The 56,536-nt window shown below is 62.0% G+C and carries 54 protein-coding genes (1 of these 54 cut by a window edge); 30 read left to right on the top strand and 24 right to left on the bottom strand.

All coding sequences use genetic code 11. The features are described from left to right. Window positions 1–167, top strand: partial view of a helix-turn-helix domain-containing protein gene (locus tag NKJ26_RS22435; protein ID WP_352597960.1) — the 3' portion only. The gene continues 691 nt to the left of window position 1, outside the view; the window shows 167 of its 858 coding nt (coding positions 692–858); the start codon falls outside the window, past its left edge; it ends in the stop codon at window positions 165–167. A gap of 166 nt (window positions 168–333) precedes the next feature. Beyond that, window positions 334–1,356 carry a betaine--homocysteine S-methyltransferase gene (bmt, locus tag NKJ26_RS22430; RefSeq protein WP_352598055.1) on the top strand — a complete coding sequence of 341 codons (1,023 nt, stop codon included), beginning with the start codon at window positions 334–336 and terminating at the stop codon, window positions 1,354–1,356. A 17-nt stretch (window positions 1,357–1,373) separates the two neighbouring features. On the opposite strand, the gene NKJ26_RS22425 is transcribed toward bmt, so the two are convergent. The 6 genes from NKJ26_RS22425 to NKJ26_RS22400 all read right to left on the bottom strand — a co-directional run bounded on the left by NKJ26_RS22425 (window position 1,374) and on the right by NKJ26_RS22400 (window position 7,941). Beyond that, entirely contained in the window at window positions 1,374–1,565 is a 192-nt protein-coding gene (locus NKJ26_RS22425; protein WP_352597959.1) for a hypothetical protein, read from the bottom strand. A 299-nt stretch (window positions 1,566–1,864) separates the two neighbouring features. Further along, window positions 1,865–4,003 carry a YfbK domain-containing protein gene (locus NKJ26_RS22420; RefSeq protein WP_352697177.1) on the bottom strand — a complete coding sequence of 713 codons (2,139 nt, stop codon included), beginning with the start codon at window positions 4,001–4,003 and terminating at the stop codon, window positions 1,865–1,867. Between the two features lie 2 nt (window positions 4,004–4,005). Then, entirely contained in the window at window positions 4,006–4,566 is a 561-nt protein-coding gene (locus NKJ26_RS22415) for an RNA polymerase sigma factor (RefSeq protein WP_352697175.1), read from the bottom strand. A gap of 177 nt (window positions 4,567–4,743) precedes the next feature. Beyond that, window positions 4,744–5,481 (bottom strand): dienelactone hydrolase family protein, encoded by a 738-nt coding sequence (locus tag NKJ26_RS22410; RefSeq protein ID WP_352697173.1) that lies wholly within the window; start codon window positions 5,479–5,481, stop codon window positions 4,744–4,746. Window positions 5,482–5,587: 106 nt separating this feature from the next. Continuing rightward, window positions 5,588–6,277, bottom strand: coding sequence for a 4Fe-4S dicluster domain-containing protein (locus NKJ26_RS22405; RefSeq protein ID WP_352697171.1), 690 nt, complete (start codon window positions 6,275–6,277; stop codon window positions 5,588–5,590). A gap of 89 nt (window positions 6,278–6,366) precedes the next feature. Beyond that, on the bottom strand, window positions 6,367–7,941 hold the full coding sequence (locus NKJ26_RS22400) for a trimethylamine methyltransferase family protein (protein WP_352697170.1): 1,575 nt from the start codon (window positions 7,939–7,941) through the stop codon (window positions 6,367–6,369). Window positions 7,942–8,214: 273 nt separating this feature from the next. Between NKJ26_RS22400 and NKJ26_RS22395 the strand changes: the two genes are divergently transcribed. Beyond that, the gene (locus tag NKJ26_RS22395) at window positions 8,215–8,913 is read left to right on the top strand and encodes a cobalamin B12-binding domain-containing protein (RefSeq protein WP_352697168.1); all 699 of its coding nucleotides are present in this window, start codon (window positions 8,215–8,217) and stop codon (window positions 8,911–8,913) included. 90 nt (window positions 8,914–9,003) lie between these two features. On the opposite strand, the gene NKJ26_RS22390 is transcribed toward NKJ26_RS22395, so the two are convergent. Further along, window positions 9,004–9,144, bottom strand: coding sequence for an EncA/B family entericidin (locus tag NKJ26_RS22390; protein ID WP_352697166.1), 141 nt, complete (start codon window positions 9,142–9,144; stop codon window positions 9,004–9,006). 63 nt (window positions 9,145–9,207) lie between these two features. Here NKJ26_RS22390 and NKJ26_RS22385 point away from each other — a divergent pair, with 63 nt between their 5' ends. From NKJ26_RS22385 to NKJ26_RS22330, 12 genes are all read left to right on the top strand, one after another. Then, a complete protein-coding gene (locus NKJ26_RS22385) occupies window positions 9,208–9,837 on the top strand; it encodes a DUF1638 domain-containing protein (protein ID WP_027026061.1) in 630 nt (209 codons plus the stop codon). 230 nt (window positions 9,838–10,067) lie between these two features. Then, window positions 10,068–10,643 carry a DUF4893 domain-containing protein gene (locus tag NKJ26_RS22380; RefSeq protein ID WP_352597953.1) on the top strand — a complete coding sequence of 192 codons (576 nt, stop codon included), beginning with the start codon at window positions 10,068–10,070 and terminating at the stop codon, window positions 10,641–10,643. A gap of 118 nt (window positions 10,644–10,761) precedes the next feature. Then, window positions 10,762–11,544, top strand: a complete 783-nt coding sequence (locus tag NKJ26_RS22375; protein WP_352697164.1) for a formyl transferase — start codon at window positions 10,762–10,764, stop codon at window positions 11,542–11,544. A gap of 80 nt (window positions 11,545–11,624) precedes the next feature. Further along, complete coding sequence (locus NKJ26_RS22370; RefSeq protein ID WP_352697162.1) at window positions 11,625–11,882, top strand: type II toxin-antitoxin system TacA family antitoxin; 258 nt, start codon at window positions 11,625–11,627, stop codon at window positions 11,880–11,882. Beyond that, entirely contained in the window at window positions 11,870–12,382 is a 513-nt protein-coding gene (locus tag NKJ26_RS22365; protein WP_352697160.1) for a GNAT family N-acetyltransferase, read from the top strand. Before NKJ26_RS22370 ends, NKJ26_RS22365 begins: the two co-directional genes overlap by 13 nt. Before the next feature lie 145 nt (window positions 12,383–12,527). Then, window positions 12,528–12,830: a virulence factor gene (locus NKJ26_RS22360; RefSeq protein WP_027026056.1), complete on the top strand. Its 303-nt coding sequence runs from the start codon at window positions 12,528–12,530 to the stop codon at window positions 12,828–12,830. Beyond that, a complete protein-coding gene (locus tag NKJ26_RS22355; protein WP_352697158.1) occupies window positions 12,823–13,446 on the top strand; it encodes a methylenetetrahydrofolate reductase C-terminal domain-containing protein in 624 nt (207 codons plus the stop codon). The genes NKJ26_RS22360 and NKJ26_RS22355 overlap by 8 nt, the downstream gene beginning before the upstream one ends. Continuing rightward, the gene (locus NKJ26_RS22350) at window positions 13,443–14,534 is read left to right on the top strand and encodes a methylenetetrahydrofolate reductase (protein ID WP_352697156.1); all 1,092 of its coding nucleotides are present in this window, start codon (window positions 13,443–13,445) and stop codon (window positions 14,532–14,534) included. Before NKJ26_RS22355 ends, NKJ26_RS22350 begins: the two co-directional genes overlap by 4 nt. Before the next feature lie 80 nt (window positions 14,535–14,614). Next, complete coding sequence (locus tag NKJ26_RS22345) at window positions 14,615–15,589, top strand: methyltetrahydrofolate cobalamin methyltransferase (RefSeq protein WP_352697154.1); 975 nt, start codon at window positions 14,615–14,617, stop codon at window positions 15,587–15,589. Between the two features lie 9 nt (window positions 15,590–15,598). Beyond that, window positions 15,599–17,689: an ASKHA domain-containing protein gene (locus NKJ26_RS22340; protein WP_502903171.1), complete on the top strand. Its 2,091-nt coding sequence runs from the start codon at window positions 15,599–15,601 to the stop codon at window positions 17,687–17,689. A gap of 284 nt (window positions 17,690–17,973) precedes the next feature. Then, the gene (locus NKJ26_RS22335; RefSeq protein WP_352697152.1) at window positions 17,974–18,159 is read left to right on the top strand and encodes a hypothetical protein; all 186 of its coding nucleotides are present in this window, start codon (window positions 17,974–17,976) and stop codon (window positions 18,157–18,159) included. A gap of 237 nt (window positions 18,160–18,396) precedes the next feature. Continuing rightward, window positions 18,397–19,344 (top strand): alpha/beta hydrolase, encoded by a 948-nt coding sequence (locus NKJ26_RS22330; RefSeq protein ID WP_352697150.1) that lies wholly within the window; start codon window positions 18,397–18,399, stop codon window positions 19,342–19,344. Window positions 19,345–19,365: 21 nt separating this feature from the next. Here NKJ26_RS22330 and NKJ26_RS22325 read toward each other — a convergent pair whose 3' ends face one another. Further along, window positions 19,366–20,265 (bottom strand): LysR substrate-binding domain-containing protein, encoded by a 900-nt coding sequence (locus NKJ26_RS22325; protein WP_352597944.1) that lies wholly within the window; start codon window positions 20,263–20,265, stop codon window positions 19,366–19,368. A gap of 214 nt (window positions 20,266–20,479) precedes the next feature. On the opposite strand from NKJ26_RS22325, the gene NKJ26_RS22320 reads away from it, so the two are divergent. From NKJ26_RS22320 to NKJ26_RS22305, 4 genes are all read left to right on the top strand, one after another. Continuing rightward, window positions 20,480–20,665 carry a hypothetical protein gene (locus NKJ26_RS22320; protein ID WP_352597943.1) on the top strand — a complete coding sequence of 62 codons (186 nt, stop codon included), beginning with the start codon at window positions 20,480–20,482 and terminating at the stop codon, window positions 20,663–20,665. Window positions 20,666–21,005: 340 nt separating this feature from the next. Continuing rightward, window positions 21,006–21,140, top strand: a complete 135-nt coding sequence (locus tag NKJ26_RS22315; RefSeq protein WP_013894968.1) for a hypothetical protein — start codon at window positions 21,006–21,008, stop codon at window positions 21,138–21,140. A 345-nt stretch (window positions 21,141–21,485) separates the two neighbouring features. Then, the gene (locus NKJ26_RS22310) at window positions 21,486–22,424 is read left to right on the top strand and encodes a GlxA family transcriptional regulator (protein WP_352598054.1); all 939 of its coding nucleotides are present in this window, start codon (window positions 21,486–21,488) and stop codon (window positions 22,422–22,424) included. After that, window positions 22,352–22,609, top strand: a complete 258-nt coding sequence (locus tag NKJ26_RS22305; RefSeq protein WP_352597942.1) for a type II toxin-antitoxin system TacA family antitoxin — start codon at window positions 22,352–22,354, stop codon at window positions 22,607–22,609. The genes NKJ26_RS22310 and NKJ26_RS22305 overlap by 73 nt, the downstream gene beginning before the upstream one ends. 10 nt (window positions 22,610–22,619) lie before the next feature. Here NKJ26_RS22305 and NKJ26_RS22300 read toward each other — a convergent pair whose 3' ends face one another. The 14 genes from NKJ26_RS22300 to NKJ26_RS22235 form a co-directional block, all read right to left on the bottom strand. Next, window positions 22,620–23,402: an ABC transporter ATP-binding protein gene (locus tag NKJ26_RS22300; protein ID WP_352597941.1), complete on the bottom strand. Its 783-nt coding sequence runs from the start codon at window positions 23,400–23,402 to the stop codon at window positions 22,620–22,622. Further along, complete coding sequence (locus NKJ26_RS22295; RefSeq protein WP_027026045.1) at window positions 23,399–24,172, bottom strand: ABC transporter permease; 774 nt, start codon at window positions 24,170–24,172, stop codon at window positions 23,399–23,401. The genes NKJ26_RS22300 and NKJ26_RS22295 overlap by 4 nt, the downstream gene beginning before the upstream one ends. A gap of 90 nt (window positions 24,173–24,262) precedes the next feature. Next, window positions 24,263–25,213: an ABC transporter substrate-binding protein gene (locus NKJ26_RS22290; protein WP_027026044.1), complete on the bottom strand. Its 951-nt coding sequence runs from the start codon at window positions 25,211–25,213 to the stop codon at window positions 24,263–24,265. A 160-nt stretch (window positions 25,214–25,373) separates the two neighbouring features. Further along, entirely contained in the window at window positions 25,374–25,718 is a 345-nt protein-coding gene (locus tag NKJ26_RS22285) for a peptidase inhibitor family I36 protein (protein WP_352597938.1), read from the bottom strand. Window positions 25,719–25,821: 103 nt separating this feature from the next. Then, a complete protein-coding gene (locus tag NKJ26_RS22280) occupies window positions 25,822–26,670 on the bottom strand; it encodes a DUF1194 domain-containing protein (protein WP_352697147.1) in 849 nt (282 codons plus the stop codon). Window positions 26,671–26,753: 83 nt separating this feature from the next. Beyond that, on the bottom strand, window positions 26,754–29,315 hold the full coding sequence (locus NKJ26_RS22275) for a GcvT family protein (RefSeq protein WP_352697145.1): 2,562 nt from the start codon (window positions 29,313–29,315) through the stop codon (window positions 26,754–26,756). A gap of 174 nt (window positions 29,316–29,489) precedes the next feature. Further along, window positions 29,490–30,722 carry a hypothetical protein gene (locus NKJ26_RS22270; protein WP_352697143.1) on the bottom strand — a complete coding sequence of 411 codons (1,233 nt, stop codon included), beginning with the start codon at window positions 30,720–30,722 and terminating at the stop codon, window positions 29,490–29,492. Window positions 30,723–30,744: 22 nt separating this feature from the next. After that, a complete protein-coding gene (locus tag NKJ26_RS22265; protein WP_352697226.1) occupies window positions 30,745–32,175 on the bottom strand; it encodes an aspartate aminotransferase family protein in 1,431 nt (476 codons plus the stop codon). A gap of 105 nt (window positions 32,176–32,280) precedes the next feature. Continuing rightward, on the bottom strand, window positions 32,281–33,288 hold the full coding sequence (locus NKJ26_RS22260) for an NAD-dependent epimerase/dehydratase family protein (protein WP_352697141.1): 1,008 nt from the start codon (window positions 33,286–33,288) through the stop codon (window positions 32,281–32,283). Then, window positions 33,285–33,719, bottom strand: coding sequence for an EamA family transporter (locus NKJ26_RS22255; RefSeq protein WP_352697139.1), 435 nt, complete (start codon window positions 33,717–33,719; stop codon window positions 33,285–33,287). The genes NKJ26_RS22260 and NKJ26_RS22255 overlap by 4 nt, the downstream gene beginning before the upstream one ends. Window positions 33,720–33,841: 122 nt before the next feature. Next, on the bottom strand, window positions 33,842–35,194 hold the full coding sequence (locus NKJ26_RS22250; protein ID WP_352697137.1) for an FAD-binding oxidoreductase: 1,353 nt from the start codon (window positions 35,192–35,194) through the stop codon (window positions 33,842–33,844). Window positions 35,195–35,196: 2 nt separating this feature from the next. Beyond that, window positions 35,197–36,630, bottom strand: coding sequence for a UbiA family prenyltransferase (locus tag NKJ26_RS22245; RefSeq protein ID WP_352697135.1), 1,434 nt, complete (start codon window positions 36,628–36,630; stop codon window positions 35,197–35,199). Window positions 36,631–36,853: 223 nt separating this feature from the next. After that, window positions 36,854–37,117: a hypothetical protein gene (locus NKJ26_RS22240; RefSeq protein ID WP_352597931.1), complete on the bottom strand. Its 264-nt coding sequence runs from the start codon at window positions 37,115–37,117 to the stop codon at window positions 36,854–36,856. 145 nt (window positions 37,118–37,262) lie between these two features. Next, a complete protein-coding gene (locus NKJ26_RS22235) occupies window positions 37,263–39,746 on the bottom strand; it encodes a mechanosensitive ion channel family protein (RefSeq protein WP_352697133.1) in 2,484 nt (827 codons plus the stop codon). A 230-nt stretch (window positions 39,747–39,976) separates the two neighbouring features. Here NKJ26_RS22235 and NKJ26_RS22230 point away from each other — a divergent pair, with 230 nt between their 5' ends. The 4 genes from NKJ26_RS22230 to NKJ26_RS22215 all read left to right on the top strand — a co-directional run bounded on the left by NKJ26_RS22230 (window position 39,977) and on the right by NKJ26_RS22215 (window position 45,191). Then, window positions 39,977–41,236 (top strand): sarcosine oxidase subunit beta, encoded by a 1,260-nt coding sequence (locus NKJ26_RS22230; RefSeq protein ID WP_352697131.1) that lies wholly within the window; start codon window positions 39,977–39,979, stop codon window positions 41,234–41,236. Between the two features lie 88 nt (window positions 41,237–41,324). Continuing rightward, window positions 41,325–41,621 (top strand): sarcosine oxidase subunit delta, encoded by a 297-nt coding sequence (locus tag NKJ26_RS22225; RefSeq protein WP_027026030.1) that lies wholly within the window; start codon window positions 41,325–41,327, stop codon window positions 41,619–41,621. Continuing rightward, window positions 41,618–44,611: a sarcosine oxidase subunit alpha gene (locus NKJ26_RS22220; protein WP_352697129.1), complete on the top strand. Its 2,994-nt coding sequence runs from the start codon at window positions 41,618–41,620 to the stop codon at window positions 44,609–44,611. Before NKJ26_RS22225 ends, NKJ26_RS22220 begins: the two co-directional genes overlap by 4 nt. Then, window positions 44,604–45,191, top strand: a complete 588-nt coding sequence (locus NKJ26_RS22215; protein WP_352597927.1) for a sarcosine oxidase subunit gamma — start codon at window positions 44,604–44,606, stop codon at window positions 45,189–45,191. The genes NKJ26_RS22220 and NKJ26_RS22215 overlap by 8 nt, the downstream gene beginning before the upstream one ends. 40 nt (window positions 45,192–45,231) lie before the next feature. Here NKJ26_RS22215 and NKJ26_RS22210 read toward each other — a convergent pair whose 3' ends face one another. Continuing rightward, window positions 45,232–45,423: a hypothetical protein gene (locus NKJ26_RS22210; RefSeq protein WP_352697127.1), complete on the bottom strand. Its 192-nt coding sequence runs from the start codon at window positions 45,421–45,423 to the stop codon at window positions 45,232–45,234. A 167-nt stretch (window positions 45,424–45,590) separates the two neighbouring features. On the opposite strand from NKJ26_RS22210, the gene NKJ26_RS22205 reads away from it, so the two are divergent. Then, on the top strand, window positions 45,591–48,986 hold the full coding sequence (locus NKJ26_RS22205) for a class I SAM-dependent DNA methyltransferase (RefSeq protein WP_352697125.1): 3,396 nt from the start codon (window positions 45,591–45,593) through the stop codon (window positions 48,984–48,986). A 218-nt stretch (window positions 48,987–49,204) separates the two neighbouring features. On the opposite strand, the gene NKJ26_RS22200 is transcribed toward NKJ26_RS22205, so the two are convergent. Then, window positions 49,205–49,909, bottom strand: coding sequence for a nitroreductase (locus tag NKJ26_RS22200; protein ID WP_352597926.1), 705 nt, complete (start codon window positions 49,907–49,909; stop codon window positions 49,205–49,207). Between the two features lie 181 nt (window positions 49,910–50,090). Between NKJ26_RS22200 and NKJ26_RS22195 the strand changes: the two genes are divergently transcribed. The 6 genes from NKJ26_RS22195 to NKJ26_RS22170 form a co-directional block, all read left to right on the top strand. Further along, window positions 50,091–50,678, top strand: coding sequence for a helix-turn-helix domain-containing protein (locus tag NKJ26_RS22195; RefSeq protein WP_352597925.1), 588 nt, complete (start codon window positions 50,091–50,093; stop codon window positions 50,676–50,678). Window positions 50,679–50,709: 31 nt separating this feature from the next. After that, a complete protein-coding gene (locus NKJ26_RS22190; RefSeq protein WP_352597924.1) occupies window positions 50,710–53,163 on the top strand; it encodes a GcvT family protein in 2,454 nt (817 codons plus the stop codon). A 2-nt stretch (window positions 53,164–53,165) separates the two neighbouring features. Continuing rightward, window positions 53,166–54,119: a DUF4238 domain-containing protein gene (locus tag NKJ26_RS22185; RefSeq protein ID WP_352597923.1), complete on the top strand. Its 954-nt coding sequence runs from the start codon at window positions 53,166–53,168 to the stop codon at window positions 54,117–54,119. A gap of 109 nt (window positions 54,120–54,228) precedes the next feature. After that, entirely contained in the window at window positions 54,229–55,134 is a 906-nt protein-coding gene (locus NKJ26_RS22180) for a homocysteine S-methyltransferase family protein (protein WP_352597922.1), read from the top strand. Next, entirely contained in the window at window positions 55,127–56,308 is a 1,182-nt protein-coding gene (locus NKJ26_RS22175) for a pyridoxal phosphate-dependent aminotransferase (protein WP_352597921.1), read from the top strand. The genes NKJ26_RS22180 and NKJ26_RS22175 overlap by 8 nt, the downstream gene beginning before the upstream one ends. Beyond that, the coding region (locus NKJ26_RS22170) for an NAD(P)/FAD-dependent oxidoreductase (RefSeq protein ID WP_352697122.1) at window positions 56,305–56,536 on the top strand (232 nt) is incomplete at its 3' end. The genes NKJ26_RS22175 and NKJ26_RS22170, both read left to right, overlap by 4 nt.

Raw genomic sequence — 56,536 nt, 5'->3', positions numbered from 1 at the left:
CCATCTATGTCGGCGACATGTACGTCGTGCTGAACGCCACCCAGCCAGTCCAGGCCCTGACCCGGCATTTCGACAATCTGATCCGTGCCGCCGACGTCAATCCGCATGAGGCCGCCGCCTTCGCGCGCAATCTGGCCGGCATGTCGTTTCCATCGGGCGCCGGCTGATCGGCGTCAATCACGGTCATTCGGGTGAGGCGTTCGCGGTCGAGATCGTGCCGGCGGCGTGAGCGAAGGCATCGGCATTGACGGACGTCATCGCCGCTATTTCATTGACTAGACATAAAGACTTCTTTATATCCTTATTCGACTTCGAAACATGAAAGCCAATCCGATGACGACGACCAACCCGATCGATGCGCTGCTGGCCGAGAAGGGCGTGCTGCTCGCCGATGGCGCGACCGGCACAAACCTGTTCGCCATGGGACTGGAAGCCGGCGAGGCACCTGAGCTGCTGAACGAGACGGCGCCCGATACCATCACCAGCCTGCACCAGAATTTCGTCGACGCAGGCGCCGACATCATCTTGACCAATTCGTTCGGCGGCACACGCCACCGGTTGAAGTTGCACCACGCGCAGGACCGCGTGCATGCGCTGAACAAGCGCGCCGCCGAGATCGCCCGCGCTGTGGCCGACAAGGCTGGCCGCAAGGTGATCGTTGCCGGCTCCGTCGGCCCGACCGGCGAATTGCTGGTGCCGCTTGGCGCCATGACCTATGATGAGGCGGTCGACGCCTTCGCCGAGCAGATCGAGGGTCTCAAGGAAGGCGGCGCCGAAGTCGCCTGGATCGAGACCATGTCGGCTCCCGACGAGATCCGCGCCGCCGCCGAAGCCGCCATCCGCGTCGGCCTCCCCTACACCTACACAGGATCCTTCGACACCGCTGGCCGCACCATGATGGGCCTGCTGCCGAAGGACATCCACGGCGTCGTCAACGGCCTGTCGCAAGCCCCGCTTGGCGTCGGCGCCAATTGCGGTGTCGGCGCCTCCGATATTCTTGCTTCGCTGCTCGACATGACCGAGGCGAAGCCGGAGGCGACGGTCATCGTCAAGGGCAATTGCGGCATTCCCGAATTCCGCGGCACCGAAATCCACTATTCCGGCACGCCCGAATTGATGGCCGACTATGTCCGTCTGGCCGTCGATGCCGGCGCGAAAATCGTCGGCGGCTGCTGCGGCACCTCGTTCCAGCACCTCGCCGCCATGCGCAAGGCGCTCGACGCGCACACCAAGGCGGATCGCCCGACCGTCGGAGCGATCGTCGAGCGCATCGGTCCGATGCGCAACAAGGTGGCGACGGAAAACACCGCCGAGACCAGCGAAGCCCGCCGCGAGCGGCGCCGTGGCCGGGCCTGACCTCATCGTCGTTGTGATTATTCGCTGTTGTCGGCGTAGCTCGACTGCGCCGACCTGAAGTCGGTCCCGGCGCCGACCGCATCGCTGCGCATGATCATCAGCGCGCCCGAGGTGCCCGGATCGGTGATCTGCTCCAGCATGAGGCGGAACCGGTCGTTGTTGAGGGCCGACATGGCGGTGTTGCGAGCAGCGGCGACATCGTCCCGCATGCGCCTGGATTCCGCCGACGACGCTGGCGAAGCAGCTGCTTCTTGAGCTGGCTCTCGTGCCGGCGGTATCGAGTTCGCAACAGTCCTGATCTGCAATTCCAGCTCCTCAAGCCAAGTTGGCTGTCCCACGTAACAAGGAGGGAGTTGCGATCCTGTACCCGAAATGCCGAGCAATTTAACGACCGGGAAATTCTCGGAAAAAAGGCCGGCAAGGGAATGAACCCCTCGCCGGCCTTCCCACCCGCCCGTGGTCGATTTCCCCTGTCAGAACGATCAGAAGGAACCCGGCCGTCGTCACACTAACGGTTGCCGCCGAGTGCCGAGGCAAGGCGCACAAGCGAGAGGAACTCGGACCTGTACCCAAACGGGTCGGCTCCTCGGGCGGCAGTGGCGATCTCCATGATCTTGTCGTAACCGAACTTCGCGGTCGCATCCTCGTCGCGCAGCTTCTGGCCGAAGGCCGCGACAGCGACGGAAAAGCGTTGGTCGGTGCTGGCCTGGTCGAAGGACGCAACCTCGTTGGCCGATGTCACCGGCGTGGTGATCAGCTTCGAGACGTCCTCGTTCGGCAGCTTGTAGCGGATCTTGACGAAGGCATATTCGTCCGCATTGGCGACGCCGCCATTGTTCACCGCCGCCTGGCCATAGCGCAGCGGATCGATCTGCTCGCCACCGCTGCCCTTGGGTGTGATCTCGTAGATCGCGGTGACCGAATGGCCCGAACCGATATCTCCGGCATCGACGCGGTCATTGTTGAAATCCTCGCGGTTCAGCGCCCGGGTCTCGTAGCCGATCAGCCGGTATTCCGAGACCTTGTCCGGATTGAACTCGACCTGGATCTTGACGTCCTTGGCGATGGTGAACAGCGTCGAGGAAGCATCCTCGACCAGCACCTTTTCCGCTTCGGCAAGCGTGTCGATATAGGCGGCGGTGCCGTTGCCGTTCTGGGCGATCGTCTGCATCATCTGGTCGTTCAGATTGCCGCGGCCAAAGCCGAACACCGAAAGGAAGACACCGGTCTTGCGCTCCTGCTCGATCAGGCGCTTCAGATCTTCGTCATCGCTCTGTCCGACGTTGAAGTCGCCGTCGGTGGCCAGCATCACCCGGTTGACGCCGTCCTTGACGAAGGACTTTTGCGCCAGCCTGTAGGCTTCCTTGATGCCCGCCTCGCCGGCCGTGCTGCCACCGGGCGTCAAATTGTCGATGGCATTGAGGATTTTGTCCTTTTCGGACGCCTTGGTCGGCTCCAGGACAGTGCCCGCATCACCGGCATAGGTGACGATGGAGATCGTGTCGTCGGCCTTCAGTTTGCTGACCAGCAGCCGGAAAGCCGACTTGAGCAGCGGCAGCTTGTCCGGCTCGTCCATCGAGCCCGAGACGTCGATCAGGAAGACCAGATTGGCTTTCGGCTGTTCGGCCGGCTTGACGTCAAAGCCCTTGATGGCGACATGCATCAGCCTGGTGTGCGTGTTCCACGGCGTCGGCATGACGCTGACGGTCGAATTGAACGGCGTCGTGGCGGAGTCCGGCCCCTTCCAGTCATAGGGGAAGTAATTGATCATCTCCTCGACGCGCACCGTATCGGCCTGCGGCACCGACCCTTCCTTCAGCGAACGCCGCACGAAGGAATAGGAGGCGGTGTCGACGTCGATCGAGAAGGTCGAGACCGGGTCTTCGAGTGCCGCATGCACCGGATTGGTCTTGAAGTCCTCGACGCGGTCGCGGTTTTCCTGTTGCGGCTGCATCTGGTCGGCCGGCGCCATGGCTGGCTGTTGCACCATCAGCTTGGACTCGGCCGGCATGCGGGCGACCCGCGAAGTGCTGGGTGCGTTTACAGCGCCATCCAATGCGAATTCACTTGTGTGTGCCGGTGGTGCTGGCTCGGCCGGCATACCACGTCCAAGCGCATTCTGCTGTACCGCGCCTCCAACAGCAGTGGATTCGGATTTCGGCGGCGCAGCCGGCGCCACAAGCGCATCGGTTGCATCGCGGCTTTCCATATCCGCATCGGCTTTTTTGTCCTTTTCCGGCGCGGTGGCCACGAGCGGCTCCTTGATCGCCTGATCTCCCGGCGCCTGCTTGGCCAGCGGCTTCATCGTCGCCGGCTTGTCGGCCAGCGTCTCGGTGATCTTCTCGCCGCCGCCGAAGGTAGACGGCTGCTCCCTCAGCATATGGAAAGTGGCGTATCCTGCGATCGGCAGGGCGACGAGCCCGGCAATGGCCGGCGTGGCAATGAGTTTCTTTTGCATGATTTCGCTCCAGAGCTTTTGTGCTCGCTCTGTGAGACGAAGACCGCCAACCGATCCTTGGGTGACAACAGAAATATTTTCCTCCTCGAAGGCACGCATGGCGGCGTCGAAGGCACGCGCCTTCGCGCCCTCGCCAGGCGCCGGCACTGCTGCGTCGCGCAGTCTCTTGAGTTCGTTGTCGTCGACCATGGTCACACTTCCCCGGCTGAACGCATCAACGTCTTCAGCCGTTTCTTCGCTTCATGGATGTGCCAGGAAACCGTCGTCTCCGAGATCGCCATCGCCTCGGCGGCGACCGCGTGGCTCAAGCCCTCGCCATAGACCAGCAGCACCGCGTCGCGCTGCTTGTCGGGCAATTGCCGCACAGCCGCCCACAGCGCCTCGGCCGGATCCTCGCTCTTGGCCTCGGCCTCGCCCGAAATCAGCGCATGGACGCCGTAGGCCGCTGTCTTGACCGTCTCGCGTGCGGTCTTGCGCATCATGTCGCGCGCCGCATTCATCGTCATGGTGTAGAGCCATGTCGTGAAAGCACTTCCGCCGCGATAGTCGCGGATCGCCCGGCCGAGCCGGACGCAGACTTCCTGGGCGATGTCTTCGGCATCGGCCTTCCTGCCGCACCAGCGGTAGGCGGCGCGATAGACGAAGTCGTAGTGACGCTCCAGCAATTTGCCGAAAGCCCCCCTGTCTCCGCCCTTCGCCCGCCCGATCAGTTCGGCGTCGGAGGCTTCGCTCTCATCCAGCATCATCGCCATCATTTGCCTGTTGGACGAAGGCTAATGGCCAATCCTTGGGGTGTTGGAAAGATTTTTTTGCAGAGCGGGTTTTCCTTCTCCCCGTTCCACGGAGGTAAGGCATGGTCCGCGCAGCGGGCGAAACGCCAACGCGCTGCGTTCGGCAAATTGGGCTGGATTTGCGTTTGGATTGAAAGGCTACCCCAACGTCTCCGAAAACAGGGTGATCAACCTGTTCCAGTGACGCTCGGCGCCGGCGGCGTCATAGACGCTGTGGTCGGGCACGCACCAGCCATGCGCCATGCCGGCGTAATTCTCCAGGACATGATCAACTTTCGCCGCCCTCAGCGCCTCGGCCAGCCGCGTCGATTGTTCCGGCGGAAAACTCCTGTCGACGCCCGCCATGCCGACATAGACGCGCGCCTTGATCGTCTCCGCCTTGCGGTGCGGGCTGTCGGCGGCATCGCTGGCGAGATTGCCGCCGTGGAAACTGGCGGTCGCCCTGATCCTGTCGGGATAGCTAGCGGCTGCATTCAGCGATCGGGCTCCGCCCATGCAATAGCCGACGGTGCCGATCGGACCGGTCACGCCTTGGCCGGCGAGCGCATCGAGAAACGCCGCGCTGTCGCTGATCGTCATCTCCTGCGTCGTGCCGCTGACCAGCGCCGTCAGTGCCGCCTTGGTCTTTTCCTCGACGAAAGCGGTCTTGGCGTCGAACGGACCATAGGGCGCGTTGCGATAGAAGAGATCCGGCACCAGCACCGTATAGCCCTCGCCCGCCAGCCGTTCGGCCATGCCGTCGAGCGCCGGGCGCGGACCGAAGGCATCCTGATAGAGAATGACGCCGGACTTGACCGGGGAAGCCTTGGCCGGCCGGAACAGCGCGGCCTTTGCCGTACCGTCCCTGGTCTTGATCTGGAGATCTTGTTTCGTCATCACCTGCTCCGTTTGCGAGATGCGCGATACATATCCGCGCGAGCCGCCACGGCAAGGCGTCCCCTGAACCTGGCAGTCAACATTTCGTGCAGGATGGGGTTGCGAATTACAGGCCTGCAAATGCCGCCATGTGGAAGACCTGGACCTCCGGGGGATAGCGAAAGTCGGCACCGTAAGGGCAGGCGTTGCGATCGAGACAGCCGCCGCTGCGGCACGGTTCGCCGCCCGCTCCCCGCACATGCGCCAGACAGGATCGATAGGCAAATCCTTGCGCGGAATAGGCGTCGACCGGACAGGCTTTCAGGCAAGGTTTGTCGACACAGCTGTCGCAGAGATGGATCGCCGGCTCGACGGCTTCGAGCGAAAGATCGTCCTCGAACAGCAGCGCACCGCGATAGGCATGCCACAGCCCGTATTGCGGGTGCATGAGGATGCCGAGCGGTGACGGCTTCAACCCTTCCGCCTGCATCCCCCATTGCTGGAACGGCTGATAAGGCTTGTCCGAGGGCGAAACGGCCCGCGCTCCGAATGTCTGAGCCACGGCGCCAATGACCTGCCGCGACCAGCTGTCGAGCGGATTGGCAATTGTTTGTGGCTGCTGCTCCCGCCAGCGCTGGAAATACGGCCAGGGTGCCGCGCCCGCCTGCCCGACCAGCAGGACGGACCTGGCTGGAGCGCCCGAGGGGCCATGAGGCGCCTCCTCGCTGGCCGCAAAGGCGATGCCGCCGCGCAGGATGAGGCCATTGGCGCCAAGCGCGGCCGTGATCTCCTCGATCATGCCGCGCGCAGCAATCATCCCTTCCGGTCCGGGTCGGAGAAGGCGCTCCGCCAGACTTCCTTGTGGATGATGTTGGCGACTTTAGCCCCGCCTGACTCGGGCTCCTTTCAGGTGAAGGCGTCGGGCATCGACCCCTTCTTCTTGGCAATGAAGTCCTTCAGCGCTTCGTCGATAGCCGGATCGAGATGCGGCGCCTCATAGCTTTCCAGCCAGCGGCGGGCGAGCTCGTTGGCGCGCTGCGGCGCCGTCTTCTGGCCTTCGGCCAGCCATTGCTCGTACGAATTGTTGTCGGCGATGTTGGAGCGGTAGAAAGCAGTCTGGAAATTCGCCTGGGTGTGGTCGCAGCCAAGATAGTGGCTGCCCGGCCCGACCTGGCGGATGGCGTCCATCGCCTGGCCGTTTTCCGACAGGTCGACGCCTTCGGAGAATTTCTGCGTCATGCCGAGCTGGTCGATGTCCATCATGAACTTTTCGTAGCAGGACGCCAGCCCGCCCTCGAGCCAACCGGCCGAATGCAGCACGAAATTGGTGCCTGCCAGGATGGTCGAATTCAGCGTGTTGGCGCTCTCATAGGCCGCCTGCGCATCCGGGATCTTCGAGGCGCACAGCGAGCCGCCGGTGCGGAACGGCAGGCCAAGGCGGCGGGCAAGTTGCGCCGCGCCGTAGGAGACCAGCGACGGCTCCGGCGTACCGAAGGTCGGCGCGCCCGACTGCATCGAGATCGACGAGGCGAAGGTGCCGAACAGCACCGGCGCGCCGGGCCGGATCAGCTGCGTGAACGATGCGCCGGCCAGCACTTCGGCCAGGACCTGCGTCAGCGTGCCGGCCACCGTGACAGGGCTCATCGCGCCGGCCAGGATGAACGGGGTGACGATGCAGGCCTGGTTGTGGCGCGAATAGACTTTCAGCGCGCCAAGCATGGTCTCGTCGAACACCATTGGCGAGTTGGCGTTGATCAGGCTGGTCAGCACCGTGTTGTTCTCGACGAAATCGTCGCCGAAAACGAGCTTGGCCATGGCGACCGTGTCTTCGGCGCGTTCCGGCGCCGTCACCGAGCCCATGAACGGCTTGTCCGAATATTTGATGTGCGAATAGATCATGTCGAGATGGCGCTTGTTGACCGGCACGTCGACCGGCTCGCACACCGTGCCGCCCGAATGGTGGATCGACGGCGCCATGTAGGCGAGCTTCACGAAATTCTGGAAATCCTCGATCGTCGCGTAGCGCCTGACGCCGTCCAGATCGCGCACGAAGGGCGGGCCGTAGACCGGCGCGAAAACGGTGGCATTGCCGCCGATCTGTACCGAGCGCTCGGCATTGCGGGCATGCTGGGTATAGACGGACGGCGCGGTTTTCAGCAGCGAGCGGCAGAGCCCCTTGGGAAAATGCACGCGCTCGCCCTTGACGTCGGCGCCGGCCTCTTTCCAGAGCTGCAGCGCTTCCGCGTCGTCGCGAAAGATGATGCCGATCTCTTCGAGCACCGTGTCGGTGTTCTTCTCGATCAGCGCCAGCCCTTCCTCGTCCAGCACCTCATAAACGTTGATCTTGCGCTTGATATAGGTGAGCTGCGTGCCGGGACCGCCGCCGGAGCGGGCTGCACGCCTGGCCGCCGCTCCGCCGCTGGCGCCGCGCCCGCGTCGCGCGTTTGACGCTTCCTGGTCGACTGCCGCGTGATCGCTCATGGTGTTTCTTCCCTGAATTGTTCTTGTCTGAAATCCGCTGCGGCCGCTGATCGCCGCTCCTCCTCGGATCGTAGCCATGCACCCTATTCGAAACGGCCAGCCAGCGCCAACGCCTGTCGCAAAATCGACAAGAAAACAGGTAGATTTTCCAGTCGCTTTCCTTTTGCGGGAAGTCGCAAATCAGCTATGGATACGTGCCCCTGGCGGGTTAGGTATCAATGCAAACATTTTGTGCCTTGCGACGCAGTCGCGATGCCGGCAGGAGTTCGATACATGGCCGACGACGAGATCATCCTTTCCGAACTGTCCGACGACGAGTTGGTGCAGCAGATGCACGACGATCTCTACGACGGACTGAAGGAAGAGATCGAGGAAGGCACGCGGATCCTGCTCGATCGCGGCTGGGTGCCTTACAAGGTGCTCACGGAAGCGCTGGTCGAAGGCATGCGCATCGTCGGCGAGGATTTCCGCGACGGCATCCTGTTCGTCCCCGAAGTGCTTTTGTCGGCGAATGCAATGAAGGCCGGCATGTTCATCCTGCGCCCGCTGCTCGCCGCCACCGGCGCGCCCAAGCAGGGCAAGATGGTGATCGGCACCGTCAAGGGCGACATTCACGACATCGGCAAGAACCTCGTCGGCATGATGATGGAGGGCGCCGGCTTCGACGTCATCGACCTCGGCATCAACAATGCGGTCGAAAAATATCTCGACGCCATCGAGCAGCATCAGCCCGACATCATCGGCATGTCGGCACTGCTGACCACGACCATGCCTTACATGAAGGTCGTCATCGACACGATGAAGGAGAAGGGCATCCGCGACGACTATGTCGTGCTGGTTGGCGGCGCGCCGCTTAACGAGGAATTCGGCAAGGCCGTTGGCGCCGATGCCTATTGCCGCGATGCCGCGGTGGCGGTCGAGACCGCCAAGGACTATATGAAGCGCAAGCACAATGTACGCGCTTCGGCGTGAGCCCGACGGTTCCGCGACGACCCACGAAAAAAGCCGCGCCTTGCAGCGCGGCTTTTTTGTTCCCAGATGATGGAGAAGGCTGTGCGCGGATCAGGGCTTGGTGACGGTGTCCTCGACCGCCTTGGCCGTCGATTTGACGTCCCTGCCGACGCCACGGACGGTATTCGCGCAAGCCGTAAGGGCCAGGACGCAGGCTAGGATGGCAAACGGCGCGATGCGTAGCAGTTTCATGGACGGTGTCTCCCTCGACAGATAAATTAGCGCCACAGCAACGAAGGCCGCTCGACTGGTTTCATGGCCAAGACGCAGAAAACCAAACCGAATCAAGACGACAGGCTGCTGGTCATTGCCTGTGGAATGATTGCGCGCGAAGTTTTGGCCGTCAAGGAGCAGCTCAAACTCGACCATCTCGATCTGATCTGCCTGCCGGCCGAGTTTCATTTCTATCCGGACCGCATCGCGCCGGCCATGGACAAGGCGATCGAAAAGGCCAAGGCGGAAGGCTACGGCGACATCTTCGTCGGTTACGCCGATTGCGGCACCGGCGGCCTGCTCGACCGGGTGTGCGAGAAGCATGGCGTCGAACGCATGGCCGGACCGCATTGCTTCGCCTTCTACCAGGGCATGGATGCCTATGCGAAGGTTGCAGACGACGACATGATGTCCTTCTACATGACGGATTTCCTATGCCGCCAGTTCGACGCCTTCTTCATGAAGCCGCTCGGCCTCGACAAGCACCCGGAGCTGATCAAGGACTATTTCGGCAATTACGAGAAGCTGATCTATCTCGCCCAGACCGACGACCCGGAGCTCGACAAGGTCGCCGAGAACGCGGCGAAGATGCTGGGCCTTGTCTATGAGCGGCGCGCGACAGGCTATGGCGACCTGACGGCAGGACTGGCGCAGGCGGCTGCCCATTCCTGACGCCGATTAGGCCCCTATTCGGCCGCGAGGCAGGCAAATACGCCGGCAAGGCTCGTCTTGCAGCCCAAACCAAGCCTGCCCTTCGTCCGCGATACGCCATAAGCAAGATTCGCATTCGTCACACCATGATTTTCGACCGTGACGCTGTTAAGCATGGATGACAGGCGACAGCGACCGAGTTGTTCGCCAGATGCAGCGGCGCTGCTCCGCACATCGCCAGGGAGGCTACCATGACACTTCGCCCATTGTTTGCCGTTGTCGGCCTGCTCTGCTTCACCTTGCCCGCCCTTGCCGATGGCGAGGTGCAGAAGCTGATCACCGCCGCCGACAAGGCACGACTCGACAAATATGGCGAGACCCGCAAGGCGGCCCTCGCCGAGGCAAAAGCGGGCAACCCCGCCGAGGTCAAGCAGCTCGATGCCTTGCTGGCCAAGCCGCTGGTGTCCTTTTCCGACAAGGACCTGACCGGCACCTGGCAGTGCCGCACCATCAAGGCCGGCGGGCTTTCTCCGCTCGTCATCTATGGCTGGTTCAAATGCAAGGTGACCGACGATGGCTCCGGCTGGCGGCTGGAGAAAATCAGCGGCTCGCAGCGCACCAAGGGCCGCTTCTTCGACGACAGCGAGAAACGCGCGATCTATCTCGGTTCCGCTTCCGTCAACACCGATCCGGCGAAACCCTATGGCAGCGGCCCGCAGACCGATCAGGTCGGCTATGCCTTCCGCAACAGCGCCGGCGAATGGCGCATCGAACTCCCCGCGCCCTATTACGAATCGAAGCTCGACATCCTCGAATTCAAGCGCTGATCGAATCCTTTCCTCCCTTGATTGGCTGGCAAGCAGGTTTTGGGCACACCAAGAATTAACCTGCCCTTCCTAGCATTCGCCCAGTCTACAACGGGTCGCTTGAAAGGGGGCAAGATCGATGGCAGCGTCGGAATCCAGTCCGCGACCGATCGTGATCGTCACCGGAGGAGGCCCGCATGTCTGGGCTATCGTCAATGCGATCGCCGACCGCATCGGTCCTGTCAGCGTCATTCTCGAAACCCCTGAATCCAAAAAACAATTGCTGATTGGCCGTGCTCGCCGCCAAGGCTGGCTACAGGCCATCGGTCAGCTCGGAACGATGGTGCTGACCAGGCTTGGCAAGCTGCTCCTCGCCGGCCATGCCAGGCGGCTGATAGCCGAGGAGAAGCTCGATATCGAGCCGCGACAGGACCAAGCAATCATCCATGTTGCTTCCGCCAACAGCCCGGAGTGTCTCAAGGCGATCGAAAAGATCCAGCCTGGCGTTGTGCTGCTTAACGGCTGCAGGCTCCTGTCGAAGGACATATTGGCCCGGATGCCCTGCCCGGTGATCAACTATCACGCCGGAATCACGCCCAAATACCGCGGCATGAATGGCGGCTACTGGGCGCTGATATCGGGCGATCCGCAGAATTTCGGCACCACCGTGCATCTGGTCGATGCCGGCGTCGACACGGGTGCCGTGCTGAAACAGGCGCGCGGCCAGCCGAAACCGGGCGACAGCATCACGAGCTACGCATTGCGGCAGGCGGCATTCTCGCGCGACATCTGCGTCGAGGCCGTCCGGGATGTGCTGGCGGGAAAGCTCGCTGCCGTCGATCCGGGCCTGCCGTCCCGGCAATGGTATCACCCGACGATCTGGTTCTATCTCTGGACCGGACTACGTCGCGGCATTTGGTGAGGCTGCATTGGTGAGGCTGGCAGCCGGAGCTTCCGTATGCTATTGTCATACAGGAAGCGAAAGGAAATCCGATGTCCAACATGGGACCGGTCAGCGTGCGTGTCACCTCCGACGAGCGTGATATTCTTGAAGCAGCCGCCAAACAGACTCACACCAATCTCAGCGATTTTATTCGGCGAAAAGCCGTGGAAGCCGCCGAAATGGAGGTGCTGAGCGGGCGCGTGGTGGCGATCCCCGCGATCGACTGGGAAAAGTTCGAGGAATGGGCGAAGTCGCCGCCGAAGCATCTTCCGGCGCTCCGCAGGCTCGCCACGTCAGAGCCTGTATGGAAGGATTGACGCCGCCCCGGCCACTGGCCGCCGCCGACGACAGGGATGCTTTTGATTGCGACCGCGAGTCCCTCAACAACTGGCTTCGCCGCTATGCCTTGCGCAATCAGCAAGATGGGATATCGCGCACGAGTGTCGTATGCGATGCGAACGGCGATATTGCCGCTTATGTTGCTTTAAGCGCCGGTCAAATCGAGCGCGCATATTTGCCAAAACCGGCACAACGCAACCGGCCCGATCCCATTCCCGTCATATTGCTTGGCCAACTTGCCGTCGATCGCAAATATCAAGGGCGCGGCTGTGGGCGCTCGCTGCTCTGGTTCGCGCTCAGGACAGCCGTTCGCTTCTCGAGCGAGATCGGTTGCTTCGGCGTGCTCACGCACCCACTTGATGAAGGCGTGAGAGCCTTTTACCGCAGCTTCGATTTTCAGGATCTCCCATTCGATCCAAAACGGAGCATGATCGTCCGCATCGCCGATTTGAGGCAAAACGGCTTCGACGAAGGATGAAACCACAGGTCAAAAGAATCGAAGATTTTCGCCTTTCATTTTGCGACATTCAAATGCGTCGCTTTTGAATGCGCGCGCGTCGTCCCATAACAAGCGGCTTCACGGCGCATGCGGCAATGCTCGAAACTTGGAGGAGCGAGAATTCATGGCCGATCTTATCGTCGTCTACTGGCGCGACATCCCTGCGCAGGTCATCGTCAGGAAAGGCCGGCAGAACGCCAAGCGCGAACTGCCGCTGCGCTTCACCGAGGCGATCGACATGTGCGCCATGCGCACCGGTGCCGGCGGCACCGACGACTATCTCGCCGAATGGCGCAAGGCCGATCCGGTTCCGGTCGGCGACGATCTCGAAGCCGAGGTCGAAAAGGCATTCCAGGATATCGACACGAAATATGACCGCGAGCGGCTGATCGCTCTCGTCAAGGCGGGCGGCAAAGAAAATGTCTGAAACTATTCCGGCCAAGGATAGCCCAGCGGTCACCCAGCCGGTTACCCAGGCCACGCTGGTCAAGAAGGCGGCGCCGAAATCCGACTACAAGCCGGCCGACGTGTCGCCGCAGCGGCGCGTGCAGCGCACCTTCGCGGTCAGGCTGTGGTCGATCAGGCACTCGCGCCTGCTCGAATGGTTCTACGCCCGTTTCGCCGACACCTTCCTGCTGCTGCATCCCTTGTGGAAGGGCATCGGCTATGGCCGCGTCGAGGCGCCGGTGAAGTTCGTCGAGAAGCGCGTCAAGGGCTTCATGTTCGACTGCCGCATGTGCGGCCAGTGCATATTGTCCTCGACCGGCATGTCATGCCCGATGAACTGCCCCAAGCAACTGCGCAACGGCCCCTGCGGCGGCGTGCGCGCCAACGGCAATTGCGAGGTCGAGCCCGATATGCCTTGCGTCTGGGTCAAGGCCTGGGAAGGCTCGCAGAACATGGTGCACGGCGACAGGATCCTGGCCGTGCAAAAACCGGTCGATCAGTCGCTGCGCGAAACCTCCGCCTGGCTGCGCGTCACCGCGCAGGCGGCAGCCGCCCGCGAAGCGGCGGCCAATGCCAAGACCGGAGCCGCGGCATGAGCGCCCGCCAGCTTGACGAGAACCCGGCCGGCATTCATCTGCCGCTCGATCCCTTGCCCGGCCATACCTCGCGCGGCCGGCTCGAGCGCGTGCTGCGGCGTGGTGAATTCGCCGTCACCACCGAACTCAACCCACCCGACAGCGCCGACCCCGAGGATGTCTACAACAGGGCGAAGATCTTCGACGGCTGGGTCGACGCCATTAACGCCGTCGATGCGTCGGGCGCCAACTGCCACATGTCCTCGGTCGGCATCTGTGCGCTGCTCACCCGCATGGGCTATGCACCGATCATGCAGATCGCCTGCCGCGACAGGAACCGCATCGCCATCCAGGGCGATGTTCTGGGCGGCGCGGCAATGGGTGTTGCCAACATGCTGTGCCTGACCGGCGACGGCGTCCAGGCCGGCGACCAGCCCGGCGCCAAGCCGGTATTCGACCTCGATTCCATGTCGCTGCTGGAGACCATCCGCATCATGCGCGACAACGGCAAGTTCCTGTCGGGCCGCAAGCTCACCACACCGCCGCAGCTGTTCCTCGGCGCCGCCGTCAATCCATTCGCGCCGCCCTTCGACTTCCGCCCGATCCACCTCGGCAAGAAGATCGCCGCCGGCGCGCAGTTCATCCAGACGCAGTACTGTTTCGACGTGCCGATGTTCAAAACCTTCATGCAGAAGGCACGCGATCTCGGCCACACCGAAAAGGTGTTCGTCCTGTGTGGCGTGGGCCCGCTCGCCTCGGCCAAGACCGCCAAGTGGATCCGCTCCAACGTGCCCGGCATCCATATCCCGGACGCCATCGTCAAGCGGCTGGAAGGCGCCCAGGACCAGAAGAAGGAAGGCAAGCAGCTCTGCATCGACATCATCAACGAGGTGAAGGAAATCCCCGGCGTCTCGGGCATCCATGTGATGGCCTACCGCCAGGAGGAATATGTCGCCGAGATCGTCGATGAATCGGGCGTGCTCAAGGGCCGCCAACCCTGGAAACGTGAGATCCGTCGCGATGACCAGATGGTCGCCGACCGGCTCGACCACATATTGCACGACGAGATTACCGAAACTCAGGTGGACATGGTGAAGACCGCGCATTGACCGGCGCGGCGAGCCATCATTCACTTGATCGACAAGAGATAACGATATAAAGAACTCTTTATATCACGAGGAGAGATTTCATGACCCGGACCATCGTCGCCTCGGCGACACGAGAGATCATCATCGGCTTCGACCAGCCCTTCTGCGTGATCGGCGAACGCATCAACCCGACCGGTCGCAAGAAGTTGGCCGCAGAGATGATCGCCGGCAATTTCGAGACCGTCATCAAGGATGCGCTGGAACAGGCGGCCTGCGGCGCCACCATGCTCGACGTCAATGCAGGCGTCACCTCGGTCAACCCGAATGAAACCGAACCCGGCCTCTTGGTGCAGACGCTGGAGATCGTGCAGGGCCTGGTCGACCTGCCGCTGTCGATCGACAGTTCGGTCACCGCCGCGATCGAGGCGGCGCTGAAGGTCGCCAAGGGCCGCCCGCTGGTCAACTCCGTCACCGGCGAGGAGGAGAAGCTCGAAGCCATCCTGCCGCTGGTCAAGAAGTACAATGTGCCGGTCGTTGCGATCTCCAATGACGAGACCGGCATTTCGATGGATCCGGACGTGCGTTTCGCCGTCGCCAAGAAGATCGTGCAGCGCTGCGCCGATTTCGGCATTCCGGCGTATGACGTGGTCGTCGATCCGCTGGTCATGCCCATCGGCGCACTGGGCGATGCCGGCCGCCAGGTGTTTGCCTTGCTGCGGCGCTTGCGCGAAGAGCTCAAGGTCAACACCACCTGCGGCCTGTCCAACATCTCCTTCGGCCTGCCGCATCGCCATGGCATCAATGCCGCCTTCATCCCGATGGTCATCGGCGCCGGCATGACATCGGCCATCATGAACCCGGTGCGTCCGCAGGAGATGGAAGCCGTGCGCGGCGCCAACGTGCTGAACGGCACCGACGAGAACTGCACCAACTGGATCAGGACCTACAAGGACTACAAGCCGGCCGAAGGCGGCCACGCGGTCGCGGCACCTACCGCTGTCAACGCGCCCGGTGAAGGCGGCGGCAATGGTGGTCGCCGTCGCGGCGGCCGTGAAGCCCGGATGGCTCGAGGATAAAGCGTAATCGTGAATTCACCTGCCAACATAACCGATCCACTCGTGCTGTTCATGCCGTCGGGCAAGCGCGGACGGTTTCCTGTCGGCACGCCGGTTCTGGACGCGGCGCGCCAGCTCGGCGTCTACGTCGAAAGTGTCTGCGGCGGACGCGCCACCTGCGGACGCTGCCAGGTCGAAGTGCAGGAAGGCAATTTCGCCAAGCACAAGATCGTCTCCTCCAACGACCACATCTCGCCCAAGGGTCCCAAGGAAGAGCGTTACGAACGCGTGCGCGGGCTGCCCGAACGGCGCCGCCTCTCCTGCTCGACCCAGATCCTCGGCGACCTCGTCATCGACGTGCCGCAGGATACGGTCATCAACGCCCAGACCATCCGCAAGGACGCCGACACCAGGGTGATCGCCCGCGATGCGGCGATCCGCATGTGCTATGTCGAGATCGAAGAGCCCGACATGCACAATCCATCAGGCGATCTCGACCGCCTCAAGATCGCGCTGATGAAGGACTGGAATCTCAAGAGCCTCGACTTCGATTTTCATCTTCTGCCTCAGGTGCAGGGCATTCTCCGCAAGGGCAACTGGACCGCGACCGCCGCAATCTACAAGGATGCCGACTCGGAGACCGCGCGCGTCATCGCTTTGTGGCCGGGCCTGAAGAACGAGGCCTATGGGTTGGCCTGCGATATCGGCTCGACCACCATCGCCATGCATCTGGTGTCGCTGCTGTCCGGCCGCGTCGCCGCCTCGTCCGGCACCTCGAACCCGCAGATCCGCTTCGGCGAGGATCTGATGAGCCGCGTCTCCTATGTGATGATGAACCCGGATGGCCGCGAAGGCATGACGGTCGCCGTGCGCGAGGCGATCTCCGGTCTCGTCGACAAGGTCTGCGCCGAAGGCAATGTCCAGCGCAACGACATTCTGGATTCCGTCTTCGTCGGCAATCCGATCATGCACCATTTGTTTCTCGGTATCGATCCGACGGAACTCGGCGGCGCGCCCTTCGCGCTGGCGGTCTCGGGCGCGGTGCACATCAAGGCGTCCGACATCGGCCTGAAGCTCAACCAAGGCGCGCGGCTCTACATGCTGCCTTGCATCGCCGGCCATGTCGGCGCCGATGCGGCGGCCGTCACGCTGTCGGAAGGTCCGCACCGCCAGGACGAGATGATGCTGATCGTCGACGTCGGCACCAACGCCGAGATCGTGCTCGGCAATCGCAAGCGCGTCGTGGCGGCCTCCTCGCCCACCGGCCCGGCCTTCGAGGGCGCGGAAATCTCCGGCGGCCAGCGCGCCGCGCCCGGCGCCATCGAGCGCGTGCGCATCGACCCGGACACGCTGGAGCCGAAATACCGCGTCATCGGATCGGAGCTTTGGTCCGACGAGCCGGGCTTCATCGACAGCGTGCAGGCGACCGGTGTCACCGGCATTTGCGGCTCCGGCATCATCGAGGTGGTGGCTGAGATGTATCTCGCCGGCATCATCTCGGAAGACGGCGTCGTCGACGGATCGCTCGGCATGCGCTCGCCGCGGGTCGTCGCCAACGGCCGCACCTTCTCCTATGTGCTGAAGGAAGGCTCCGCCGCATTGAAGGAAGATGGGCCGAAGATCACCATCACCCAGACCGACGTGCGCGCCATCCAGCTCGCCAAGGCAGCGCTCTATGCCGGCACCAAGCTTTTGATGGAAAAGCAGAATACGGAGCATGTCGACCGGATCCATTTCGCCGGCGCCTTCGGCTCCTTCATCGATCCGAAATACGCCATGGTGCTGGGCCTGATCCCCGATTGCGACCTCGACAAGGTTTCGGCCGTCGGCAATGCCGCCGGCGCCGGCGCCCGCATGGCGCTGCTCAACCGCGGCTATCGCCGCGAGATCGAGGACACGGTCAGCAAGATCGAAAAGATCGAGACGGCGCTGGAGCCGAAATTCCAGGAGCATTTCGTTTACGCCATGGCGCTGCCCAACAAGGTCGATCCGTTCCCGAAACTATCGGCGGCGGTAAAACTGCCGCCACGCAAGACCGTCAGCGAGGACGGTGTCGCCGGCGACGCGGCACCACGCCGGCGTTCGCGCGAAGGCCATGCCGCCCGCCGCGGCCGGGGATAGCAAGGATCCAGATGCGCGTCATCTGATGCCGTGTTTTCCACCAATGCATCGTCCTGCCTGGCGCTTCACCACGTCACCATACTGGGAGAAGGTGCCAGGAGGCGGATGAGCGACAGCCCTGCCGTCTGTCTAATTTCATTTGCATGCAAATGTTTCCGGATCGCCCGATCCAGAAACCAAAACGCTGGTTTCGTGAAATCGGCCAGATACATGGCAGGCGCATTCAACCGACATTGAACGGCGGGCAGAAATCTGCCGCCATAAGCGCTCCAAGGGAGAGATCAATGTCGATGTTCGAAAGCCTCGGCCGCTACGGTGCGGCCATCAAGATTGCCCATGACCGGAGAAAGTCGATCCGGGCGTTGAACAGCCTGCCGGCGCATGTCCAGAAGGACATCGGCTGGCCGGCATCGCCGCCGAACGATCCACAGGCAGCGCTTGCCTCGCTGCTTCTGGGCACGGGGCGCTGATGACATTCGCCGACAAATGCAAGCTGCTCACCAGACGCCGGGCCCCGCATGCGGGCTCGGCGAGGGGCAGCAGCCGATTGCGCGTAGCACTTCTGCCGCGGCGCTGACCAGCCTCAGGGCATTGCGGAGCGGTTGACGCTTTAGGCGGGCCTAAATCTTGACATTTCGAACCGGGGCACGATCTTCGTAGAAGTGGAGGTACTCTTAGTCGGCTCCAGCCGAAGTTCGTGTATCCGCATGCCAAGTTTTAAAAGCCACCTCGTGTCCTTGGTGCTCAGGTATAGCCGCAAGAAGGCATTTGCCAGCCCGGAAAACCTGCAGCGCTGGATCGCTGCCGCGCGCAAGACCGAGGACCACCGCCCACCGGCCTCGCTCAACCAGCGCTTCGCCATCGAAACGCGCACCGTCGATGGCTTTCCGGTCTACGAAATCGCTCCCAGGGCCGGTGAGCGGAGGCGGATTCTCTATTTGCATGGCGGCGCCTATGTCTTCGAGATCACGCCCTACCACTGGCACCTGATTGCCGACATGGCCGACCGATTGGGCTATGCCGTTACGGTGCCGATCTATCCCATCGCTCCCGAATATGATTTCCACGCCATGTTCGGCATGGTCGGCAAGATCTACCGCCAGATGCTCGATGACACGGAAGCCGAGGACATCATCTTCATGGGCGATTCCGCTGGCGGCAACATGGCCGTGGTGCTGACCATGATGGCTGCCGAAGAGGGCCTGCCCTTGCCGTCGCACCATGTGCTGATTTCACCGGGCCTCGACGTTTCGCTGGCGAACCCAGCGGTGTTCGAGGCCGAACGCGACGATCCCTGGCTGGGCATTGCCGGCGGACGCGAGGCGATCCGGCTCTACAGCGCCGGAATGGATCCATCCGACTGGCACATCAGCCCTGTCTACGGCGACCTGTCGGTGCTGCCGAAAACGCTGCTTTTGACCGGCTCTCGCGATCTGCTCACCCCCGACAATCTGATCTTTGCGCAAAAGGCGCGTGACGCCGGCGTCGAGGTGGAGTTGGTCCATGAGGAAGGCATGTTCCACGTCTGGCCGCTGATCGACATGCCGGAATCGCGACGTGCACGCGAGCGCATCGTGGCGTTCCTTGGCGAGGGCCACTCGCCGGTCGGCGCGGACAAGAGCCTCGAAGCGCCCTCCGCCGAAGCGGCGCAGTAGCGCTTCGATTTCAGGTCCGGATCAGAACTTGCCGGTTTCCCGGAACAGTTCGAAGGTGGCGCGGATGTGGTCGGCGACGGCCTTGACCGGCGCGCTGGCGTCCGGCGCCACCACCATGGCAAGGTTGTAGGTGCCGATGTCGGGCATGCCGTCCTTCGGGCAGAGCTCGACCATGTCGTTGCCGAGGAAGGATTTCGGCAGCGGCGCCACGGCGAGATCGGACATGATCGCCGCGCGCTGGCCGGCGGTATGCGCGCTCATATAGGCGATACGGTAGTTGCGGCCCTCGCGGCCTAGCGCTTCGAGCGCCCCGGCACGCCAGGCGCAGCCCTCTTCCCACAGCGACACCGGCAAGGGCTCGCGCATATGCGCGCAGCCGCCCTTGGCGCCGGCCCAGACGATCGGCTCGGTCAACAGTACTTCGGCCCCGAGCGCGCTGGTCTTGTAGGAGTTGGTCAGCAGCGTGATGTCGAGTGCCCGGTCGTCCATGCGCCGGCGCAAATTGCTGCTCTGGTCGATGGTGACGTCGACGGCGATCGACGGATGCGATTGCGCGAAACGCTTCAGCACATGCGGCAGCACGCGCTCGCCATAGTCATCCGGCGAGCCGAGCCGCACGACGCCGACAATGTCGGGAATGATGAACTTCGACACCACCTCACGGTTGATCGACAACAGGCGCCGGGCATAGCCGAGCAGCATTTCGCCATCCGTGGTCAATGTCACCGAACGGGCGTCGCGCGCGAACACGGAGCGGCCGAGAATGTCCTCCAGCTTCTTGATCTGCATGGAAACAGCCGACGGCGTGCGGAACACCGCATTGGCGGCAGTGGTGAAGCTGCCGGTTTCGGCAATCGCCACGAAAGTACGCAAAACGTCGAGATCAAGCAGCGGCAACGGATGATTGAGTGGAGCGTTCATGGCAATCGGCCTTCAATTTTTCTGATACAAAGCATCATTCCATTTCGTTTGATTGAACATCAGATTGGGAGGATAGTCAACTCCATCGAGGCAGGCGTGCCGAAAGTGACCACGAAACGACCACGACACAGACCTGCGATCGACAAGTAGTGAAGCTGAAACAGACCCGACGTAACCCAATTGCCGCATTTGCCGGCATCCAAGGAGAGAGAAGATGTCTATCCTGTCGTCCCTCGGCCGCATCGCGACCGAATTCAGCGCGGCCCGCACCCGCTACCAGACCGAACGCGCCATCCGTTCCCTGCCGATCGAGCTGCAGAAGGATATCGGCTGGCCTGAAGTTTCCGACGCCAAGATCGGTACCCGCAATGGCGTTGGATCCTGGGCTGGAGCAAAGTAGATCGTGTGTACCAAACGCTGAAGGCCTGCCGCGCAAAAACCGCCCGGCAGGCCTTCTCTATTTTATCTGCATGCAAACGACATTCAGAGCTATGTTCCTGCTGCATGACGCATATGAGCAAGTCGCATAGCGCTCAAATTTTGACCTAAGGCGCTGTAAACAACTGTAAATTTAGAGCAGCTTGCCCAATTTTGTCGCATTCGGTGTCGCTTTTCATATCAAGCGCTTCGCATTTGCGATTTAGTTCCTTCTCACACAAGCCTATATCACCGGCAGCAAACGAGCTGCCCCACTCCATCAAGCGAAGGCGACCCGTCTGAGCAACAAATGGAGATGATTTATGAAGCTTTTTGCACGCCTCTTTGCCCGCCGCGAAATGAACCTGACGACCGCTCTCGAGCGTCAGCGCCTTGCCAACACCATGCCCGGCCAGACCGGCGCCATGGCTGCGGCTCGCCTCGGCTTCGTCGCCTGAAGATTTTTTCCGGGCAGCGCTCCCTGCCGCTGCTTCAAAACTGCAACGCCGCCCGGCTCAGCCAAGGCGGCGTTTTGTTTTGCCGCCACGCGTTTTGCCCGTTCGATGGACAAATGGAGGCCACGCCGCAAGCTTGCTGCTCGCCAATTGCCCATTTGCGACCCATGTCGCAAATTTAATCTCCTTCTGGCAGCATAGCCGATTGACAGGCATGGTTTTTCCTGATGTCGCTATGCTATTCGCGACATCCTGTTCGCGTCATGGCAGCGTGAGGTTCCGTTGAACGTCGTCGTAAAGCATCCGATCAAGCGATCGTTTGTGTTCTTCCTTATTCCCGACTTCACCATGATCGCTTTTGCGACCGCGCTAGACCCATTGCGCTCGGCCAACCGCATGCTTGGTTACGAGGCCTATTGCTGGCGCCTCGCCAGCATTGACGGCAAGCCGGTGCGTGCCTCTAACGGCGTCGAATGCGCGGTCAACACGTCGCTGGAGGAGGAGCGCAAGAAGATGGCCGGCCCAGACCGGCCGAACATGGCTATCGTGTGCAGCGGCATCAATGTCGAGCGCTACCAGAACAAGTCGGCCTTCGCCTGGCTGCGCGAGGAGTATAATCGCGGCGTTGCCGTCGGCGGCCTGTGCACCGGCGCGCACATCCTTGCCGCCGCCGGGCTCCTGTCCAACAAGCGTTGCGCCATACATTGGGAGAACCTGCCGGGCTTTTCCGAAGCGTTCCCGAAAGCCAATGTCTTCGCCGACCTCTTCGAGATCGACCAGAATGTCTATACATGCGCCGGTGGCACCGCGGCGCTCGACATGATGCTGAAACTGATCGGCGACGATTTCGACGAGAACCTCGTCAACCGTGTGTGCGAACAGGTGCTGACCGACCGCGTGCGCAGCCCGACCGACCGCCAGCGCCTGCCATTGCGGGCGCGCCTTGGCGTGCAGAACTCGAAAGTGCTGACCATCATCGAACTGATGGAAGGCAACCTGTCCGAGCCGCTCTCGCTGATCGAGATCGCCGATCATGTCGACCTGTCGCGCCGCCAGATCGAGCGGCTGTTCCGCACCGAGATGGGACGCTCCCCTGCCCGCTACTATCTGGAAATCCGGCTCGACCGCGCCAGGCACCTGCTGATCCAGTCGTCGATGCCGGTGGTCGAGGTGGCTGTCGCCTGCGGCTTCGTCTCGGCCTCGCACTTCTCCAAGTGCTACCGCGAGCTCTATGCCCGCTCGCCGCAACAGGAGCGCGTCGACCGCAAGCAGTTGCTGGCGGCGTAATTAGGTGTCACGTGAGTACGAGCACGACCCGATCCGAAAAACTGGCTGACCGGCGCAGCTTCCGTCTCGATGCGGAAAAATGGGCTGCGTTCATGGCCGCGCTGGATGCTCCGACGCGTGATCTCCCAAGCCTAAAGCGCCTGTTGAGCGAGCCGAGCATCTTTTCCGATCGCCATTCAGTGTGAGTCGATCTAACTACGCCTGCGCCGTGTGCATCGCTTCGACGCGGATATCTTCCGTGAGCCGCGCCTTCAGCGCCGAGAATTCCGGACTTGTCTTCAGCGTGTAATGGCGCGGGTGCGGCAGGTCGATGCCGACATCCGATTTGATGCGGCCGGGCCGCGCCGTCATCACGACCACCCGCGAGGCCATGAAGATCGCTTCCTCGATGTCGTGGGTGACGAACAGAACCGTCTTCTTGCGCCGTTCCCAAATGCCGAGCAAAAGCTCCTGCATCAGCCCGCGGGTCTGGTTGTCGAGGGCGCCGAATGGCTCGTCCAGCAACAGGATCTCGGGATCGTTGGCCAGCGCTCGCGCGATCGCCGTGCGCTGCTGCATGCCGCCGGAAAGCTGCTTCGGCCAGTGGTTCTCGAACCCCTTCAGCCCGACGAGATCGACATAGGAAGCCACGATTTCACCGCGTTCGCGCTCGGCCATGCCGCGTTCGCGCAGGCCGAAGGCGATATTCTCGGCGACCGTCAGCCACGGAAACAGCGTGTAGGACTGAAAGACCATGCCGCGGTCCGGCCCAGGCCGGGTCACCGGCCTGCCGTCGAGCAGCACGCGGCCTTCGCTCTGCGCCTCAAGGCCGGCGACGATTCTAAGCAATGTCGACTTCCCGCAACCGGATGGCCCCAGAATGGTGATGAAGTCGTTGGCCGCGACCGCCAGATCGATCGGCATCAGGGCGTTTACCGGCTGCCCGCCGCGCACGCCGGCGAAAGTCCGCGAAACGCCTTCGATGAGAAGCTTGCTCACGCCAGGCTCCAGGGAAAGAGCCAGCGGTTGAATGCCTTGAAGGCGAAATCGGATAAAAGCCCGATCAGCCCGATCACGATGATGCCGAAGATGATCTGCCCCGTGGCCAGCCGCGACTGGCTGTTGATGATCATGTAGCCGATGCCAGACGACGAGCCGATCAGCTCGGCGACGATGACATAGGTCCACGCCCAGCCGAGCACCAGCCGGAGCGTCTCGGCGATTTCGGGCGCATTGGCCGGCATGATCACCCGTTTGACGATGCCATTGCTGGTCGAGCCCAGCGTATAGGCGGCTTCGACCAGGTCGCGCCGCGTGGAACCCACCTTGACCGCGATGATCAGGATGATCTGGAACACCGAACCGACGAAGATGACGAGCAGTTTCTCCAGTTCGCCGATGCCCGCCCACAGGATGAGCAATGGAATGAAGGCCGAGGCCGGCAGGTAGCGGGCGAAGGAGACGAATGGCTCCAGAAACGCCTCCACCGGTTTCCAGGCGCCCATCGCGATGCCGAGCGGCACGGCGACCACGGACGCCAGCACGAAACCGCCGAAAACGCGCCAGATGGTGATCAAAATGTCGAGCCAGAAACGGTCTTCGACCAGCAACCGCCAGCCGTCGCGCAGCATCGACAGAGGATCGGCGAGGAAGATGCGGTTGACGTGGCCGCCGAGCGTGATCCACGCCCAGAAGGCGACGAACAGCACGAAGAAGGAGATGCCGAGCGCGGTTCGGATGCCCGGCGAGACTGGATGCAAGGGGCGCATCTTCAAATCGTCCCCATCTTCAAATCGTCTCTCGTCCAGGAGAAGGCAGCGGCACCAGGCACCGCTGCATGATGGCCAAAGGCCGAAACGTCAGTTCGACACCGCGCTGGTGTCGGCCAGCGTGGCGACATCTGGCGCTTCCTTGATCAGCCCCATCTGCAAGAGAAGCTCGCCGGCGGTCTTGGAAAAGTCCTGGAACTCCTTGGTGAAGAACTGCTTGTTCTCCGCCCTGTCGGCCCATTTCAGGTACTTCGCCGAATCCTCGAACTCCTTGGCCGACTGCTTCACGTCGGCGCCCATGATCTCATAGGATTTCTGCGGATCGCTCTTGATCAGGTCGAGCGCATCGAAATAACTGTCGGCAAGCGCCTTGGCGGCGTCGGGATTGGCCTTGAGGAATTCCGGCGTGCAGCCGACCGTGTCGAGAACCATCGGATAGTCGAGCGTGGTCGCCAGGATATGGCCCTGATCGGCCTTGCCGCGCACGGCCGAGATGAACGGCTCGTAGGTGACGGCGGCATCGTTCTGGCCGGCAAGGAAAGCTTGCGCCGCCGCGTCCGGTTCGAGATTGACGACTGTCACATCCTTGGTCGACATGCCGTTCTTGTTCAGCACCCAGGCCAGCATGAAATAAGGCGAAGTGCCCGGCGCCGAAGACGCGACGTTCTTGCCTTTGAGATCGGCGACGGTCTTGATGTCGTTGCGGGCGACAATGCCGTCGGCGCCATAGGATTTGTCGAGCTGGAATATCTGCTTGGTTGTGACCCCGCTGGCGTTCCACACCAGCCAGGTCTCGACGGTGGTGGCAGCGCACTGCAGATCGCCGCTGGCGATGGCGAGCGGCCGGCTCGCTTGTGGCACCTTCTTCAAGGTCACATCGAGGCCGTGCTTCTCGAAGATGCCGGCCTGCTTGGCAAGCGTTAGCGGCGCAAAGCCGGTCCAGCCGCTGATGCCGATGGTGACCGATGTTGCGGCCATGACCGGTGCGGACAAGCCGGCGGCAAGCGTCAATGTCGCGGTGAAAGCGGCGATCCTGTTCATGTCGGTTCCCCTTATTGTTTTCTTGAATGGGGAATTGTTCACAGACGCCAATCGGCTTGTCAATCAACAGCATAGTGAGGCGGACGGCAAACTGGCCGGCGACATACAAACGATCGCCGACCAGGCGCGGAAACGCAGATGCCTGAAATCCAAGGACGCCTCAGTACTCGTCGCAATAGCACTCGGCCGACGAAATGCGATCGTTCCAGTCGCTGCCGCCGAAATCACGGACCCTGCGCCTGATCTCGATCGAGCGACCTCCCCTGCGGGAATCCTCATACGCAACGAGGGTGCAGCCCCGGCGAACGAAGACCGACGACACGCGGTCGTTCCAGAACTGACCGCCGCGAAAATTGACGGCATCGTCGGCCCCCATTTCCAGCGACCGCCCGCGAAAGTTCGCGTGCTCGAACAGGACACAGGCGGGCTCATCGTTGTACTGGGCGCTGGCGCCCTCGACGCAGAGCACGGACGCGACGGCAGTGAGGATGACAAGGCGTTTCATCTGGTGTTTCCTCTGTTCGACCGCGGCGCCCTACCCCTCGCGCGGATTGCACCACTTTGCCACTGCTGCGGGCAGCGAAGCAAGCCGTGGCAACAGGAGTGGTCTAGCGGCTGTCGAACATCCAGCTGCGGTTGCGCCACATTTTCTCGCCGACCAGGCAGTCGCTGGCGGGCGTGTTCTGCGCCAGCACAACCGGCGGATGCGCAGCCTCCTCGGCCGCCCATTGCGGCGAGGCCGGGCCGGCCAGTTCCAGCACCAGTTTGCGGCGGATCGCCTCGGGAAATTGCGTCCAGTCGTTGACCGGGATCATGAAGGCGCCGGGGCCGCCAATGACGCAGTCGCTGTAATAGCGGTCGAGATCGTTGACATCGTAGGCACTGGTGAAGCCGCCTCGGGTCATCAGCGGCAGGCCGTTGATGACGATGCCTTGCTTGACCAGCCCGTCGCGGGTGAGATCGACCGGCGCGCCCTGGTTGTTGGGACCATCGCCCGAAATATCGATGACCTGCTTCGTCCCCTGGTAGCCGCTTTCGGCGAAGAGATCGCTGCCGAACTCCAGCGCGCCCGAGATCGACGTGCGCCGAGCACTGTTGGGCGGCTGCGCCGACAATTGCGCGACCACCCGCTCCGCATCGGCGCGGCTGGCGATCACCGTCCACGGCACGATGACGCGCTGCCAACTGGTGCCGGCCCACTCGACATAGGTGACGGCGATCTTGCCATAGGCGCCGTCTGCGATAGCCCGCAGCACATTGTCGTGCGTCAATGCCGCCGCATAGCCGCGACGCTGGATCTCGAGCTCGTCAGGCGACATCGACAGCGACACATCGACGGCCAGCACCAGTTCGACATCGACCGGCTCGTCCGCCTGGGCGGCCGGCGCCGAACAGAGCATCAGCGCCAGCGCGGCGGCGCCCGACAGGACATGTCTCGCACGGGAAAAAGCAGACATGACGCAACGGTAAGCGAAAACAGCCGGTCGACAAAGAGAAAAGGCCGACCAGGCGCCGGGCTTCTCATCACAATCCTGCTGCCTCAGCTACGTGGCTTGAGGTTCTCCGGGTCGTAGAGTGGCTTGTAGCCGACAGCCGCGACTTCGACAGGGTACGTCTCGCCGAAATACTCGATGGCGAGCTTGCGGCCTTCCTGGGCATAGGCCCACGGCAGGTAGGCGAGCGCTATGTTCTTGCCGATGGTCGGACCATAGGCCATCGACGTGGTGAAGGAGCGGCGGCCGAGCTCGTCGACCAGCGTCTCGCCGGTGGCGGGATCCAGCACCGGCATCGTGCCCACCGGATAGCGCGCCACGCCCTTGGAATCGGTGTTTTCGGTCATCACCAGCGTGCACAGCATAGCCGGCTGGTGCTCGCGGGCGCGGTATTCCAGATGCTTGGCCTTGCCGCAAAAGTCGTTCTCCTTGACCTTCGGACGTGCAAGATCGGCTTCGAGCAGATTGTACTCGGTCAGCAGGTCGGCGTTCTGCAGGCGCAGGCTCTTTTCCATGCGGCGGGTATTGGCATAGGTCTCGACGCCGAAGGGCATGACGCCGGTCGAACGCAACGCATCCCAGACGGCCAGGCCGTCGTCGTAGCGCATATGCAATTCCCAGCCTTGCTCGCCGACATAGGAGATGCGGAAGGCGGTGACATCCTTGCCGCCGATCCTGACCGGCTTGATCGCCGCGAACGGGAAGTTTTCGAGCGACAGCCCGTCCGGATTCTCGACAACCTTCTGCAAGGTCGCTCGTGCATTCGGACCCCAGATGCCGATGGTAACGAATTTCTCGGTCACATCCGTGATCGTGACATCAAAGCCTTTGTCCTGCGCCGTGCGGCGCATGTACTGGAAGTCGCGCGGGCCGGCGTCCGCCCCGTCGATCAAACGGCAGCGGTCGGCCATGCGGATGACCGTAAAGTCGGCGCGCACCATGCCCTCCTCGTCGAGGAAGTGGGTGTAGATGCCCTTGCCGATGTTGTTGTCGCCGCCGATCTTGGCCGCGCACAGCCATTCCAGCAACGCCACATGATCCGGACCTTCGATGTCGTACATGGCGAAATGCGACAGGTTGACGATGCCGCAATCCTCGCTCATCGCCAGGTGTTCGGCATTGGAGACGCGCCAGAAATGGCGGTTGTCCCACTCGTTCTCGCGCACCGGCACCCGGTTGGCGTATTTCTCCAGCAGGTGCTCGTTGGCGGCGTAGCCATGGGCGCGCTCCCAGCCGCCCAGTTCCATGAAATAACCGCCGAGTTCCTTCTCCCGCTCCCAGAACGGCGAGCGCCTGATGTTGCGGGCCTTGGAGAACGGCTCGCGCGGATGCACCGCCGGATTGTAGACCTTCATCGCCGTCTCGGTGCAGCGATCCCAGATGAACTGCTCCTTCGTCTGGTGCGGATAGAAGCGCGCATAGTCGATGGCGTGATGGTCGATGGCCGTGCGGCCGTCGGTCATCCAGTCGGCGATCAGCTTGCCCATGCCGGGACCGTCCTTGACCCAGATGGCGACGGCATACCAGAGCCCCCTCACCTTCTGGCTCTCACCCATGGACGGGCCGCCATCCGCAGTCACCTGCAGCAGGCCGTTGAAGGAATGGCTCTCGTTGTAGCCGAGTTCGCCCAGGATCGGCGTCAGTTCCATGGCGCGCTCCAGCGGCGCCAGGATCTGCTCCATGTCGAGGTCGCGTTGCGACGGCGAAAGCCGCGCCTGGTCCTTCTCCAGCAGATCGCGCGGATGGCAAAGGCGCGGATTGGTCTCTTCGTAATAGCCCCATTCGATCTGGCCGCCCTCGGCGGTCTTGGGGTCGCCGGTATCGCGCATATAGGCCGAGTTGCCTTGGTCTCGCAGCAGCGGCCAGCCGATCTCCTTGCCGGTGCCGGCGAACTCGTTGTAGGGGCCGAAGAAAGTCAGCGGATGGTCGATCGGCATCACCGGCAGGTCCTCGCCCACCATTTCCGCGATCAGCCGGCCCCATATGCCGGCGCAGACGACGACATAGTCGGCCTCGATCGTGCCACGGTCGGTCACCACGCCAGTGATGCGGCCGTCCTTGACCACGAGCGATCGGGCCGGCGTGTTGGCAAAGGACCGCAGTTTGCCCGAGGCTTCGGCCTGGTCGACCAACTTGCCGGCGACGGTCTGCGAGCGCGGGATGACAAGACCGGCATCGGGGTCCCACAGGCCGCCCTGCACGATCTCTTCTTCGATCAGCGGAAATTTTTCCTTGATCTCGGCCGGCTCGATCAGACGCGCTCGCGTGCCAAAAGCCTTCGCCGAGGCGATCTTGCGCTTGATCTCGTCCATGCGGCCATCATCGCCGACGCGTGCGACTTCAAGGCCGCCGATGCGCGCGTAATGGCCCATCTTCTCGTAGAAATCGATGGAATAAAGTGTCGTCCAGCACGACAGGAAATCATGGCTGGTCGTGTAGCAGAAGTCGGAAGCGTGCGCGGTCGAGCCGATATCGGTCGGAATTCCTGATTTGTCGATGCCGACAATGTCGTCCCAGCCACGCTCGATCAGATGATGAGCGATCGACGCGCCAACGATGCCGCCCAGGCCAACGATGACGACCTTCGCCTTTTTCGGAAACTCTGCCATTGCCCGCGACTCCAGATGCTATTGCGGGCAGCGTCGGCGCCCGTTTGATCGGCGCACAATATGCAGGCGGCGGACACCGCGCTACCGCCTGTTTGCGACACGCCACAGGTGCGGCGCGACCCGATATGGATCAGGAAAACGCTAAGGCGATACGTGCCAGGCTGGATAGCGAACTCATTGCCTGTCTCCAGGAATCATTTGCAAGGCGGCGCGATGCTGCCCGCGCACCAGTGTTGCCCACAGCGCCATGAACGGCGGCGCCAGCAGCAGGAAGGGCGGGATCAGGTGCGGGAAATAGATGCGCGTGTCGTGGATCGGGAAAACGGCGAACTTCGCCAGCGCGCCGAGCACCAGCGCCGCAAACAGGATGCCGGCGCGCCGGTCGAGGTGGAATCCGGCACGGGCGGCGGCAAACCAGCCGGCCAGCGCCAGCACCGATACGCCCACCCAGCTGTTCAGATTCACGGCACGAAGCAGCGATGTGGCAAATGCCCTGAGATAGGCGCTGACGGAGAATGCTGGCTCGAAGCCGTCCATATTGTAGTGCTGCTCGATGCTGGAGAACCACAGATGCGGCCACCAGCCGGGATGATGGGCCCAGTGCGAAATGGCGAAATAGGCGACGAAGGACGCGGCAAAACCGGCCAGCGCGCCCCATGCCCGCTGCCGGAACGCGACCAGCAGTACGGCGAAAACCGCAAGGAAAACAATATTGTCGGGCCGCACTATGAAGGCGAGGAAGAGGAGGATGGCCGTTACCACCTCGCGGCCGCGGACATAGGCATAGAGCCCACCGAGCAACAGCGCCGAACATAACAGATCGGGTGATGAGGCACGCGCCGCATCGCCGAAACCGGCCATGATCAGCACGGCGCCGAGCACCGGCGCCAACTCCAATGCCTTCTCCGAGCGCAGCCAAAGCAGCGTAATCGCGCCGAACAACAGCACCGAGAACACGGAGACGACCCGCATCGCCTCGACCGGCGACATCACCGAACTCATCGTCGACAGGATCTCGGCATAGAGGAACTTGATCCGGTACATGCCGAGCAGCGAATGGAAATCGGCGGCGTTTTCCGTCATGTGGCTGCGGTAGCCACCGCCATCGTCGGTCAGCGTCTTGTAGTCGCTGGCGGAAACGCCTGATTTGACGGTGTTGTAAGCATAGTCGTGCAGCGCCTGCGCATCGGGATAGGTGCCTTCCTCGGCAATGGCGAGATAAGGCAGCATGTCCCAGTTGGCGTCAGGCATTACCCACGCTGTGAACGCCGTCAACAGAATGTAGAGCGCGAAGGTGGCCGCGCCGATCGGAGCCGCCAACCGCGCGTAAGTTCCCTCGCCCCACGCCAGACCGGCCTCGGTGAGCCGGTCGAGTTGGTTTTTCGCTAGGGGAGACTTGGTCAGCATGGTCTTGCTCAGCGACCTTCGCCTAACGGACTTGGCTTTTGACGAAATCCTTCACGATCGACACGATGCCGCGCGACAAGAGGCTGTCGAAAGCATCGACGAACTGGTCGACATGCTCGCGCTGGCAGATCAACGGCGGCTCGAGCCGGATGACGTTGCGATTGTATTCGGTGAAAGCGACGAGCACGTCGTAGTCGCGCAGCAACAGCGCGCCGACGAAGCCCGACAGCGAGCCTTTCAGCTTGTCGTCGAGCACGCTGACGATCGGGCGCAATACCATCGGCAAGGTCTGCGAGAAATCATGAAACTCCAGGCCGACCATAAAACCCTTGCCGCGCACATCCTTGATGATCTTGGGGTATTTGTCCTTGAGCGCCTGCAGCCGCTGCAGCAGATAGTCACCTGTGACGGCGGCGTTGTCGATCAGCCCTTCGTCATAGAGCACATTGAGCGCCTCGATGGAGGTGACGCAGGCCTCGCCCATGCCGCCGAACGTCGCCATGGCGTGGATCATCGCCGTCTTGGGCGTGCCATAGGCCTTCATGTAGATTTCGCGGCGAGCTATCATCGCGCCGACCGCGGCCTTGCCGCCGCCGAGCGACTTGGCCAGCGCCGTCACATCGGGAACGACGCCATAATGTTCGAAGGCATAAAAGCGGCCGGAGCGGCCATAGCCGCATTGCACTTCGTCGGCCACCCACAACACGCCATACTGGTCGCATAGCGCCCGCAGCTTCTGCCAGTATTGCGCCTCAGCCTGGATGATGCCGCCGCCGCCCTGGATGGTTTCCAGCACGATGACGCCGACCTCCGGGTCGGAGCGGAACAAGCGCTCGACCGCCTCGATGTCGGCAAAGGGGATACGGACCGTATTCTCGGCCACCTTGAAGTCGGCGCGATAGAGCTGGCCGTCGGTGATGCCCAGCACGCCCTTGGTTTTGCCGTGGAAGGATTTCTCGGCATAGACGATTTTCGGGCGCTTTGGGCCTGCGGCGCGTTCGGCAAGTTTCACCGCCGCTTCCATCGCCTCCGAGCCGGACGAGCCCAGGAACACCATGTCGAGATCGCCCGGCGAGCACTTTGCGATGTTGTGCGCCAGCGCTGCCGCATATTGAGACATGAAAGCGATGGCGATTTCCTGGCGTTTCTCCTCCTGGAACTTTTTCCGAACTTCCAGAATACGCGGATGGTTGTGGCCGAAGGCCAGTGACCCGAAGCCGCCGAAGAAATCGAGGATCTTGCGGCCGTTCTGGTCGATGTAGAACATGCCCTCGGCGCGCTCGATCTTGATCTTGTGGAAGCCGAGCAGCTTCATGAAATGCAGCTGGCCGGGATTGAGATGCGCCTTGAACAGGTCGGTCATCCCAGCGACGTCCATTGCCTTGGCCTGCTCGACGCTGATCAGGTCGGGCTTGGCGACGGCGACGGGCGACAGCCCCGGTGCGCTGACCATGGTGCGCGCATTGGTCTGGTCGGGCTTGGTCATGACGGTCATTTCAATCTCCTGTCTGTGCACACGACCAGCATCGCGCGCAGCGAAAACTGTTCGGCGAGCCCGCTATTCGGCAGGCACATGTTTGGTAGCGACGGCGTGGCCGGCCTTCTTGGCCCGGTACTCGCTGTAGGCGGCGATCAGCATGTCCTCGTCGCGATATTGCGGCACCCAGCCGAGCTGACGCTCGGCCTTGGACACGTCGAGCACACACTCCTCGTCTGCAATCAGATATTGTTCCGGATCCATGATCGGCATGTTCATGAGGTCGAGCAGGTCGAGCGTGCGCTTGACCGCCCAGCCCGGCGTCGGCAGCAGGATCGATCTCGATCCGGCATGCCTGATCAGATCGCCGAGTAATTTCCTGACCGGCGGCGGATTGAGCGAGCCCAGATTGTAGGCCTCGTTCGGAACCCCTGCCTTCCAGGCAGCGCGTGCGGCCTCCGCGCAATCGAACACCGAGATGAACTGATAGGGATTCTTGCCCGAACCGATCATCGGCACGGGAAAATTCCAGTCGATCAGCTTGAACAGTTTTTCCAGGATGCCGAGCCGGCCGGGGCCGATGATCAGGCGCGGGCGAAACAGCGAGATCGACATGCCGTGCTTGCGCCATTCGGCAGCCAGCTGCTCGGTCTTCTGCTTCGACCAGCCATATTCGCCAAGCGGCGCAACCGGGTGGTCCTCGGTCATTGGCTGGGTGACCGTGTGGCCGTAGATCATGTCGGTCGTATAGTGGACGAGCTTGGCTGCGCCGGCTCTGTCCATCGCCTGCATGATGTGCTCGGTGCCGTGGAAATTCACCGGAAAGAAAAAATCGTGCCGCTTGGCGCGCACCTGGAGCGGCGACAGCATCTTGGCCGACAGATTGTAGACCATGTCGCCGGCCTTAAGTCCGACGGCAGCGACCGAGGCCGGATCCGTCACGTCGCACTTGATAAAACGCGCGTTGCGGTAATGCGACAGCTCGCTTTTCACGACGTCGGCAACGACGACCTCTTCACCATCGGCCACAAGTTTTGGGGCAAGGTGGCGGCCGACGAAGCCGTCGCCGCCGAAAATCACATGTCTCATCGAATGATCTCGTTTGCTTGGATCCTGTCGTGCGTGATGGAAGCGGTCTGGTCCTCATGGCCGCGGCCGCTCTGCGCGATCAGCACCGTGCCGACGCAGATGCAGGCGATGCCGGCGATGCGCCAGCCATTGAGGTCCTCGCGGAAGACGAAATAGGCGAAGATGGCGACAGCGACATAGGCGAGGCTGAGGAACGGATAGGCGAAGGAAAGCTCGACCTTTGACAGCACGTAGAGATGCGAAGCCATGGAGATGACGAAGGTGCAGAGGCCCAGGAATACCCATGGGCTGAAGACGATCTGCAACAGCTTGACCAGGGGATTGACACCCTCGAACGAGATCGGCCCGAGCGACATCATGCCTTGCTTCAGCATGAGCTGCGCGGCAGCATTGGTCATGACCGTAAAGAGAATGAAGACGATGTATTTCATGTCGGCCCACTCACCGTGACATCAAGTAATACAAATCCGAAAAGACTTCGTGAACTCACAAGAGGGTTCTGAGTAAATCTCGCCCTTAAGAATTCGCTAACCACGATCCATTCCAGATTTATCTATTCGGCGGCCTCGACGCCGCACCGCAGCGGGTCGATCCTCCTGGCCGTTCGCGCCCAGAAGTCCGACATGAAGACGGGGTCGCGCAGCGCTTCCAGCTTCGGCCACTCCGGAAAGGAGGCGGCGAAGGTCGCGGCAGCCATGCGCGCGTCCTTGTAGGGGTTGACCGCGCCGCCGGCCTCGACCGTGATGCGGTCGAGTTCCGCAAGCAGCGCAAGCGTCGCGGGCCCCCTGTTGGGGAAATCCAGCGTCAGCGTATAGCCCGGCCGTGGGAACGACAGCAGCGCGGGCGAGCGGACCTCGCCGAAGCGTTTCAGCACGGTGAGGAAGGAGCCTTGCCTGGCGCGCCTTGCCGCCGCGAGCAGGTCCGGCACGATCGCGCGTGCGACGTCTTCCGGCACCACGCTTTGATGCTGGAACAGCCCACTGGGGCCATAAAGTCGGTTCCAGTCGCTCACGCCGTCGAGCGGAAAGAAGAAACCTTGATAGCCGATCTGGCGCGGCGCGGTGACCCGGCGCTTCTTCCACCGGTAGGCCGCGTTGAAAGCAGTCAGGAACGGCCGGTTGAGCACGTTGAACGGCGGCTGGAACGGCACCGAGAAATTGCCGCCGGCGCGCGAAGCTTTGTGCGAGCCATGCTCGGCATGGTTGCCGGTGAACAGCAGCCCCCGCCCGCTGTGGCGGCCGCTGGCGAGCTGATCGATCCAGGCAACGGCGTATTCATTGGCCTGGTCGGCCGCTTCTGCCAGGCCGAAGAATTCGCTGAGATCGCGAAACGGCGTCGCTTTCTCGACGATGTCGAGCGAATGCACCCGCATCAACCGGATCGAAGCCGACAGGATCAGGCCTGTCAGCCCCATGCCGCCGATCGTCGCCCGAAACAGGCGCGGGTTATCGACGGCCGAGCAATGATAGGTGCGTCCATCGGACCGCAGCAGCGTAAAACCTTCCACATGGCAGCCAAACGTGCCGCGCCGGTGGTGGTTCTTGCCATGAACGTCGTTGGCGATAGCGCCGCCGAGCGTGACGAACTGCGTGCCCGGAACAACGGCCGGGAAAAAACCGTAAGGCGCGGCATGAGCGATGACGTCCAACAGCAGCACGCCCGCATCTGCTTCGAGAACGCCGGTCTCGGCATTGAAAGCTCTGATACGATTCAGGGACCGCATGTCGACGACGGCGCCGGTGTGGTTCTGGCAGGAATCGCCGTAGGAGCGGCCGTTTCCATAAGCGAGCAACGACCCGTCCCGCGCCTTGCCGCCCTTCAGCAGCGCAATGCCGTCGGCGGCACCGATCGCGAGCGGCGCGGGCGGTGTGGCGAGACCGAAGCTTTGAAAGAGCGCCCCAGCCATGCCTACCAGCCCCCGATGAACAGCAGAACAGCACCGATCAGCACCACGATCTGGCTGCGCCAGTCTCGGATGATAAAGACGACCGGGTCGTCGTGCATCTCGTCGCGACGCGCCAGGATCCAGACGCGCATGGTGAGATAGAGCACGATCGGCGGCAGCGGCCAGATCAGCCACGGATGCGGATAGAGCTCGCGCACCGCGACGCTGTCCATGTAAAGCGCCAGCACCAGCGCCGAGGAGAAGGCCGAGGCCATGCCGGCCTGGGCGACGATCTCCTGGTCCTCGGTGCGATAGCCGCGGCCGGCGATGCGCTCGCCGACCGCGATGGCGGTAGTCCGCAATTCGACAAAGCGCTTCACCAGCGCCAGCGACAGGAAGAAGAAAATCGAAAAGGCAAGCAACCAGAACGAGACGTCGACGCCGGTCGCGGCCGCGCCCGCCAGGACGCGAATCGTGTAGAGGCCGGCAAGAGTCAGCACGTCGACCAGGAGCATGCGCTTGAACGACAACGAATAGGCCGTGGCGACGACCATGTAACCGGCGAGCACGGCCAGGAATTCGAGCGACAGAAAGAGACCGATGCCGACGCCGATCGCCAGCAGCACCGCGATCGCGCCAAGGCCGAACGGGATCGATAGCGCGCCGCTGGCGAACGGCCTGTTGCGCTTGGTGAGGTGCTTGCGATCGAGCGCCAGATCGAAGAAATCGTTGAGGATATAGATGGCCGACGCCACTGCGCTGAACGAGACGAACGCCAGCAGACACTGCCAGATCATGTCGGTGTTGAAATATTCGTGCGAGAGTACCATCGGCACGGCGATCAGCGAGTTTTTCAGCCACTGATGGACGCGCAGCATCTTGACGATGGTTTTGACGGTCGGCTTCGGCGCCGGCATGGTTTCGGCGTTGCGCGATGCCTGCCAGCGCGCGGCGTGACGGTCGGGCGCCACGACGATTGCATTGCGCGCGGCGTCGAACACCTGGAGGTCATGGCGGCTGTTGCCGGCGTAATCGAAGCCGCCGTCGCCAAAGGCGGTGATCAGCGAGGCGCGCTTCTTGCCCGAGGTGAGATTGTCGAGCCCGTCGGTGGCCATCACCCGGTCGAAAATGCCGAGATGGGCGGCGATGGCTTCGGCGAACTTGCGCGGCGTGCCGGTCGCCAGCACGATCTTGCGGCCCTCGGCGCGTTCGGTGCGCAAGCGGTCGAGCAGCGGTTCGCGATAAGGCAGCGAGGCAGGATCGATGTCTACGCGCTGCGCGATTGCCTGCTTCAGCCGGGCCGGTCCGCCGGCGGCCCAGAAGGGCACGAGGAAGATATAGAGCGGGTTCTTCTTGAGAAGAATGAACAGCCCTTCCCACAACAGGTCGGTCGCGATCAGCGTGCCATCGAGATCGACCGCGAGCGGTATTGCGTTGCTGTCCGACCGCGCATCCATGCCCGTCCTGCCCTGCCGCCATATGACCCAGAAAGCCGGAGTCTCGCCGCGCCGTTCTCGACGTCTTGACGCTGGTATAGCGGGGGTTGGCGTAGCGAACGTTAAAACGCACGGTTGCAGGCAGCTGATGTCGGTATTTCCGGCGTCAATGTTAAGCAACCGCTACCGGAAACGATAAAAGGCCGGACAAACTATCCGGCCTTTCCAGAATATGCCGCTGAAATTACTTGATGCGCGCAGCGCCGCCCGAGATCTCGATCGTTTCCGAGCCGGTCAGGGCTTCGAGGTCACCATTGGGCAAGGTGACGAAGCAGCCATTCTGGCAGAATTCGACGGTTTCGCCGGCAGCCAACGCGAGTTCGGTCTTGCTGCCGCCCTCCGTCACGACCAGCGTGCGGGTCTCGGCGTCCTTGTTGACCGCGCTGGCGGCATGGACCGAGCCGCTCACGGCGAGCAAGGCGACGGCAGCGACGAGAGACTTCCACATGTTGCGATATCGGTGTTCCCACCGCCTCTGTTGCATTCGCAAGGCATTCTCGCCTTTGCTTGGAAGCTTATATGAGATGGAAGCTGAACAGCAACTGAATGCCGCATCATGCCGCAATTGGGTTTGCGCGGTTTGAGCTCCACGATTAGTCAGGATCGGGCTTCTTGGATTTGCGGGGCTTGACCAGCAGTTTCGCCTCGGCCGCGGCCACCTTTGCCTGTTCCTGTTCGGCGAAGTCAGCCTCGATCTTGTCATCGTCGGTTGGCCAGGCCTTGGGCTTCTTGACTTCAACGACGGCACGCGGCGTCGAGGGTATCTCGATGTGCTCGTTGTTGAAGGTTTCGAGAATGGTGAAGCGGATATCGTTCTGCACGATGTTGCCGTTCGTCACATCGGCCAGGAACACGCGGACCTCGAATTCGAGCGCGGCAGCCCCGAAATTGGCAAACAGCACGAAAGGCTCGGGGTTCTTCAGCACCAGCGGGTGGCTGCGCGCGATTTCCAGCAGAGTGGCATGCACCTGCTTCACGTCGCTGCCATAGGCGACGCCGACCTTCAGGTCGATGCGCCCGAGCTTGTTGCGGTGCGTCCAGTTGCCGACGGCATTGTTGATCAGGTTCGAATTGGGCAGGATTACCGATTGCCGCTGGAAAGTCTCGATCTCGGTGGCCCGCACGCTGATCTTCTTGACCGTGCCGCTGATGTCGCCGGCGACGATCCAGTCGCCGACCTTGAACGGCCGCTCGGCCAAGAGGATCAGGCCCGAGACGAAATTTGACACCACATTCTGCAGGCCAAAGCCGATACCGAGGGAAAGGGCGCCGGCGACCAGCGCCAGGCTGGAGAGGTCGATGCCGGCGGCCGAGATGCCGACGAGCGCCGCCAATGCCACGCCGGCATAGCCGATCGCCAGCCGTATCGAATTGCGCACCCCCGTATCCACCTTGCCGCGCGCCATCACCGAGCCGTCGAGCCAGCCTTGGAACCAGCGCGTCAGGAAATAGCCGATGATGAAGACGACGATGCCCGAAAGGATGCCGGTGACCGAAATGGTCACAGAGCCGACAGTGATTCCGGTTGCCAGTCTGTAGGCCCAGGCCTGGATGTCGCCCAGCTGGAAGCCCCACATCAAAAGGATCAGCGGCAGGAAGACCAGCACGATCATCACGTTGATGGCGACGCTGACGACAAGGCCGAGCTGGTCGAGTGCCGTGTCCTCATAGCTGGAATTGGCTGACAGCCAGCGACCGACGGATGTGTTGGCGAAAGCACCCTCCTCGCCGATCGCCTGCGCCGAGAGGAAGCCGATATAGGCGGTGACAAGGACGGTGCCGGTGACGACAACCTGGAGCGAGACGAAAAGGGCGAGGCCGATATAGCCGAGCAGCGCCGCGATGATGGTGAAGAAACCGAGCGCAAGCGATGTATAGCGCAGCCATGCCGGCCATGGCCGCCAGCTTCCGTCATGCGCCTTGAACGGCCTCAGCATCGCCATCAGGATCAGGATGACGCCAACGATGATGGTGGCGACGAAACTGCGGGCGATGGTCAGCGACAGGGGCGATCCCATCTTGTCGTTGATTATCGACAGGAAGGTGTTGACGCTGATGACGACGGCCATGGCGGTGGCCAGGCGCACCAGCCATCGCGCCGGCCCGGTCTCGACTGGGATCAGGCGCCAGTTCGGCAGCCGCGGCGACAACGCCGCATTGGTCAGCCGGTTGACGCAGAACACCACGCCGATGACGGTCGCCAGCGCATTGAGGAAGAAGCCAATATCGCCGCGCAACACATTGTAATAATTGAAGAAGAAGATCGTCGAGCCAAGAAACGCACCAACCGCCAGCGTCGGCAGCAAGGTCGACCAGAAGGCCACCGAGAGGCGGCTGAGATAAGACGGGTCCTCGTTGGTGGGGTCAGGTTCGAACACTCGTCCGAACAGCCGTCTGCCGCCGACCAGCAGCACGAGGGCCAGGCCAAGCGCCACGAAGGTCGCCGCCAGGATCGCCTGGAACTTGAATTTAAACGCGAAGCTCAGCCAGGACGACACCGCCTTGTAGAAATTGTCGAACTCGTCCTTGGCATCGGAGAAAACCTGCGGGCTCAGTGCATCGGAAAGCACGTAACGCTTGGTGAGCAGATTACGGAACAACTCGCTGCGCATGTTGCCGATCTTGTCGATCAGCCCGCTGATACGGATCGACAAGGTCTGGGCTTGCGCGATGACCGCGTTGATTTCCGCCTTCTCCGACGCCAGCGCCTGGCGTTCGCCGCTGACGATATCGGGCTCCGGCGGCTGGCCGGCGGCGGGCGCGGCGCCAAGCTGTTCGAGTCGGGCGTTGATCTCGCCGAGGCGGGAACGAAAGGCCAATGCGCTGTTCAGCGCCTTGTGCGACAATTCCTCGAGTTGCAGGCGGATATCGACCAGGTCGCTGTCATCCTCACCGTCCTGCTGGATCTTCTTGTCGAGATTGTCCGTCTTTGTCGTCAGATCCTGCAGGATCTTCTGCTGGTCGGCCACCAGTCCGGCAGGGGCCTGGCCGAGCCCTTGCGCAGCCGCGTCGAACGACAGCGGCGCCGAAACGACGAGCGTGATGATCAGGATGAGGCGAAGCAATCGGAAAAGCATGATTTGTTGACGACTCACGGGCGGCAAAGGCGTTGAAGAGCCTGTCCTTGATAAAGACGGCCATATCATGGGGCAAGCCGTCGCATCCTACCGCCGATATCATCCCATCGCTGGCCCTCCTCTGATCCCCGACAAAGGCGTCGGCCAGTCGAAAGGCGATGGCGCAATATTGGCTTTGCGGCTGCGGCCTGCTCTATAGTCTGCCGCATCGCCCGAACCGGATGACAATGATGGCAGAGTACTCGGCCTTTTCGCTGCTTGCGAACGCGCTCAAGGGAAACAAGGACTGGAAGCCGGCCTGGCGCAAGCCTGACCCCAAGGCTTCCTATGATGTCATCATCATCGGCGGCGGCGGCCACGGGCTGGCGACCGCTTACTATCTCGCAAAGGAACACGGCATCACCAATGTCGCCGTGCTGGAAAAGGGCTGGCTCGGCTCCGGCAATGTCGGCCGCAACACGACAGCCGTACGCTCGAACTACCTGCTGCCGGCGAACACCCGCTTCTACGAACATTCGATGAAACTGTGGGAGAACCTCTCGCACGAGCTCAACTACAACGTCATGTTCTCGCAGCGCGGCTGCCTGAACCTGGCGCACACGCCAGCCCAGTTCGACGACTATGCAAGGCGCGGCAACGCCATGCGCCATCTCGGCGTCGACGCCGAGCTGATGACGCCGGCCGAGATCAAGCGCCTGATCCCGGCGCTCGACATCTCCGACAGCGCTCGCTTCCCGGTGGTTGGCGGCCTGATGCAGCGCCGCGCCGGAACCGCCCGCCACGACGCGGTGGCCTGGGGCTATGCGCGCGGCGCCGACCGTCGCGGCGTCGACATCATCGAGAATTGCGAGGTCACAGGCTTCCTGCGCGACGGCGACCGCATATCGGGCGTCACCACCTCGCGCGGCGACGTCCGCGCCAGGAAGGTGGCGGTCGCGGTGGCCGGCAGCACCGGACGCGTCATGCAACTGGCCGGCGTCGAAACGATGCCGATCGAGAGCCATGTCTTGCAGGCCTTCGTCACCGAATCGCTAAAACCCTTCATCGACACCGTCGTGACCTTCGGCATGGGGCATTTCTATATGTCGCAGTCCGACAAGGGCGGCCTCGTCTATGGCGGCGACATCGACGGCTACAACAGCTATGCCCAGCGCGGCAATCTACCCATCGTCGACGAGGTGATGAGCGAGATGCTGGCACTGTTTCCGGGGCTTGCCCGCGTGCGCATGCTGCGCTCCTGGGGCGGCGTCTGCGACATGTCGATGGATGGTTCGCCGATCATCACCACCGGTCCCCTGCCCGGCATGTATCTCAATTGCGGCTGGTGCTATGGCGGCTTCAAGGCGACGCCGGCCTCCGGCTGGTGCTTTGCCTGGACCATCGCCAAGGATCAGCCGCACGATTTCAACGCCCCCTTCACGCTCGACCGCTTCCACCGCGGCCTGGTGATCGACGACAAGGGCCAGGGCGCCACCCCGAGGCTTCATTAGCCATGATCCGGAACCGAAGGGCCGCATCGGCGAAGACTGGAAGCCGGTTCCCAGACAAGTTCATGGTCAAACAAGAAGATACAATTCGATGCTGATCACTTGCCCCTACTGCGGCCCGCGGGACGTCATCGAATTCACCTATCAGGGTGACGGCAACCGCGAGCGCCCCGATCCCGCCTCGCAGAATTTCGAGGCGTGGAACGCCTATGTCTACGACCGGCTGAACCCGGCCGGCGACCACAACGAGATCTGGCAGCATTCCGGCGGTTGCCGCGCACATCTGCGGGTCGTGCGCAACACGCTGACGCATGAGATTTCCAGCGTCGCCTTCGTGCGAGGCGATCACACCTCTGCCACGCGCCGCAAGGCGGAGGGCAAGTCATGAGCCCGCGGCGCACCGACAGCGGCGGCCGCATCGACCGGCTGAAAACCATCCGCTTCACCTTTGACGGCGCGCCCTACACCGGCCACGCCGGTGACACGCTGGCGTCGGCGCTTCTGGCCAAGGGCGTAACCCTCTACGGGCGCTCGTTCAAATACCATCGTCCGCGCGGTCTGCTGACCGCCGGCGTCGAGGAGCCCAACGCGCTGGTGACGGTGCTGAAGGGAGAGGTTCGCGAGCCCAACATTCCGGCGACCATGGTCGAGATCCACGATGGGCTGGTGGCCGTCAGCCAGAACCGTTTTCCCTCGCTTGCCTGGGACATCAACGCCGTCAACCAGCTTGGCGGCAAGCTCCTCTCGGCCGGCTTCTACTACAAGACCTTCATGGGTCCGGTGTTCGGCCCGCTGAAGGGCACGCGCCTCTGGATGTTTTGCGAGCATTTCATCCGCCGCGCCGCCGGCCTGGGCAGGGCCGGATCCGCGAGGGACCCGGCCCGCTACGAGCGCATGAACGCCTTTTGCGACGTACTGGTGGTCGGCTCCGGCCCCGCCGGTCTGATGGCCGCCAAGGCAGCCGCCGACCAGGGCGCCCGCGTCATGCTCGCCGATCTCGAGCCGCGCTTCGGCGGTTCGGCAAACTGGTCCGATGAAATCGTCGATGGCGCGCCGGCGGCCGATTGGGCGCGCCGCACCGTCGCCCAGCTCGAAGGCCGCGACAATGTCCGGCTTCTGCCGCGCACCACGGTCTGGGGCTATTACGACAACAACACGCTTGCCGCGCTGGAAAGGGTCAGCGACCACAAGGAAGCCCCGGCCAAGGGCGAGCCACGCCATCGCTACTGGGCAATCCGCGCCAAATCCGTGGTGCTGGCCACCGGCGCCTTCGAGCGGCCGCTGGTATTCCCCGGCAACGACAGACCCGGCGTGATGCTGGCGCATGCGGCCGAGCGCTACGCCAACGAATTCGGCGTGCTGCCGGGCGAGCGCATCGCGCTGTTCACCAACAATGACAGCGCCTATCGCTCCGCACTTGCCCTGAAGAAGGCAGGTGCACAGGTGGTCGCCATTATCGACGTCCGGCCAGAGCTTTCGACCGAAATGCGCCAGCTGATCGCGGAAACCGACGCCGAGATCTTCGCCGGTCACGCCGTCGTCGCAACGGAGGGAGGCAAGGTGCTCTCGGGCATCAAGGTTCAGCGTTTCGACATGACCAACGGCTCGCTCACCGGCGACGCCCGCAGCATCCACGCCGACTGCCTGCTGATGTCGGGCGGCTGGTCGCCGACAATTCACCTGGCCAGCCAGGCCGGCGCCAAGGCGGAATGGAACGCTTCGCGACAGGCTTTCCTGCCGCCGAAACCGATGCAAAAATGGATCGGTGCCGGCGCTTTCACCGGCAGTTTTTCCACCGCCGAGGCGATGGCCGAAGGGCGCGCCGCGGGCCTTGTCGCAGCGGGTGGGCAAAGCACGCCCGCCATACTGCCGACGGTCGAGGCAGCGCCCGGCGATCCCGATCCGGCGCCGGTCTTCGAGGTCAGGGCCAAGGGCAAGAGCTTCGTCGATTTCCAGCATGACGTCACGGCCGAAGATGTGCGCTTGGCGCATCGCGAGGGCTTCGTCTCGGTCGAACATCTGAAGCGCTACACCACGCTCGGCATGGCGACCGACCAGGGCAAGAGTTCCAATATCCCCGGCCTCGCCATCATGGCCGAAGCGTTGGGCAAGCCGATCCCCGAGGTCGGCACGACGCGGTTCCGGCCGCCCTTCGCGCCGGTGTCGATCGGCTCGCTGGCAGCGGAGCGCTTCGGCGATCTGAAGCCTGAACGGCTGACGCCGATGCATGACTGGCATCTCGCCAACGGCGCGACCATGTATTCCGCCGGACTCTGGTATCGACCGATGATCTATGGTCATGCAGGCGAAACCATCGAGCAGGCCTATGTGCGCGAGGCCAAGGCGACGCGCGAAAGCGCCGGCATGGTCGATGTCTCGACACTGGGCAAGATCGCCGTGCAAGGCCCCGATGCCGCCGAATTCCTCGACCGCGTCTACACCAACATGTTTTCGACGCTCACCATCGGCAAGGCGCGCTACGGATTGATGCTGCGCGAGGACGGCCTCGCCTTCGACGACGGCACCACCTGGCGGCTCGGCGAACAGGATTTCCTGATGACCACCACCACGGCCAATGCCGGCAAGGTCATGCAGCATCTGGAATATTTTCTCGACGTGATCTGGCCGGAGCTGAAAGTGCACGTCACCTCCGTGACCGACGAATGGGCGGGCGCGGCGATCGGCGGGCCGAAGGCCAGACAGATTCTCGCCGCCTGCGTCACCGGCACATCGGTCGACAATGCCACCCTGCCCTTCATGGGCATCGTTCGCGGCGAAATCGCAGGCGTGCCGGTGATGATCTGCCGGCTCTCCTTCTCCGGTGAAATGGCCTTCGAGGTGTACTGCGGCGCCGGCTACGGCACCCATGTCTGGGAGGCGCTGGTCGAGGCCGGCAAGCCGTTCGGGCTGGTCACCTATGGGCTCGAGGCGCTGGGCACGATGCGGATCGAGAAAGGCCATGTCACCGGCGCCGAGATCGACGGACGCACCACGGCGCGCGACCTGCATCTCGACTGGATGCTGTCGAAGAAGAAGCCGTTCATCGGCTCGGCGATGATGGACCGTGAGGGCCTGATCGCGCCCGATCGGCTGGAACTCGTCGGCCTGGTCGCGCTCGACAACCGGCCGCTCAATGGCGGCGCGCACATTGTCGAGGAGCTTGACGAGGCCAACCCGCACGGCTCGATCGGCCACATCACCGCCTGCTGCTATTCGCCGGCGCTGGGCAAGTATATCGCGCTGGCACTGGTTAAGGGCGGCAAGGCGCGGCACGGCACGCGCGCTCATGTCTCCGATCCCTTGCGCAACCGCTTCGGACCGGTCGAGATCGTGTCCAACCACTTCTACGATCCGGACGGGAGCCGCATGCATGGTTGAGCGTCAATCACCGCTTGATCCGGAATTTCACCCCGGCTCCCACGGCAATTTCGAGCATGGCGTCGAGATCATCCTTACCGAGACGAGACCGGGCTCGATCGTGCAGCTTGCGGCGTGGCCCGGCGAAGAGAAGAAACTGATCGCTGCCATCCGCACCGTCACCGGGCTTGCGCTGCCGGACGGCGCCGGTGGCGGCCTGAGCGACGGGGTGAAGTCGGCGTTCGGCTTCGCGCCGGGAAAGTTCACCGCCGCCGACGAGGCCGAAGGGCTGGCCGCGGCCTTCGTCAATGTGGTCACCCCGGCCATCGGTACGGTGACCGATCTGTCGCACGGCCGCACCGCTATCCGCATTGCCGGGCCAAAGGCCGAATGGGTGCTGGCGAAATTCTTCGCCATCGACTTCGCGTTGCCAGCCTTTCCGGTCGGCTCTGGCCGCTCGACCGCCCATCACGACGTCTTTGCCCAGATCCAGCGCACCGGCGCCGACCAGTTCGACATCTATGTCTTTCGCTCGTTCGCGCGCTCGTTCTGGAAGGCTCTTTGCCATGCCAGCGAGGAAGTAGGCTACGAGGTGCAATAGCCGGCGCGGCCGCATGGCCGCCTTGGCGCTGCTTCTGGCATCAAGGCCAGCCGGTCTTGCCGCTAGAAATATCCGCCGCGGCATCCATGGTAGGAGGAAATAGCCGCACACCGGCCCAACGGACATAGAACCCCGTCTCAGGGTTCGGCACATTTGTTGGTTCGAACATCTCCATGACAGCAGAAATATCCGCCGGCGCCACCGATCGCGCCGATGTGTCGGCCAGGGCCACGCTCCTGCTGCCGCCTGACGGTCGCCTGCGGCGTGTTCATGATACAGCCCTTCCGGGGACGTCTATGATAATAATATAGCATCAAAACACATGTTTATACATTTAGTAACCATGCAATGTCAATTTATTGCATGGGAAACGCGCAAGAAGTTAATAGCGAATTACTAATGGCCGAGTTTATCGGCAGATGGTCCAATCTTGACGGTGGCCAGGAGCGGGCGAATTACTCCCTTTTCTTGACGGAGCTTTGTGATGCCATCAACGTGAGGCGACCTGATCCGGCACTGGCCGCGCACGACTTCAACGATTATGTGTTTGAGCGGCGTGTGGAGCGCAAACGACCGGATGGAACAACAGAAGCCGGCCGCATTGATCTGTATAAACGCGGGTGTTTCATTCTCGAGGCGAAGCAAAGCCGTCTTCGTGGCGCAAAAAAAGCTCTGCCGGAAGGTCAGGCAGACCTGTTCGCCCCTCCAATCCCTGAACGCACAGATCCAGCCCAAGTGGGTCTCGACCATGTCATGGTCCAAGCTCGCCGGCAGGCAGAGCGGTATGCGGCCTCATTGCCGTCTGATCATCCTTACCCACCGTTTATCATCGCCTGCGACGTAGGGCGCGCGATCGAACTCTATGCCGACTTTTCCGGCCACGGGCGCCATTACGCGCAGTTTCCTGACGCGCGCCAATTTCGCATCGAACTCAGCCAGCTTGCGAAGCCCGAAGCCCAAGACCTTCTCCGCGCCGTTTGGGAACAGCCTCAATCCTTGGACCCCGCACAGCAAACGGCGAAAATAACCCGAGAGATTGCCGGACATCTGGCGAAAATTTCCAAAGCCCTTGAGGCGCGAGGTTTCGAGGCGCGCAACGTAGCTGTCTTCCTGATGCGGTGCCTCTTCACGATGTTCGTCGAGGACGTAGGCCTGCTCCGGAAAAAGGGATTCACCGAACTTCTGACGAGATGCCTAGATGATCCGACGAAGTTCACGTTCGAGATCAACGACCTCTGGCTACGCATGGACAAAGGGGGATACTCCCCTGGCATCGGCGAGAGGCTGCTTCGCTTCAACGGCAAGCTGTTCAAGGATGCGGTCTCGCTCCCATTGTCGAAAGTAGAAATACGCCTACTTCGAGACGCCTCGGATGCCGATTGGCGTGATCTGGAGCCAGCTATTTTCGGTACGCTGTTCGAGCAGGCGCTAGACCCCGCCGAGCGAAAGCGTCTTGGAGCGCACTACACACCGCGCGCCTATGTCGAAAGGGTCGTCGATGCGACCATCATGGAACCCCTAACCAAAGACTGGATTGGCCATCAATCGGCTGCGGATCGCGCGATCCGGAGCGGCTCGATGGCCGGTGCCATTCGTGAAATCGAAGATTTTCTGAGGCGCCTAGCATCGGTGCGGGTGCTCGACCCGGCATGTGGTACTGGGAATTTCCTCTATGTCGCCCTCCGCAGGATGAAGCAACTGGAGGGAGAAGCGCTCAAGCAGTTGCAGGATATCGGAGGCGATGAGGCGGTCGCACGGGTTGCGGACATTTCAGTGAAGCCGGAGCAATTCTTCGGCATGGAGCTCAACAAACGAGCGGTCGAGATTGCCGAACTGGTCCTCTGGATAGGATACATCCAGTGGCACATGCGAACGCGCTCAACAGTCCCTCCAGAGCCCGTCCTAGGCAGCAGTGATCATGTTCACGCTAAGGATGCCTTAATCACCTGGTCGGGCTATCCTTATCCGCTGCTCAAGCGTGACGCGGTCGGCAAGCCTATGGTCGATGGCCAAGGCAACGAGATGTACGTCTATCCCAACGCAATTAGCGCGGACTGGCCGGAGGCTGACTTCATCGTCGGGAATCCCCCGTTCATCGGCGGAAAGGATATTCGCGGGCGCCTCGGTGCCGGTTATGCCGAAGCATTGTGGGCCGCAAATCCGCAGATGAATCCTGCGGCGGATTTCGTGATGTATTGGTGGGATCGCGCAGCCGAGTTGCTCGTCAGAAAGGGAACGCGACTACGTCGCTTCGGATTCGTTACGACAAATTCGATAACGCAAGTCTTTCAGCGAAGAGTTCTTGAGCGTCATCTATCCGGCTCGTCGCCCATCTCTTTGGTGCTCGCTATCCCCGACCACCCTTGGACTAAGGCCACAAAGGACGCCGCTGCAGTGAGAATTGCGATAACCGTTGCGGAAGCCGGCGACCGGGAAGGAATTGTACGCCTTGTGACGCGGGAAGAGAACCTAGACACAGACGAACCCACTATCGATCTTGCCCGCCATGATGGCAAGGTCAATGCCGATCTGACGATTGGTGCTAACACAGACAGGGCAAGCGAACTTCTAGCTAACAGCGTAATCGGCTATCGTGGCGTTCAGCTGATGGGTAGCGGCTTTATCGTTGCGAGGGATAAGGCGGAAAAACTTGGGCTTGGAAAACGGCCGGGGCTCGAAAAGTATATTCGCGAATATCGCAATGGAAAAGACCTGACTTCGCGACCGCGTGGAGTAATGGTCATCGATCTATTCGACACTGCCGCTGCCGAAGTTCGACGCGACTTTCCCGAAGTCTATCAACATTTACTGGACACCGTGAAGCCAGAACGGGAGCGGAATAATCGAACCTCGTACCGACAGAAATGGTGGTGGTTCGGCGAACCGCGAAGAGAGCTGCGCTCAGCCCTATTCGGGTTGCATCGCTACATTGCGACCGTCGAAACGGCAAAACACCACATCTTCCAATTCCTGGGCGGAGACATCACTCCAGACAACAGGCTTGTCGTCATCGCGGTTGAAGATGCCTTCACGCTAGGTGTGCTGTCTTCGTGTGTGCACTTGGTATGGAGTAGGGCAGTAGGCGGCACGCTTGAGGACCGCCCCATCTACACGAAATCCCGGTGCTTCGATCCTTTCCCGTTTCCCAATGCCAATGCGTCCGACCGGGCCGAGATTGGAGCTATTGCGGAAGAACTCGACGAAACACGCAAACGAGTCCTCGTTGAGCATCCCGACATAACGCTGACCGCACTTTACAATGTTATAGAAGCCATCGTGGCAGGTCGTGCACTTTCCCGCGCGGAACAGGACATTCGAAACCGAGGCCGGGTCCTAATCCTCCGGGAACTTCACGAGAGGCTCGATGCAGCCGTTATGAAATCCTATGGATTGCACAGCGACATTGATGCCGAGCAGACGCTTGTTTCCCTCGTTGAGTTAAATGAAATCCGCGCTGCCGAAGAACGACGTGGCTTTATCAAATGGCTTCGTCCTGAGTATCAGATCGACAAGATCGGTCCGCTGGCCCACCGGGGCGATCGTGTACAAGCAATCCTTTCAACCAAGGTTAGGGTCAAGAAGCCCGCCTTCCCAACAGTTTGGCTGGAGCAGACTAGGATCGTGCTTGATATTATGGGGCACGCAAAAACACCTCTGTCGGCAGAGGCAATCGCCCAAAAGTTTAGTCCTGCAGACCAGGCTGTTGCCGAAGTGCGGGACGTCCTGCAATCCCTAGAGCGACTTGGGCAGGCAGAAAGCTATGACAAGGGAAAAAGTTTCTTCCGCGCGGCATAGAAGGAAGGCTTTTGAGGCCTCTGCTAGTCACGCAATGGTACGGCGCGCGTCTGATATCATCAAGTTCAAGAACTGCCGATGGCAACTGCCGCATGTAAAGAGTCCGTGCATATACATCCCGTGTGTCGGCCCTCGCTTCTATCCGCATGAGCAATGTTGTTCTTGCCGTTTCGCGGTTGCGACGACAAATAGAGTGGAGCCTCTACATAGCCAGCCATCTATTCGCTGAACGTCACCCACTCTTCCAGCGGCACGCGGTCGGTGCGGAAGGCGTTTTCAGGCTTCGTCGTATCCTCGTAACCGAGTGCCATGCCGCAGACGACGATTTCCTCGTCGGGAATGCCGAGCACCGGCCTGATCTGCCGGTGATAGGGGGCAAACGCCGCTTGCGGGCAGGTGTGCAGGCCTCTGCCTCGCGCCGCGACCATGATGTTCTGCAGGAACATGCCGTAGTCGATCCACGAGCCCTGGTTGAGCCGGCGGTCGATGGTGAAGATCATGCCGACAGGAGCGTCGAAGAAGACGAAGTTGCGGTCATGCTGGGCGCGCATCTTGTCGACTTCGCGGCGGCCGATGCCAAGCGCGCCATACAGGCCGAAGCCGTTGGCGCGCCGCCGTGTCAGATAGGGCTCGAAGAACTGGGTGGGATAGTAGCGGTACTCGTCCCAGTCTGCTTTCTCGGCGCGAATGCCCGAGCTGAGAATGGCGGCTGATATCCGCTGCTTGGTCTCGCCCTTGGTGACATAGACCCGCCACGGTTGCATGTTGGTGCCCGAAGGCGCCTGGGCCGCGACCGTCAGTATGGCGCGGATGGTGTCATCGTCGACCATGTCGGGCAGGAATGCACGCACCGAACGGCGCGACAGGATCGCGTCGTCAACGACGTCGGCATCGCCCGCAATTCGAGGCATTTTCTCTAGCATGGGCCGTCCCTTTAGCCTTTGTCTCGCTCGGACGTCCCCACTCGCCGCTCGCCGCCGAGCCTTTGCATGAACCGCCAAAATCCTGCAAGTAAATCTTGAGCATCGGTGAAAATCCACTTGATTTTTTCATGAGCTTGATTTCTCATGAAATTTGGTCGCGAATTTTCATGAAGAGATCGTTTTGCCTTCAACCATCGCACGAACATTGCAGGAACCTGACGAACGGGTGCTGGCCAGCGATATCAGAGCTTTGCGCAGGGCGCGCGGACTGACGCTGGCGGAAATCGCTCTGAGACTTGGCCGCTCGGTCGGCTGGGTCAGCCAGGTCGAACGCGGCCTGTCGACGCCTTCGCTCAGTGATCTCAGGGCCTTCGCCGAATTGTTCGGCGTGCCGCTCAGCCTATTCTTCAGCCACGACGTTCCCATCGAAAGCGAGCGTGGCGTGATCGTGCGCTCCGCCAGCCGCCGCGCGCTTGGCACAAGCGAATCCGGCCTGATGGAGGAACTCCTATCGCCCGATCTCGGCGGTAGCTTCGAGATGCTGCGCTCCGTCTTCGCGCCGGGCGCCGAGCTCAAGACGGAGGCGCGTCGGCCGACCGAAGAGGCTGGATATGTCGTGTCGGGCACATTCGACATCGAAATATCAGGTACATGGCATCGGCTCGGCGAAGGCGATTCCTTTCGCTTCGACGGCAAGCCTTTCCGCTGGCGCAATCCGGGAACGGAGCCGGCGGTCGTCATCTGGGTGGTTTCGCCGCCAGTTTATTGAATGAACGCTAGACCAAGGGTTGGAGAAGAATATGGCCGGTTTGCCGAGCACGGCACGCGTGGTGATCATCGGAGGCGGCGTCGTCGGCGCCTCCTCGCTCTATCATCTGGCCAAGGCGGGCTGGACCGACTGCGTGCTGTTGGAAAAGAACGAGCTGACCTCTGGCTCGACCTGGCATGCCGCCGGCAATGTGCCGACCTTCTCCTCGTCCTGGTCGCTGATGAACATGCAGCGTTATTCGACCGAGCTTTATCGCGGGCTGGCCGACGAAGTCGATTACCCCATGAACTATCACGTCACCGGCTCGCTGCGGCTCGCCCACTCGGTCGAGCGGATGCAGGAGTTCCAGCGCGCCAAGGGCATGGGCCGCTACCAAGGCATGGACATCGACATCATCGGCGTCGATGAGGTCAAGCGCCGCTACCCCTTTATCGAGACGCATGATTTGAAGGGTGCACTCTACGATCCAAGCGACGGCGACATCGATCCGGCGCAGCTCACCCAGGCGCTGGCCAAGGGCGCGCGTGACATGGGCGCCAAAATCATCCGCTTCTGCCCAGTCACCGGTGTGCGCCGCGAGAAGGATGAATGGGTCGTTGTATCAGCCCAGGGCGAGATCCGCTGCGAGATCGTCGTCAATGCCGCTGGCTACCGCGCCGCCGAGGTGGGCCGCATGTTCGGCCGCGACGTGCCGATGATGGTGATGAGCCACCAGTACATATTGTTCGAGGAAATCCCCGAACTCGCCGCATGGTCGCGAGAGCAGGGAAAGAAACTGCCGCTGCTGCGCGACGTCGACACTTCCTACTATCTGCGCCAGGAAAAGAACGGCATGAATCTTGGCCCCTACGAGCGCAATTGCCGCGCGCATTGGGCCGGTCACAACGATCCGATGCCGGACGATTTTTCGTTCCAGCTGTTCCCGGACGATCTCGACCGGCTGGAACATTACCTAGCCGATGCTGTCGCCCGCGTGCCGATCCTGGGCACCGCCGGCCTGTCCAAGGTCATCAACGGCCCGATCCCTTATGCGCCGGACGGCAATCCGTTGATCGGACCGATGCCGGGCGTCCCCAATGCCTTCGAAGCCTGCGTCTTCACCTTCGGCATCGCGCAAGGCGGCGGCGCCGGCAAGGTGCTGGCGGAATGGGTGACGCAGGGCCAGACCGAATGGGACATGTGGTCATGCGATCCGCGCCGCTTCACCACCTTCGCCTCGGCGCCGGATTATTGTGTCGCCAAGGGCATGGAAATCTACGGCAACGAATACGCCATCCAGTTTCCCCGCCATGCCTGGCCCGAGGGCCGCAATCGCAAGCTGTCGCCGATCCACGATCGCATCAGCGCGCTCGGCGCCCGCTTCGATGCCTATAATGGCTGGGAGCGCGCCACCTGGTACGCGAAAGACGGCGACGACATCTCCGAGGAAGCGACACTGACCTTCCGCCGCGATGGGCCGTGGCAGCATCGCGTCCGCGAGGAGTGCCTGGCCGTGCGCGATGCCGCCGGCATTCTGGACCTGCCGGGCTTTTCGCGCTTCAATCTCGAAGGACCTGGTGCCGCCGAATGGCTGAGCCTGCAGATCACCGGCCTGGTGCCGAAGCCCGGTCGCATCGGCCTCGTCTATTTCTCCGACGACAAGGGCCGCATCGTCACCGAGATGTCCGTCGTGCGCCACGATGAAAATCTGATGACGCTGATCACCGCCGCGGTCGCGCAATGGCATGATTTCGAATGGCTGAAATCGCGCATGCCTGGGGATGCGCCTTTCAAGCTGACCGATCGGACCGAGGAATATTCCACTCAGGTCCTGGCCGGCCCCAACGCGCGAAAGATCCTTGCCGATGTCTGTGGCGCCGACCTCGCCTTGCCATGGCTGACGCACCAGGAAACCAATATCGCCGGCCGCTGGGCAAAGCTTGTCCGCGTCTCCTTCGCCGGTGAACTCGGCTGGGAGATCCACACCAGGGTCGGTGACACCGCCGCTATTTTCGACACGATCTGGGCCGCCGGCCGGAAGCATGGGCTGAAGCCGTTCGGCATGTACGCGCTGGATTCGCTCAGGCTTGAAAAAGGCTACCGCACCTGGAAGGGCGACCTGTCCACCGACTATTCGATCCTGCAGGGCGGGCTGGAGCGTTTCGTGAAATGGGAAAAGCCTGACTTCCGGGGCAAGGCGGCACTTCAGAACGAGAAGCAGCAAGGCGTGAAGAAGCGTTTCGTCACGATGGTCGTCGAAAATCCCGGCGATTGCGACGCGCCCTACATGTCGACGCTCTGGCATGACGGCCAGATCGTTGGCGAGACGACATCCGGCGGCTGGGGTCATCGCATCGACAAGTCGATCGCGCTCGGCATGCTGCGCGCCGACCTGGCCGAAGCCGGCACTTCTGTCGAGGTCGAAATCTTCGGCGACCGTTTTCGGGCGGTGGTGCAGAAAGACGAGCCTTTGTGGGATCCGAAGAACGAGAGGCTGCGAGGATAGACTTGGGCAACCACCATTTTGTGCCAAAGTTCATCTTGAAACGCTTTGTGGGTGAACACGGCCGACTTTGTGCATATGCACTGTCAAATGGCGCGCGCTCATACGTTCCCGTGACGAAAGCCGCGTGCTCCGAGAATTTCTATGACTTCGAAATATCAGGGAGAAATATCTCATACGAAGGTCGATTGTCTAAACTTGAATCAAACTGCGCACGCTCCATCAAAAAAATGGTGGATCACGAGAATGTACTTTCAATCTCCGAGCAGGAGCGGGAGATCGTCAGTCTCCTTATTGCCATTCAGAGTTTTAGGACGGCATCGTTTTTTGAGGGAGCTTCTGCCGTCGACAAAGAAAGGCGAGCTAACATATTCATGACCTCGATGAGATCCTCGTTCTTGATACAAAAGGAGATATTGGGGCGGAAGTGGGTCTTAATGAAGATCGAGGGTAGTCATACATTTTATGTTGGCGACCATCCCGTCACCTTCCAGAACACGGAGAATCCATCTCAAAGCGGAGATCTCGGTTTCGACGTTGCAGGGATTGAGGCGTTTTTTCCACTGACCCCAAAGTTGGCGTTGTATATCCCGCATCAATCGACATCGAGGCAACTAACCGATGGATATGCGAGCGCACAACAGTTTCAGATCGAGGCGAACCGGGCAGTCCTTTCTGGCCAGTATCACCCGATGGCGAACCCGGAAGGGCTTAGCTCGATTCGAAAGACATTGATTTCAGGAAAAATTTTTGATGATGCATTCCACCGGGGGACACCAATGCCAGCGGTCGAAGAAAATGTCATAAACTTCAACTACTTACAGATTCTCTTTGCGCACAAAAATGTGTTCTCCTGCAAAGACGACTTTTCATTCGCCGACTACGTCTTGGAAAAGAGCCCTCAATACAGGCAAGTGCCCAAAGTGTTTTTCTCGACTTACTCTCCAGGAGCTGAATAGCCATGTCCAGACCATCATCGCACGTCTCCAGCATCGTGCCTTTGGGCAAGGGCGGCTGGGAGGTCCACTACGCCCCGCTACAGGATCCCAGGAACGAAAGGCTGCGCGCATGAAGCAAGTCGTCCTTACCGATGGCGGCATGGGCCAGGAACTGGTTCGCCGCAGCAAGTCCGAGCCAACACCGCTCTGGTCGGCCAGGGTGCTGATCGACGAGCCGGATCTGGTGCGCGACCTGCACGCGGAATTCATCCGCGCCGGCGCCCGCATCATCACCATCAACACCTATTCGGCAACACCCGAACGCCTGGCCCGAGAGGGTGCGGAGGATCTGTTCAAGCCGTTGCAGAAGCGCGGCATCGAACTGGCCAGGCAGGCGCGCGACCTGGCCGGCGACACCGCTATCGCCGGCTGCCTGTCGCCGCTTTTCGGCAGCTATGCGCCGGCGCTGACCATTTCCTATCAGGAGACGCTCGATATCTACCGCCGCATCGTTGCCGAGCAGGCCGACGGCGTCGACCTGTTCCTCTGCGAAACCATGGCGTCGGCCGAGGAAGCGCGCGCGGCGGTGACCGCCGCGTCGGAAAGCGGCAAGCCGGTATGGGTGTCGTGGACGCTGGCCGACCACGGCCAACCGCGTCTGCGCAGCGGCGAAGCCATCGCCGCCGCGTCCTCGGCGCTCGGCGACCTGCCGGTCGCGGCGCGGCTGGTCAACTGCTGCCGGCCGGAAGCGATCGCCGTGGCCTTGCCCGAACTGATCGAGCTTGGCGGTCCGGTCGGTGCCTATGCCAACGGCTTCACTTCCACCGAGGCGCTCAAGCATGGCGGCACGGTCGATGTGCTGCATGCCCGTCATGATCTCGGGCCGGACGCCTATGCCGACCAGGCCATCGGCTGGGTGGAGGCCGGTGCCGACATCGTCGGCGGTTGCTGCGAAGTCGGACCGGCCCATATCGCCGCTCTGCGCGAACGGCTCGAACGGGCCGGCTATGAGATTTCAGGAGTCATCCATGCCTAGACCATCATCGCGCATTTCCGGCATCGTGCCTTCGGGCAAGGATGGCTGGGAAGTCCATTTCGCCGCCTGGGCCCGCAAGGAGGCCGGCGAAGACATCATCATGCTGTCGGTCGGCGACCACGACTTCGACACGCCTTCGCAAACGATAGAAGCATGCGTGACCGCGGTTCGCGGCAGCAATCACCATTACACGCCGCTGCCTGGCCTGCCACGCCTGCGCAAGGCGATGGCCGCGGCATCGCGCGCCTGCACCGGCGTTGCGACGGACCCCGACCAGATCATCGCCACGCCCGGTGGACAGGCGGCGCTCTACGCGGCCGTCCAGGCCGTGCTCGATCCGGGCGATCATGCCATCGTGGTTGCGCCTTACTATGCGACCTATCCCAACACTTTCAGCGCGGCTGGCGCCGAATTCACAGTGGTCGAGACACCGGCAGCGGATGGTTTCCAGCCACGCGCCGACATGATCCGCGCGGCGCTTCGGCCGAACACGCGCGCTATCCTGATCAACACGCCGAACAATCCGACCGGTGCGGTCTATTCGCGGGAGCGGTTGGAACAGCTGGCCGAAGTTTGCCGGGAGCATGATCTTTGGCTGTTGTCGGACGAGGTCTATTGGACGCTGGGTGGTGGCGAGCACGTCTCGCCGCGCTCGCTGCCCGGCATGGCCGAGCGCACGCTGGTCATCAATTCGATGTCCAAGAGCCACGGCATGACCGGCTGGCGCATGGGCTGGCTGACCGGCCCCAGCGAGATGATCACGCTGCTGACCAATCTCAATCTGGTAACGACCTACGGCTTGCCTGCCTTCATCTCGATCGCCTGTGTCGAGGCATTGGAAAACGGCTATGGCGTCAAGGAGATCGCCGAGCGCTATGCGGCGCGACGCACCGTGTTGCTCGACGCCGTCCATGGCATGAACAACGTTGCCGTGCGCGGCTCCGAGGGCGGTATGTATGTCATGCTCGACATATCGGCCATCGAGCCGGACGATGAGAAATTCGCCTTCGCCTTGCTCGACAAGGAGAGGGTCGGCGTGATGCCGGGTTCCAGTTTCGGCGAAGCTGCCGCTGGTCATATCCGCGTCAGCCTGTGCCAACCCGAACCCGTGTTGCGGGAAGCAGCGCTTCGGCTGCGCCGCTTTGCTTCCAGCTACCGTCGCGAGGCCGCATGACCGCCAAGGCCGTCCCTACCAAAGCCCGTGCCGTCATCATCGGCGGCGGCGTCTCCGGCTGTTCGGTCGCGTACCACCTGGCCAAGCTCGGCTGGACCGACATCGTGCTGCTCGAACGCAAGCAGTTGACCTCGGGCACGACCTGGCATGCCGCCGGCCTGATCGGCCAATTGCGCGGCTCGCAGAACATGACGCGGCTGGCGAAATATTCGGCCGACCTTTACGTCA

The sequence above is a fragment of the Mesorhizobium sp. M0152 genome (assembly GCF_040322415.1).
In the GTDB taxonomy this organism is placed as follows: Bacteria; Pseudomonadota; Alphaproteobacteria; order Rhizobiales; family Rhizobiaceae; genus Mesorhizobium.
This window is presented reverse-complemented; position numbering and strand designations above follow the sequence as displayed.

Excerpts from the sequence above, each read along its gene's own strand:
- NKJ26_RS22330 (WP_352697150.1), top strand. The coding sequence starts at position 18,397 with ATGCCAAGTTTTAAAAGCCACCTCGTGTCCTTGGTGCTCAGGTATAGC.
- NKJ26_RS22285 (WP_352597938.1), bottom strand. The coding sequence starts at position 25,718 with ATGAAACGCCTTGTCATCCTCACTGCCGTCGCGTCCGTGCTCTGCGTC.
- NKJ26_RS22420 (WP_352697177.1), bottom strand. The coding sequence starts at position 4,003 with ATGGTCGACGACAACGAACTCAAGAGACTGCGCGACGCAGCAGTGCCG.
- NKJ26_RS22400 (WP_352697170.1), bottom strand. The coding sequence starts at position 7,941 with ATGAGCGATCACGCGGCAGTCGACCAGGAAGCGTCAAACGCGCGACGC.
- NKJ26_RS22275 (WP_352697145.1), bottom strand. The coding sequence starts at position 29,315 with ATGGCAGAGTTTCCGAAAAAGGCGAAGGTCGTCATCGTTGGCCTGGGC.
- NKJ26_RS22335 (WP_352697152.1), top strand. The coding sequence starts at position 17,974 with ATGTCGATGTTCGAAAGCCTCGGCCGCTACGGTGCGGCCATCAAGATT.
- NKJ26_RS22200 (WP_352597926.1), bottom strand. The coding sequence starts at position 49,909 with ATGCTAGAGAAAATGCCTCGAATTGCGGGCGATGCCGACGTCGTTGAC.
- NKJ26_RS22265 (WP_352697226.1), bottom strand. The coding sequence starts at position 32,175 with ATGGTCAGCGCACCGGGGCTGTCGCCCGTCGCCGTCGCCAAGCCCGAC.
- NKJ26_RS22380 (WP_352597953.1), top strand. The coding sequence starts at position 10,068 with ATGACACTTCGCCCATTGTTTGCCGTTGTCGGCCTGCTCTGCTTCACC.
- NKJ26_RS22390 (WP_352697166.1), bottom strand. The coding sequence starts at position 9,144 with ATGAAACTGCTACGCATCGCGCCGTTTGCCATCCTAGCCTGCGTCCTG.
- NKJ26_RS22410 (WP_352697173.1), bottom strand. The coding sequence starts at position 5,481 with ATGACGAAACAAGATCTCCAGATCAAGACCAGGGACGGTACGGCAAAG.
- NKJ26_RS22225 (WP_027026030.1), top strand. The coding sequence starts at position 41,325 with ATGCTGATCACTTGCCCCTACTGCGGCCCGCGGGACGTCATCGAATTC.
- NKJ26_RS22245 (WP_352697135.1), bottom strand. The coding sequence starts at position 36,630 with ATGGATGCGCGGTCGGACAGCAACGCAATACCGCTCGCGGTCGATCTC.
- NKJ26_RS22260 (WP_352697141.1), bottom strand. The coding sequence starts at position 33,288 with ATGAGACATGTGATTTTCGGCGGCGACGGCTTCGTCGGCCGCCACCTT.
- NKJ26_RS22215 (WP_352597927.1), top strand. The coding sequence starts at position 44,604 with ATGGTTGAGCGTCAATCACCGCTTGATCCGGAATTTCACCCCGGCTCC.
- NKJ26_RS22345 (WP_352697154.1), top strand. The coding sequence starts at position 14,615 with ATGACCCGGACCATCGTCGCCTCGGCGACACGAGAGATCATCATCGGC.
- NKJ26_RS22270 (WP_352697143.1), bottom strand. The coding sequence starts at position 30,722 with ATGCTGACCAAGTCTCCCCTAGCGAAAAACCAACTCGACCGGCTCACC.
- NKJ26_RS22240 (WP_352597931.1), bottom strand. The coding sequence starts at position 37,117 with ATGTGGAAGTCTCTCGTCGCTGCCGTCGCCTTGCTCGCCGTGAGCGGC.
- NKJ26_RS22205 (WP_352697125.1), top strand. The coding sequence starts at position 45,591 with ATGGCCGAGTTTATCGGCAGATGGTCCAATCTTGACGGTGGCCAGGAG.
- NKJ26_RS22415 (WP_352697175.1), bottom strand. The coding sequence starts at position 4,566 with ATGGCGATGATGCTGGATGAGAGCGAAGCCTCCGACGCCGAACTGATC.
- NKJ26_RS22180 (WP_352597922.1), top strand. The coding sequence starts at position 54,229 with ATGAAGCAAGTCGTCCTTACCGATGGCGGCATGGGCCAGGAACTGGTT.
- NKJ26_RS22425 (WP_352597959.1), bottom strand. The coding sequence starts at position 1,565 with ATGCGGGACGATGTCGCCGCTGCTCGCAACACCGCCATGTCGGCCCTC.
- NKJ26_RS22350 (WP_352697156.1), top strand. The coding sequence starts at position 13,443 with ATGAGCGCCCGCCAGCTTGACGAGAACCCGGCCGGCATTCATCTGCCG.
- NKJ26_RS22365 (WP_352697160.1), top strand. The coding sequence starts at position 11,870 with ATGGAAGGATTGACGCCGCCCCGGCCACTGGCCGCCGCCGACGACAGG.
- NKJ26_RS22355 (WP_352697158.1), top strand. The coding sequence starts at position 12,823 with ATGTCTGAAACTATTCCGGCCAAGGATAGCCCAGCGGTCACCCAGCCG.
- NKJ26_RS22235 (WP_352697133.1), bottom strand. The coding sequence starts at position 39,746 with ATGCTTTTCCGATTGCTTCGCCTCATCCTGATCATCACGCTCGTCGTT.
- NKJ26_RS22395 (WP_352697168.1), top strand. The coding sequence starts at position 8,215 with ATGGCCGACGACGAGATCATCCTTTCCGAACTGTCCGACGACGAGTTG.
- NKJ26_RS22385 (WP_027026061.1), top strand. The coding sequence starts at position 9,208 with ATGGCCAAGACGCAGAAAACCAAACCGAATCAAGACGACAGGCTGCTG.
- NKJ26_RS22250 (WP_352697137.1), bottom strand. The coding sequence starts at position 35,194 with ATGGCTGGGGCGCTCTTTCAAAGCTTCGGTCTCGCCACACCGCCCGCG.
- NKJ26_RS22320 (WP_352597943.1), top strand. The coding sequence starts at position 20,480 with ATGTCTATCCTGTCGTCCCTCGGCCGCATCGCGACCGAATTCAGCGCG.
- NKJ26_RS22370 (WP_352697162.1), top strand. The coding sequence starts at position 11,625 with ATGGGACCGGTCAGCGTGCGTGTCACCTCCGACGAGCGTGATATTCTT.
- NKJ26_RS22360 (WP_027026056.1), top strand. The coding sequence starts at position 12,528 with ATGGCCGATCTTATCGTCGTCTACTGGCGCGACATCCCTGCGCAGGTC.
- bmt (WP_352598055.1), top strand. The coding sequence starts at position 334 with ATGACGACGACCAACCCGATCGATGCGCTGCTGGCCGAGAAGGGCGTG.
- NKJ26_RS22295 (WP_027026045.1), bottom strand. The coding sequence starts at position 24,172 with ATGCGCCCCTTGCATCCAGTCTCGCCGGGCATCCGAACCGCGCTCGGC.
- NKJ26_RS22375 (WP_352697164.1), top strand. The coding sequence starts at position 10,762 with ATGGCAGCGTCGGAATCCAGTCCGCGACCGATCGTGATCGTCACCGGA.
- NKJ26_RS22220 (WP_352697129.1), top strand. The coding sequence starts at position 41,618 with ATGAGCCCGCGGCGCACCGACAGCGGCGGCCGCATCGACCGGCTGAAA.
- NKJ26_RS22175 (WP_352597921.1), top strand. The coding sequence starts at position 55,127 with ATGCCTAGACCATCATCGCGCATTTCCGGCATCGTGCCTTCGGGCAAG.
- NKJ26_RS22325 (WP_352597944.1), bottom strand. The coding sequence starts at position 20,265 with ATGAACGCTCCACTCAATCATCCGTTGCCGCTGCTTGATCTCGACGTT.
- NKJ26_RS22230 (WP_352697131.1), top strand. The coding sequence starts at position 39,977 with ATGGCAGAGTACTCGGCCTTTTCGCTGCTTGCGAACGCGCTCAAGGGA.
- NKJ26_RS22315 (WP_013894968.1), top strand. The coding sequence starts at position 21,006 with ATGAAGCTTTTTGCACGCCTCTTTGCCCGCCGCGAAATGAACCTGACG.
- NKJ26_RS22190 (WP_352597924.1), top strand. The coding sequence starts at position 50,710 with ATGGCCGGTTTGCCGAGCACGGCACGCGTGGTGATCATCGGAGGCGGC.
- NKJ26_RS22280 (WP_352697147.1), bottom strand. The coding sequence starts at position 26,670 with ATGTCTGCTTTTTCCCGTGCGAGACATGTCCTGTCGGGCGCCGCCGCG.
- NKJ26_RS22255 (WP_352697139.1), bottom strand. The coding sequence starts at position 33,719 with ATGAAATACATCGTCTTCATTCTCTTTACGGTCATGACCAATGCTGCC.
- NKJ26_RS22290 (WP_027026044.1), bottom strand. The coding sequence starts at position 25,213 with ATGAACAGGATCGCCGCTTTCACCGCGACATTGACGCTTGCCGCCGGC.
- NKJ26_RS22405 (WP_352697171.1), bottom strand. The coding sequence starts at position 6,277 with ATGATTGCTGCGCGCGGCATGATCGAGGAGATCACGGCCGCGCTTGGC.
- NKJ26_RS22310 (WP_352598054.1), top strand. The coding sequence starts at position 21,486 with ATGATCGCTTTTGCGACCGCGCTAGACCCATTGCGCTCGGCCAACCGC.